This is a genomic window from Rhodococcus sp. ACT016, from assembly GCF_050477185.1.
In the GTDB taxonomy this organism is placed as follows: Bacteria; Actinomycetota; Actinomycetes; order Mycobacteriales; family Mycobacteriaceae; genus Prescottella.
Genome location: NZ_JBEAET010000001.1, coordinates 2,851,477 through 2,909,147 on the forward strand (window position 1 = coordinate 2,851,477; position 57,671 = coordinate 2,909,147).

A 57,671-nucleotide genomic window follows, 5' to 3' on the forward strand; every position below is an offset into this window, starting at 1 on the left:
GATCATCACCGCGCCGTCGCCGCGCGGGTTGTCGGCGGTGATGGCCGGCCCCAACAGCTCGTCCGCGCGGTGCAGCAGGACCGGGACATGACCGAACTCGCCGGGGACGGACCGGGTGTCGTCCTCGCCGTCGACCATGGTTCCTCCGACTGCTGCTCGATAATTCTGGCGGGTATGCATTGTTCGGGTGTCGGAGGTGGGTTCTCGAATCGTCGGCAGCTGATCTGTCCTGCGTCGAAACCGCGAACGTCACTTCTCCGAGGAGGGCGAATGCCTCGAGGTCCCTGTCCGATCGAGGAACCTGGCGCTGGGGAAGAGCGTCAGGGTCCCAGTGGTGAACCTGGCGCTGGGGAAGTGCGTCAGGGTCACACTCGGGCAGAGGCCTCGCGGCACTCGCCGGCGTCGGTGGGCTAGAAGATCCCCTCGAGCGCCTCGTCTCTGGCTTGTGAGTAGCTCTCTTCGTGCTCCGCGAGGTAGGACTCCCAGGCTCGGGCATCCCAGATCTCGAGGAAATCGACTGATCCGATCACCACGCAGTCCTTGGACAGCCCCGCATAGCGGCGATGGTCCGAGGAGAGCGTGATCCGCCCCTGGGCATCGGGGTGCTGCTCGTCGGTTCCCGACGCCAGCCCGCGCACGAAGGCACGTGCTTGCGGATTGCTGCGGGAAGCCGCTGCTGCACGACGCGCGAGTGCGGTGAACTCCTCACGTGGATACACCGCAAGGCTGTGGTCCTGCCCTTTCGTGACCATCAACCCTCCCGCCAACGCGTCCCGGAACTTTGCGGGCAGTGTGAGCCGCCCCTTGTCGTCGAGCTTCGGCGTGTAGGTACCGAGAAACAATCTCGTCACCTCCCACCGGAGCCCTGTGGCGAACGTGTGAGTCGGTACCGGTTGGCACCTTCCCGCATTTCTGGCGGGTCGCTGCACGATCCGCTTCCCGCCACTTTACCCCACTTTCCTCCACTTTGAATCCGATCGCGAACCAGATTTGACAACTTTCACCGAATAAGTGCAGATCAGACGGGATGGGGCTGAGTGGGGGGAAATCTATGGGTGACCGCGGACACGCGCGTCGGACACCATTCGGCTCGGGTGACGCATTTCAAGATCAACTAAATACCCAGTTCGGGGCGGTGTCTCGTTCGACAGCCGATTCCCGGGACGCATCCAAACGCCTTCCAACCCCGCCCGTGGGTGAAGGTGGGGAATCACTGTGGGGCGGAGTGGGGAGCTCCGGCGACACGGGGTGAGCGCCCGGGAGAAGACCGAAAAACGGCGATGGCGTGACCCGAAGGCCACGCCATCGCCGTTCTCGATTACCTACGAACTACTCCTGCTCGAATCTCCGGCGGAAGCGGTCTTCCATGCGCGACGAAAAGCCGCCACCGGACTTCTTGCCACCGTGGGACTTACGCGGATGTGTTCCGCCAGACCCGCCCGGAGTGCCGTCCCCGTCGGGAACGGCCGCCAGACGACTCTTTCCCCCACCGAGGAGGAAGAGGATTCCGGCACCGAACATCACGACGAATCCGATCAGACTGATGATCGGGAATTCGCCCAACCTCACATTCACAGCCACGCCCACGACGAGGAGAACGAGACCCAACACGAAGAGGGCCACCGCCTGCAATCGACGCTTGCCTGAGGGGGCACGCATTCGCCCGCCCCTCACAGTGGACGCGAACTTGGGATCCTCGGCGTAGAGCGCGCTCTCGATCTGGTCGAGCATGCGCTGCTCGTGCTCGGAGAGTGGCACGGTACCTCCCCCGGCACTAAGAGTTGGCACCTCATCCGCGGTGCGGCGAGGTGGGTAACAGACTCACGGTTACCTGAATTCAATAATACGAGCAGAGTCGACGCCGTACCACCTACTCCACGCACGAGTTGTCGGCGAATCCGTGACGATCTGGGACACCTCGGCCCACCACTCGATGAACGTGGCCGGAATCACCGACCGGAGCTAGGCCGAGACCCCTCGGTCACCGCCATGGGACGCCCGCGGAAGGAAGTCCTCAACCGCCGTGAGGAACCGTCCCACCTCTTCGTAGAACAGGTCCGCATCCTCGGCCGCGACCGCACGCGTGACACCCGCCTCCACCGACGCGCGCAACGCGGAATGCTCGGCGAAATAGTCGGACCAGGCGGCGAACTCGGGGGCCGCGCGAGCCATGAGCACCCACGCGCTTCGTGAACGCGGCCGCCGGGCCGCGGCGGTGCGCGCCCCGCCCTCCGCGGCCGCGAGCACCGCAGCGGCCCCGCGCAGGGCGGCAAGATAGGCACACCGGAACCGCTCCGCGGGATCTCCCGCGCCCACCGCCTCCGACAGCAGTCCGTCCGCGCGGCGAAGCAACACCGACGCCTGCGCCGACACCGGCCGACGGGCCGACGGTCCGCACCCGACCGCGATTCCCGACGTCCGCGGCCGCATCCTCGACACGACCGACACGGCCGGCGCCACCGACTCGACTTCCGACACGACTCCGATCACCTCCCACCCCTAAGAAGTTCCGGGCCGGCGATCCGGCGATGGTTCGCTTCCCTCGAACATCACCGGATCGCCGATATCGAACATGTGTTCGACCTATTCAATATAGCTGGCCCCACCGACACGTCGTCAAGAGAGAAGAGGGTGAGACCGAGCATGGACGGCACCGGCGAGACCCCCCGCACGAGCCCCGACTCCGCGCCGGTCGTCGTGGATCTGTCGGTGTCCGAGATGCGGGCCCGGCTGCCGGAGGCGCTGGCGATCTACGTGGCCGCGATGGGCTACCCACGCGGCACCGAGTATCACCGCGCACCGATGTGGACCGAGCACACCGGCCGACCGGGCTGGCGCGCGGTAGGCGCGGTCCAGCCCGACCCCGCGCATCCCGACCGGCCCGCTCCCCTCGTCGCGATCGCGTACGGCTACCGCGGCGCTCCCGACCAGTGGTGGCAGCAGCAGGTGCGGCACGGCATGCAGGCCACCGGCTGGAGTCGCGACCAGATCGAGTTCGTCCTCGGCAACTACTTCGAGCTGACCGAACTGCACGTCCACCCGAATGCGCAGGGGCACCGACTCGGCGAGCAACTGCTGCGTCGACTCCTCGCGAACCGTCCGGAGCGGGGCGTGCTGCTGTCCACCCCGGAGGTGGACGAGGAGGACAATCGGGCGTGGCGCCTGTACCGGCGGACCGGGTTCCGGGACGTCGTCCGCCACTTCACGTTCGCGGGCGATCGGCGCCCGTTCGCCGTGCTGGGCAGGGGGTTGCCGCTGTGATGGATGCAATCGTCGTCGGCTCGGGCCACAACGCCCTCGTGTCGGCCTGCTACCTCGCCCGCGCGGGCTGGTCGGTGGAGGTCCTCGAACGGGATACCGTGCTCGGTGGTGCGGTCTCGACCGTCGAGCGGTTCCCGGGACACAAGGTCGACCGCGGCTCGTCGGCGCACATCATGATCCGGCACACCGGGATCATCGAGGAACTCGAACTCTCCGCCCACGGCCTGTGCTACATCGACTGCGATCCGTGGGCGTTCACGCCCGCGCCGCCCGGTTCGGATCGTCCGGGAATCGTCTTCCACCGCAGCCTCGATCGCACCTGCCGCTCCATCGAGGAGTCCTGCAGCGCCGCCGACGCCGCGGCATACCGACGATTCGTCGAGACGTGGGGCCCGCGGACCGAGCGCGTCATGCGCGCGTTCGCCGCGCCGCCGACGGGCGGACACCTGCTGCGCTCGTTCTGGGGCCTCGACACGTCGGGCGGGGGTAGCGCCATCTCCCGCGAGTTCATGACGACGGGCGACGCCCTGCTCGACGAGTACTTCGACAGCGAACCGCTCAAGGCCGCACTGGCGTGGTTCGGCGCGCAGTCCGGTCCGCCGATGTCCGAGCCGGGTACCGCGCCGATGGTCGGGTTCGCCGCGCTGATGCACACGCTGCCGCCGGGCCGCGCGGTAGGCGGCAGCGGCGCGCTCACGGCCGCGCTGGCGTCGCGTCTGACCTCCGACGGCGGCACCGTGACTCTCGGCGACGGCGTCAGCGAACTGCGCCGCGACAGCGACGGGTGGACGGTCGTGACGGAGTCCGGCCGCCGTGTCCGGGCCCGCACGGTGGTCGCCGGCTGTCACGTGCTGACCACCCTCGATCTGCTCGAACGCGGCGGTTACAACCGGGAGACGTTGGCCGCGTGGCGCCGACGGATCCGCGTGGGCCCCGGCATCGGCATGGTGCTGCGGCTGGGCACCGATGCGCTGCCGTCGTACCCGAGCGCACCGGCCGACGCCTGCGCGACGTCGGGGCTGCAACTGCTCGTCTCCGACCGCGCGCAGCTGCGGGCGGCGCACGGCGCCGCGCTCGCCGGGGAACTGCCGCCGGAGCCCGCCGTCCTCGCGATGAGCTTCAGCGGCATCGACCCCACGATCTCTCCCGCGGGCGAGCACCAGGTGACGCTGTGGTCGCAGTGGCACCCGTACACACTGTCCGGTGGCCGCACATGGGCCGACCTCGGCGAGAGCGAGGCCGATCGCGTCGTGGCGGGCGTCGACGCCCTCGCCCCCGGGTTCGCCGACAGCGTTCGCCACCGGTTCGTGCAGACGCCGGCCGACATCGAGCGCGAGATGGGACTGCTCGGTGGCAACGTGATGCACGTGGAGATGTCACTGGATCAGATGTTCATGTGGCGGCCGATCCCGGAGCTGTCCGGGCACCGTGTCCCCGACGCCGACAGCCTGTACCTGACGGGTGCCTCGACGCATCCCGGCGGCGGCGTGTCGGGATCGAGCGGACGCAGCGCGGCCCGGGTCGCGCTCGCCGACGCCCGTGGTGGACGGCTACGTCGGGTGCTGCGCAACACCTTCCGATGACGACGTCGAACCCGCTCGTCCGCGTGTCCGCGGTGATCGCGGCGGCGGCGATCGCGACACAGATCGTCTATCCGCTGGTCGACGGACGCGCCCGGGACGTCGTCACGGTCGCAGTGGTCGCGCTGCTGGCGGCTGCGTCGATCGTGCACGCGGTGGGGACGCGCGGCGCCCGGTGGGCCGCCGGCATGGTGCCGGCCACCGCCGGGATCGGGCTGGTGTCGGAGGTGGTCGGCACTGCGACAGGTTTCCCGTACGGATGTTACGAGTACGCGACGGACCGGCTCGGGTGGGCGGTCGCGGACGTGCCGTGGGTGGTGCCGTTCGCATGGACCGCCGGCTTCTACCCGGTGTGGTGCGCCGCGTCGCTCGTCACACGCCGCCGGCTGCCCCGCATCGTCCTCACGACGGTGGGCGTCGTCGGGTGGGACCTGTTTCTCGATCCGCAGATGGTCGCCGACGGGCAGTGGCACTGGTGCGTCACCGACGCCGGGCTGCCGGGGATCGCGCACATCCCCCTGACCAACTACGCCGGCTGGGTCCTCGTCGCCGCGGTGATGACGGTTCTCGTCGACGCACTCGATCGTCGTCACGCACCGGCGCCGACATCACCCGGGCGCGATGCCGTGCCGATCGCGCTGTTCCTGTGGACGTGGCTCGGGTCCGCCCTCGCCCACGCGGTGTTCCTCGACGCCCCCGAACTGCGGTATTCCGCGGTGTACGGGTCGGTCGCGATGGGCGTGGTCGGCATTCCGCTGCTGCTGCGCCTGTCCCGGCTGTACCGCCGCGAAGAACGCACCGAATCGGACAACACCCCGGCCGCCTGACACGAATACCCGTGCCTTGCACGATGATCTCGTCATACCTGGCACGATGTTCCCGTGCAGTCGCCCACATCTGGCCCCTCGGTCCGTTCCCGCTCCCGCGTCCGGGTGTTCGCCACCGCGGCGCTCGGACTGCTCCTCGTTCCCCTGCTCGCCGGGTGCCTGCGCGTTCAGGTGACGATGGGTGTGTCCGCCGACGACAAGGTCTCCGGTCAGATCGTCGCCGCCACCGTCCCGAAGGACGAGAACGACAAGGGCCCGCAGCTGACACCGCCGGATTCGCTCTCCAGTCGGATCCGGGTGCAGGAGTACCGGAAGGACGGCTACGTCGGTACGCAGGCGTTCTTCAGTGGACTGTCGTTCGGCGACGTCCAGAAGATGAGTTCGATGTACAGCGAGACCGGTGGGGCGCTGCAGTTGTCGCTGCGGCGCGCCGGGGACCTGGTGAGCCTCGAGGGCCGTGTCGACCTGGAGAACGTCCCCGCGCAGGGCACCGACGTGCAGTTCACCATTGCCTTCCCCGCGCGCGTTGCCACCACGAACGGCACCCGCGAGGGCGAATCGACCGTGACGTGGAAGCTGCCGGCCGGTGACGTCAGCACGCTGCGCGCCGAGGTCCGCTACGCCGATCCGAGCACCCGCAGCTTCGCCGGCTGGGCAGGGATGGCCGGCGGTGTCGCGATCGCGGTCGCCGCGATCGTCGGCGTCATGGCGTGGGCCACGCGGAACCGCACGAAGCCGCCCACCCCGCCGACGAAGACACCGGTCGAGACGTCGGCGCGGTGATCCTGCGCTAGTGGTACCACCGCTTCATCCTCTCGACGTAGCAACCCGCGCCGGCACCGGAATCGCGGTCGTCGCCGCCGGAATCGCAGCCGCCAACGCCTTCACCGCGCCGCGACTGCGTGCGGCGCCGGTCACCGAACCGGTCACCGTCGTCGTTCCGGCACGCAACGAGGCCGATCGCATCGGCGCGCTGGTCACGGACCTGCGCGCGCAGCGGGGGCTGAGCACCCTGCGGGTCCTCGTCCTCGACGACGACTCGACCGACGCGACCGCGGACGTCGCCCGGCGTGCGTTCGACGGCGACAGTCGATTCGCCCTGATCCGCAGCACCGACGCACCGCCGGCGGGCTGGCTCGGGAAGAGCGCGGCGTGCTACCGGGCGGCCCAGCACGCGACGCGACTGATGAATCCGCGATACCCGGGTGTGCTGGTCTTCCTCGACGCCGACGTCCGACTGGCACCCGACGCCCTCGCCGCCGCGGTCTCGGAACTGCGCCGCGTCGGCGCCGACCTGGTGTCCCCGTGGCCCCGGCAGGACGCCGGATCGGCCGTCGAACGGCTGATCCAACCGCTGCTGTGCTGGTCGTGGTTCGCGTCGCTGCCGCTCGCGGTCGCACACCGCAACACGCGCCCGTCGATGGTGGTCGCGTGTGGGCAGTTCCTCGTCTTCGACGCCGCCGCGTACTACCGACTCGGCGGCCACGCCGCCGTCGCGGACAGTCTCACCGAGGACCTCGACATCGCCCGCGAGCTCCGCCGCCGGGGCTCGCGGACCGTCGTGGCGGCCGCGCAGCACCTGGCGTCGTGCCGGATGTACACCGATGCGTCGGCGCTACGCGCCGGATACACGCGGTGGCTGTGGACGGCGTTCGGCTCCCCCGCCGGGTCGGTGGCGGTGTCGGCCGTCGCCGCACTCGCCTACCTGTTGCCGCCCGCCGCCGTTCTGACGGGACGCGGACGGACCCGCGCGTGGGGTGCAGTGGGGTACGCCGCCGGCGTGCTGTCACGGCTGACCGCGCGCACCGTCGAGACCGGCGCGCGTCCGAACGTCCGGGACGTGCTGGACGCGGCCGCCCACCCGGTCTCCATCGTCGCGCTGATTCAGCTGACCGCCGCGTCGCACCGCGCAAGCCGGCGCGGGCGGCTGCGGTGGAAGGACCGCGCCGTCACCTGAGCCGGGACGGCTCGGTGGGCGTCAGATCGAGGCCGGCGCCGACATACCCAGGTTCGCGAGCACCTCGCTGGTGGCCCGCGCGAAGTTGAGCGTGATGAAGTGCAGGCACGGTGCACCCTCGGCGATCAGCCGCTCGGACATCTCGGTCGCGATCTCGATGCCGATCTCGCGGACCGCGGCGCGGTTCTCCTCGGGCCCGTCGCCCGCGGCGCGGCGCAGTTTCTCGTCGAGTTCTGCAGGCAGGCGGGAGCCGGACAGCTCGAGGCTGCGGCGGGCCGAGCGCAGCGACGTGATCGGCATGATCTCGGGGATGATCGGCTTCTCGGCCTGCTCCGGGTCGTATGCCGCGACCCGGTCGCGCAGCCGCAGGTAGTCCTCGACGTCGAAGAACATCTGCGTGATCGAGTACTCGGCGCCGGCGCGCAGCTTCTGCACCAGGTACTTGGTGTCGTGCTCGAGGTCGGGGGCCCGGTAGTGCCCCTCGGGGAACGAAGCGACGCCGACGTGGAAGTCGCCCATGTCGCGCACGAGGCGGACCAGGTCCTCGGCGTACTCGACGCCGTCGGGATGCTTGACCCACTCGCCGAGCGGGTCGCCGGGCGGGTCGCCGCGCAGCACCAGGATGTTGCTGATCCCGCGGTCGGCGTACGCACCGCACATCGCGCGCAGTTCGTCGATGCTGTGCCCCACCGCGGTCAGGTGAGCGACCGGCAGCAGGGTGGTCTCCTCGGCGATCTGCCCGGTGACGCGGACCGTGCGGTCGCGGGTCGACCCGCCGGCGCCGTAGGTCATGGACACGAATGCCGGATTCAGCCGCTCGAACTCGCGGACGGCGCGCCACAGCCGCGCCTCGGCGGCCTCGTCACGCGGCGGCGAGAACTCGACGGAGAAGGGGATCCGACCGCCCCGCGAAGAATCCGAGGAGCGGATACGGTCCACGATCGAAGGGGTCTGGGTTTCCCATCCCGCGCTGTTGCGCCCCCGAACGGCATCGAATGTCACGGGCCAAGCATAGGTTGACCAGCGCCGGTCCCCCGCATCGCGTCGGCGCTGCGCCACATCACCGCCCCTCACCGTCCCTCACCGCCCCGTCACCGCTTCGGGGACCGCCGGCGGCGACCACTAAGGTGGGGGCGAGGCTTTCGCGCCGGCCTGACCGCCGCGTAGCAGCCTGCGCTCGACATCGAATCCGCGAGTCCATTTTGGAGGCAGTCCTGTCCGCCGGAGCCGGTGAGTCCACTCGCCCGACCCAGTCCACCCCGCCACTCACCGATCTCGTCGAGGAGTCGCTCCGGGAGTTCTTCGCGTCCCGCGCCGACACGGTCCACGCCGTGGGCGGCGGCTACGCCCACGCCGTCGCGGCACTCGAGAGTTTCGTCCTGCGCGGCGGCAAGCGGGTGCGGCCGGTGTTCGCATGGACCGGTTGGCTCGGTGCCGGCGGCGATCCGCGGGGCCCTCAGGCGTCCGCGGCGCTGCGCACTGCCGCGGCCCTCGAACTCGTCCAGGCGTGCGCGCTCGTACACGACGACATCATCGACGCCTCGACCACGCGCCGCGGGTTCCCGACGGTGCACGTCGAGTTCGCCGACCAGCACAGCGCCCAGCAGTGGAGTGGCGGCTCGGCCGAGTTCGGCAGGGCGGTCGCGATCCTGCTCGGCGATCTCGCGCTGGCGTGGGCCGACGACATGGTCCGCGAGTCCGGCCTGGACCACGAGACCCTTGCCCGCATCTCACCGGTGTGGTCGGCGATGCGCACCGAGGTCCTCGGCGGCCAGTTCCTCGACATAAGCAGCGAGGTGAGCGCGGACGAGACCGTGGAGGCCGCGCTGCGCGTCAACCGTTTCAAGACCGCCGCCTACACCATCGAGCGGCCCCTGCACCTGGGCGCCGCGCTGGCCGGCGCCGACGCGGCGCTCGTCGACGCGTACCGGACTTTCGGCACGGACATCGGCATCGCGTTCCAGTTGCGCGACGACCTGCTCGGCGTATTCGGCGACCCCGACGTGACGGGCAAGCCGTCGGGCGACGACCTGCGGGCCGGCAAGCGCACCGTGCTCTTCGCGGTGGCGCTCCAGCGCGCCGACGAGACCGATCCGGCGGCCGCGACGCTCCTGCGCGAGGCGATCGGCACCGACCTGTCCGACGCGCAGGTCGAACGGCTGCGGTCGGTCATCACCGATCTGGGCGCGGTCGACGACGCCGAACGTCGCATCGCCGATCTCACCGAACGCGCGCTCACCGCGCTCGACGGCAGCACCGCGACCGAGGAGGGCAAGCGTCTGTTGCGGGAGATGGCCATCGCCGTCACCCGCCGGGACGCCTGATCGGCGTGGGCGTGCACACCGTCCGCGGGGCGACCGACCGCGTCGTCGTGGTGGGAGCCGGGCTCGCGGGACTGTCGGCGGCGCTGTACCTGCGGGGCAGCGGGCGCGACGTCACGCTGCTCGAACGCGACGACCGACCCGGTGGCCGGGTCGGGACGTACGACGGGCCCGGGTACGTCGTCGACAACGGTGCGACGGTCCTGACGATGCCGGAACTGGTGCAGGGTGCCCTAGCGGCCGTCGGCGCCGACGTCGACTCGACGACGCCGCCGCTGCGCCTGCACCGACTGGATCCGGCATATCACGCGCGGTTCGCGGACGGTTCGACGATCGACGTGTACTCCGACCCGGAGCGGATGGTCGCCGAGGTGACCCGCGTGTGCGGGCCCGCCGAGGCGCGCCGGTACCTCGATCTGCGCGGCTGGCTGGCCCGGGTGTTCGACGCCGAGTTCGACACCTTCATCGACGCGAACTTCGATTCGCCGCTGGACCTGGTCTCGACCCGGAAGTCCGCGACCGACCTGGCACGCCTCGTCGCGGCCGGCGGGTTCGGCCGTCTCGGCCGGCAGGTGAGCCGCCGGATCACCGATCCGCGGCTGCGCCGGATCTTCACGTTCCAGGCGCTGTACGCGGGCGTGGCCCCGGCGAAGGCGCTCGCGGTGTACGGCGCGATCGCCCACATGGACACCTCGCTCGGGGTCTCGTTCCCCGAGGGCGGCATGCACGCGATCGCCGCCGCGATGGCCGACGCGTTCACCTCGGCGGGCGGGCACCTCCACTTCGGCGCCGACGTCGTCCGTGTCGAGCGATCCGGCGATCGGGCCCGCGCGGTGCACACCGCCGACGGCCGCGCTTTCCCCTGCGACGCCCTGATCCTCACCCCGGATCTGCCGATCGTCGACGACCTGCTGCGCACCCGGCGTCCGCGCCGCCAGCGCATCTCCCCGTCCGCTGTGGTGCTGCACGGCACGATCCCGCGGGCGACGACCGGACGCTGGGGCACGTCGCACCACCACACCATCGACTTCGGCGTCGAGTGGGAGCGCACGTTCGCCGAGATCGCCGCACGCCCGGGCCGCGGCCGACTGATGAGCGACCCGTCGCTGTTGATCACCCGCCCGGCGGTCACAGACCCCGGTCTGGTCGTCACCCGCGACGGCGAGCTGCACGAACCGCTCTCGGTGCTCGCGCCGTGCCCCAACCTCGACAGCGCCCCGCTCGACTGGGCGGCGCTGACGGACGCCTACACGCGGGAACTGCTGCAGACCCTCGAGCGGCGCGGCTACAAAGGGATCACCGGCGACTATGTCGTTGATCACATCGATACGCCCGCGACGTGGGCCGCGCGCGGCATGGCGGCGGGAAGCCCGTTCGCACCGGCACACGTCTTCCGGCAGACGGGGCCCTTCCGGCGCCGCAACCTGGCCTCACGCGGGACGAACGTCGTCCTGGCGGGATCCGGTACGACGCCCGGAGTGGGCGTGCCGACGGTCCTGATCTCGGGGAAACTGGCCGCGGAGCGCATCTGCGGCCGCTCGGAGGCAGGGCTTGCCAGATAATTGCGGTCGACACACTAAACTGACTACCCGTCCCATGCTGCCCGGCCGCCTCGACTCGGCCAGGCGTCACCGAACGCTTCTTCCGGGGGAGGAACCTGCACCGATGTCGGCCTCTTCCGGAATCCCCGACGCCCCCGTCGACCAGCGGTCCTGGTTGCGCGCGAGCGCCGACTACCTGCGGACCCCCGAAGGGCATTCGACGATCCTCGGCTTCGCCGGCGCGGTGATGATCACGTTCGGCGGCTTCGGCGCCGGCAGCGTGCGCCGACACGATCCGCTACTCGAGGAGATGCGGCTGTCGTGGCTGCGGTTCGGCCACGGCTACGCCCTGTCGACGATCATCATCTGGGCCGGTGTCCTGTCGATGATCATCGCGTGGGTGCGGTTGGGCCGCTCCACGATCAACGGCCGCGTCGGGCTGCGCTCGCTGCTGTGGACGGTGCCGCTGTGGACGGCGCCGATGCTGCTCGCGGTACCCATGTTCAGCCGCGACGCGTACTCGTATCTCGCGCAGGGCGCTCTGCTCCGCGACGGCTTCGACCCGTACGCGGTGGGACCGGTGGTCAACCCCGGCATCCTGCTCGACAACGTCAGCAACGTATGGACCACGACGACGGCTCCGTACGGTCCGGTCTCGCTGCTGCTCGGCCAGGGCATCACCGCCATCACGGGCGACAACGTCATCGCGGGCACCATGCTGCTGCGGGTGGCCTTCCTGCCCGGTCTCGCGCTGATGATGTGGGCGCTGCCGCGACTGGCCCGTCAGCTCGGCGGCAAGCCGACGATCGCGGTGTGGCTGGCGGTCCTCAATCCGCTGGTGCTCATCCACCTCATCGGTGGCGTGCACAACGAGCTGCTCATGGTCGGTCTGATGGTCGCCGGCATCACCATGGCCCTGGACCGCAAACACATCGCGGGGATCGCGCTGATCGCGCTCGGCGTCGCGGTCAAGGCGATGGCCGGGATCGCGCTGCCGTTCATCGTGTGGATCTGGATGATCCACGAGCGCGACCGCGCACTGGCCGAGGGCCGGGAACCGGCCACCCCGCTCGCGTCGTTCGTTCGGACGGCGGGCATCGGAGTGGCGGTGTTCGCCGCGATCTTCACGGCCGCCTCCGCGATCGCCGGTGTCGGCCTCGGTTGGCTCACCGCGCTCTCCGGATCGGCGAAGATCATCAACTGGCTGTCGCTCCCGACGATCATGGCGCACATCGTGACGGTCGGAACCGGGTGGTTCACCGGCCTGCGGCTCGCCCCGGTCCTCGAGGTCACCCGCACAATCTGCGCGGTCGCGCTCGCGGGCCTGCTGGTGTGGATCTGGTGGCGGTTCCGTAAGACCGAACGCGACGCCGTCATGGGCATCTTGGTTGCCTTGGTGGCCATCGTCATCCTCTCCCCCGCGGCCCTGCCGTGGTACTACTCGTGGCCGCTCGCGATCGCGGCGGGGTTCTCGATGTCGACCCGGACGCTGCAGGTCCTCGTCGGGCTGTCGACGTGGCTGATGCTGGTGTTCCAGCCGGACGGATCGATCGGCCTGTACACGTTCTTCCACGTCGCGCTCGCCACGTTCGTCGCGGTGGTGGCCGCAGTCTCGCTGAAGACGGTGGATCCGCTGCGGCTGCGGTCGGTGTCGGAGAAGGTGCCCGAGGCGACCGCACACGTCGCCGAGCAGCTGGCACCGGCGACGCCCGAGCCGCATTCTTCCCCGCTGTGACCGTACGAGTGCCGTGACCCCGACCGATCCGCTCGACGATCTACCTTCGGCCTACCACCGCTGTCGGCGTCTCGCGGCCGAGCACGGCCGGACCTACTACCTGGCCACGCGTCTCCTGCCGGCCGAGCGGCGCCCGGCCGTGTACGCGCTGTACGGGTTTGCGCGCACCGTCGACGACGTCGTGGACGTCGATTACGTCGGTCGTTCCCCCGAGGAGCGGGCCGCCGCGCTGGACATCGTCGAGGCACAACTGGACGACGCGCTCGCCGGCCGCGCCGTGTTCGATCCGCGCACCGGTCCGGTGGTCCGTGCACTCGCCGACACCGTCCGGCAGTACGAGATCCCCATCGAGTACTTCCGAGCGTTCCTCGATTCGATGCGGATGGACATTCCGGGCACCCCGGGTTTCCACGCCGAGTACCGGACCATGACCGAGCTGCGCCGCTACATGTACGGGTCGGCGGCGGTGATCGGGCTGCAGATGCTCCCGGTCCTCGGCACGACGGTGCCGCGCGTGACCGCCGAGCCGTATGCCGCCGCGCTGGGCGAGGCGTTCCAGCTGACGAACTTCCTCCGAGACGTCGGCGAGGACCTCGACCGCGGGCGCGTCTACCTGCCGGCCGACGACCTCGGCGCGTTCGGCGTGGACGTCGACTTGATGCGCCACTGCCGCCGCACCGGCACCGTCGATCCGCGTTTGCGCCGCGCGCTCTCGCATTTCGTCGCTGTCGCACGCGCGCTCTACCGCGGGGCCGAACCCGGCCTCGACATGCTCGAACCCCGGGTCCGGCCGGGTATGCGGGCGGCCTACGTGCTGTACGGCGAGATTCTCGACGAGGTGGAGAACAGCGGCTTCCGGGTGCTCGACCGCCGCGCGACGGTGCCGCGGCACCGTCGCCTGGCCGTCGCGCTGCCGCTGTTCGCCCGCGCGGTCACCGGCCGGCGGTAGACGTCGGACGACCAGGCGGGATTGCAGGACGGGCGAGCCGGGTCAGAAGGCCATCGACTGGGCCCGGCGCACGACTTCACGTGCCTGGTCCCCGTGCATCGCGTCGATCGGCATGCCCGGCAGCGTGTCGTCCTCGGTGAAGAGCCAGCGGAGGATCTCCTCGTCGCCGAACCCACCGTCACGCAGGACGATGATCAGGCCGGAGAGCAGCCGGACGGGCTCACCGTCGTCGCCGAAGAACGCCTCGGGGATGCCCAGCACTCCGTCGCGCTTGACGGCAATCAGGTGGTGGTCGCGCAACAGCTGGTGCACGCGGGTGACCGCGAGACCCATCCCCTTCGACACATCTGCCAGCTGCAGCAGCGGAATCGACCGGTCCAACACGTCATCGCAGTAAGGGATAGCACTCACTCCCGTAACGTTATCCGGTCCGCGCCGCCGGTTCGACCACGGCCGTCGTAACCGAATCGGGACGAGCGCCGCAGCTGACTACGATCGAGGGGAATCTGTGTACGGAAGCAAGGGGGCTCGAGCTTGAATCCCGGAGGTCGTCGGTTGATCGGTGTGGTGCTGGATCGGCGCTATCGCATCGATGCGCCCATCGCGCGCGGTGGCATGTCCACCGTCTACCGCGGCATGGATCTACGTCTCGACCGCCCGGTCGCGATCAAGGTGATGGATCCGCAGTTCGCGGCCGACCCCCAGTTCCTGGCCCGGTTCGAGTTCGAGGCGCGGGCCGTGGCTCGACTCAACCATCCCGGCCTGGTCGGGGTCCACGACCAGGGCAGCGACGGCGAGCACGCGTTCCTGGTGATGGAACTCGTCGAGGGCGGGACGCTGCGCGAACTGCTCCGCGAGCGCGGCCCGATGCCGCCGCACGCGGCCGCCGCCGTCGCGCAGCCGGTCCTCGAGGCCCTCGCGGTCGCGCACCGTGCAGGACTGGTGCACCGCGACATCAAACCGGAGAACATCCTGATCTCGCACGCCGGCGACGTGAAAGTCGCCGACTTCGGGCTCGTGCGCGCGATCGCAGCGTCCAACACGACGTCCCGCAGCGTCATCCTGGGCACGGCCCAGTACCTGTCGCCGGAGCAGGTCACGACGGGCACCGCAGACGCGCGCAGCGACGTCTACGCGGCGGGCGTGCTGCTGTTCGAGATGCTCACCGGCACCACCCCGTTCACCGGCGACACGTCGCTGTCGATCGCGTACCAGCGCATCGACAACGACGTCCCGGAACCGAGCACTCTCATCGGTGGGGTGCCGCCGGAGTTCGACGAGCTCGTCGTCCGGGCGACCGAGCGCGACGCCGACCAGCGCTTCGCCGACGCCGGTGCGATGGCGGCGCAGTTGCGTTCGGTCAGCACCCGGTTGCAGCTACCTGCCTACCGGGTCCCGGCGCCGCGGCGCACCGCCCAGCAGGCGGCGGTGCCGACCGCCGCGACCACGCAGACGCCGAACGGCGCCGCGACCCGGCAGCTGACTCCCACCGCTCAGTCCGACGACGCGCCCGCCCACGATCCGACGTCGGTGCTCGCCACCCCGGACGCACCCGACGCGGGTGGCCCGCAGGCAACGCAGCACACCAAGATCGTCACGACCGTCACGCCACGGCCCGCCGACATCGAGGCCGCCGACGCCGACGGCCCCACAGGACGTTCGTTCGGGGACGCCGAGGCGCGCCTTCGCGGGTCCCGGCGGACGGTCCTCGTGTGGCTGCTCGTGGTGCTGCTTGTCGCGGCGGTGCTCGGATTCGGGGGGTGGTGGCTCGGGTCCGGTCGGTACTCCGCGATCCCGGTGATCGACGGCCAGGACACTTCCGCCGCCACAGCCACCGTCGAGGCCGCCGGGTTCACTGCCGAGACCAAGGGCACGTATTCCGACACCGTCGCGGTCGACTCTCCGATCGGGACCGACCCGGGCGCCGGCTCGAAGGTGCCGCGCGGGTCGGTGGTGTCGCTGCTGGTGTCGCTGGGCCGCCCGACGGTGCCCGAGGTGACCGGACGCGGCGACGTCGCCGCGGTGGAGGCCGGGCTGCGGGAGCGCACGTTCGTGCCCGTGGACGGCGGCGAGGCGTTCAGTGCCCGGGTCCCGGTCGGTGCCATTGCGGCGTTGGAACCCGCGCCCGGCACGATGCTGGGCGTCGGCTCGCAGGTCCGCATGATCCGCAGCAAGGGCGCTCCGCCGGTGGATGTCCCGGATGTGTCGGGCATGTCGGAGGACGCCGCGCGCAAGGCTCTCGATTCGGTCGGCGTCACCGTGCGCGAGGTGCAGCAGGTCTTCGACGGCAAGGTCGACGCCGGTGACGCCGTCGGCACCGATCCGGCGGTGGGTACCACCGTCAAAGCCGGAGCGAGCGTCGTGCTGAAGGTGTCGAACGCGGTGAAGGTGCCGTCGATGCTGGGTCGCTCGGTGGCCGCCGCGAAATCCGAGCTGGACCGTCTGGGACTCCAGTACGAGGTCCGTCAGATCATGAGCTCGGATCGGTCGCTGATCATTTCGCAGTCCCCCGGTGCCGGTGACCGGGTCGCGCCCGGCAGCACCATCACGCTCACCTCGCTGCTCTGAGCCCTACCGACCGCAGTACCCCTGGATCGGCTGAAGGGTCCCTTCACGCGCCGCGAGCGTGTGAAGGGACCCTTCAGGTCTGTTCGTGGCCTAGTCGCGCAGCATCTCCGCGACCAGGAACGCCAGCTCCAGCGACTGCTGGGTGTTCAGACGCGGATCGCACGCGGTCTCGTAGCGACCCGACAGGTCGACGTCCGAGATGTCCTGTGCTCCGCCGAGGCACTCGGTGACGTTCTCACCGGTGAGCTCGACGTGGATGCCACCGGGGTGCGTGCCGAGCCCGTTGTGGATCTCGAAGAAGCCCTGCACCTCGTCGACGATGCGGTCGAAGTGGCGGGTCTTGTAGCCGGTGGTGGCCTCGTGGGTGTTGCCGTGCATGGGATCGCACTGCCAGATCACCTGGTGTCCGGTGGCCTGCACCTTCTCGATGATCGGCGGCAGCAGGTCGCGCACCTTCTGGTTACCCATGCGCGAGATGAGCGTCAGCCGGCCCGGCTTGTTGGTCGGGTCGAGGCGCTCGACGTACTCGACGGCCTGCTCGGGCGTCGTGCTCGGACCGATCTTGAGGCCGATCGGGTTCGACACCAGTTCCGCGAACGCGACGTGCGCGCCGTCCAGCTGACGGGTGCGGTCGCCGATCCACAGGAAGTGCGCCGACAGGTCGTACAGCTTGGGGTGTTCGTCGGAGTTGTCCAGCCGCAGCATCGCGCGCTCGTAGTCGAGCACGAGCGCCTCGTGGCTCGCGAAGATCTGCGCGGACTGCAGGTTGGGGTCGGTGACGCGGCACGCGTTCATGAACCGCAGGCCGCGGTCGATCTCGGCGGCGAGGGCCTCGTAGCGCGCACCGGCCGGCGACGACGAAACGAACTCGCGGTTCCAGTCGTGGACCTTGTGCAGGTCGGCCATGCCCGAGCCGGTGAGCGCCCGCACGAGGTTCATCGCGGCGCTCGCGTTCGCGTACGCCCGGACCAGCCGCGACGGATCGTGCGCGCGCACGGACTCGTCGGCGACGATCGAGTTCACCATGTCGCCGCGGTACGACGGCAGACCGAGCGAGTCGGTGTTCGACGAGCGCGGCTTGGCGTACTGGCCGGCGATGCGCGCGACCTTGACCACCGGCAGACTCGCACCGTAGGTGAGCACGACGGCCATCTGCAGCAGCGTGCGGATGTTGCCCTTGATGTGCGGTTCGGTGTTGTCCGCGAAGGTCTCCGCGCAGTCACCGCCCTGCAGCAGGAACGCCTCTCCGCGCGCCACCTCGGCCAGCTTCTGCGACAGCGCCTCGACCTCGCTGGCCACCGTGATCGGCGGCACGCTCTCGAGGACGGTGCGCATGGCCGCGGCCTGATCGGCGGGCCACTGCGGCTGCTGCGCGGCCGGCCTGGCGAGTGCGACGTCGAGCTGCTCGCGCATGGCGGCGGGCAGCGGCGGCAGTTCGGGCAAGCGGTCGATCGGAACGTCGACAGTCCAGTTCACCACTACAGGATATTCGCCCCGTCGAGACCTGGTGAGCGAAGGTCCCCATTGACAGGGAATCGTTGCAGCAATCGCGGCGCGTGATTCCCGTCACCGCACGGCGCGGAATGCCTCGATCGCCTCGAACTTCGCAAGGTTGTGCCGGGCGTCGGCGAGCGCGTCGTGTGCGTCGTCCGGCACCGGCGGCAGCGGGGGGCACCCGTGGTACTCCCAGTGCTGGCGCAGCTCACGGGTGTAGCGCGGCATGTTCGACGGCAGTTCCGTCATCGCACCCCACAGCTGACACAGCGCGACGTGGTCGTATGCGGCGACCCACGCCCACATTTCGGGTTCGATACCGGGTCGCGGCACGAGGAACTTCATCAGGTCGTCCCGGATCCGGGCCCGGCTCTTCCACAGCGGCGACGATGGCGGCGGCAGCTTGGGCAACACGTTGCGGCGCACCCATTTGCCTGCCCGTTCGGGATCGAACTCCGTGGACACGGCGTAGAACTCGCGTCCGTCCTCGGAAACCACACCGATCGAGACCAGCTCGATTGTGCGACCATCCTCGATGAACTCGCAGTCGTAGAAGTAGCGCACGGGGGGAGCTTATGCCCCCGGCGCCGGGGCACTCGACACCCCGCCCCCTGTTCGTAGAAGGATGGATTGGTGCGCACCCCCACCCCCACCCCCGACTCGGCCGACCGCTCCCCCACCGCGGGCAGCGATTCCACTGAGGAGCAGCCACGGCGACGTTCGGCGCTCGGCGTCCTCGCGAAGGTCGTGATCGTGGTGGCGTGCGCGTTCGGCGCGACGTACCACCTCGTCGGGTTACCGGGGCTGCGTGACTTCGGCTACTACCGCATCGACCTGGACGTCTACCGTCTGGGCGGATCGGTCTTCGCCGACGGCGGGCCGCTGTACGGCTCGATGCCGCCGACCGCGTCCGGGATCGGGCTGCCGTTCACGTATCCCCCGCTCGCCGCGGTGGTGTTCAGCCCGATGTCGGCGATCTCGTTGGAGGCGGCCGGGGTGGTGCTGACCACGCTCTCGCTGATCGCGCTGTTCGCAACGCTCGTCCTCACGCTCGCCTCGATCGGCGTCGCGCCGCGCGCGACGCTGGCGTGGACGGCACTCGCCGTGGCGGGCGCCGCGCTGACTCTCGAACCCGTGTACTCGACGCTCGACTACGGCCAGGTGAACATCCTGTTGATGGCGTTCGTCGCGGCGGACTGCCTGCCACGGAAGACGCCGTGGCCTCGTGGCCTGCTGATCGGGTTCGTCGCCGCACTCAAGCTCACGCCTGCGGTGTTCGTGCTGTTCTTCCTGCTGCGCAAGGATTTCCGGGCGTCGGTGACGACCGTGCTGAGCTTCGTCGGGTTCGGGGCGCTCGGCTTCGTGCTCACCCGCGCGGATTCGTGGCAGTACTGGACCGACACGCTGTTCGACTCCGGCCGGATCGGCGGGCCCGCGTATCCGGCGAACCAGAGCATCACGGGTCTTCTGGCCCGCCTCGGCCTGGATCCATCACTGCGCACCGTGTTGTGGCTGGCCCTGAGCGCGGCCGCGCTCGCGCTCGCGGCCGTCGCGATGCACCGCGCATTCGCGGCGGGCGCGACCGCGCTGGCGCTGTCCGTCAACGCGCTGCTCGGCCTCCTCGTCTCCCCGGTGTCGTGGTCACACCACTGGGTCTGGGTCGCCCCGCTGCTGCTGCTCGTCGGCGTCCATGCGTACCGACAGCGCAGTGTCATCCTGGGCGTCGGCGTGGTCGCCAGCTGGGCGCTGTTCGTGGTCGCGCCGCACTGGCGCCTCGGGCCCGGGCGCTGGGAGGGAACCGGCTGGCCGCTGTGGGACCAGTTCCTCGCGTCGTCGTACGTGTGGTGGGCGGTCGCCGTGATCGCGGCGGTGGCCGTGTGCCTCGGTCCGCGCAGCGCCGCCGGCCGCACCAGCGTCGACGGGCCCGCGCAGCTCTCCCCCGTGTCCTGACCGGTCCTCGGCAGCAGTGTCGCGCCACCAGCAGTACACGTACACCGACAGCGCGAGGACGAGGGTGACGATCACCCACAGCGTCACCGCGATGTCGATCCACGAGCCGATCGGCGGGCTGCCCGGCAGGATGCCACGCATCGGGACGACCGCGAACAGCATCGCGGCCATCCACCCGAGCATGTCTGTGTGCACCAGCCGACGACGCCGCGCAGTCTGGATCGCGACGAACGCCGCGAGGACCGCCAGCACGATCATCATCGCGAGCAGGATCAGCGCGTAGACGAGGGTGCCGCCCGAGCGGTGCAGTGTCACGTCCAGGCCGCTACCGGTCAGTGAGATGTCCTCGTCCACCGCGACCTCGTCGTAGCTCAGCTGCCACCCCTCGATCTCCTCGTCGAGCACGACACGGGTGCGATGGACCTCGACCGCGTCCCCCACGCCCGTGTACGCCTCGACGACGAGGGGTTCGATGTCGAACAGGTCGAACGGCCACCTCGCGGGCTCGCCGTCGACCATCAACTGCACGTCGAGCGTGGTGGGGACGGATCCGACCGGAAACACCAATTCCGAGCGGGACATGGTCGGCGACATGTGCAGGCTGATCGCGTCGGCCAGCGTGTCGCCGCGCGGACTGCGGAAGTTGGCGCCGGGCACGATCGCGACCTCCGCGTCGAGCCGATCGGCCGTGGGGTGCATCGTTTTCATGGTGACGATCACGACCACCTCGTCGTCGGGTACCCACTCCGGCCCGGAATCACCGTCGTCGCGGTCGGTCAGCCCGTACACGACCAGCGATCCGGCGTACACGATCGCCATCACTATCGCGACGAGCGACCAGAACAGCCGGGGCCGGGTGCGGGCGATCGACAGTACTGACACGACTCGGAAGATACCGGCGCGAGAACCCCGATCGGGTCAGCGAGCGAGCGCGTCGTCCACCGAATCCACGGGTGCCGTCACCACTTTCGGATCCCGGTCGCGCAGGACGTCCCGAGCGGCCTTGGGGTACGACAGCAGTTCGCGGATCGAGTTCTTCACCAGAGTCGAGGTCCGGCCCCCGGCGCGCCCGGCCCGGACCCCGTCGGCGTCGATGCCGGCGCGGCGCGCGAGCGCGACGGTGCGCGGCAGGTGGAACGGCTGGGTGACCACCAGCGCCCGCCGGATCCCGAACGTCCGGGCCGCCCGGACGCAGGTGTCGTACGTGTCGAGTCCGTACGGGTCGGCGACGATCCGGCGCGGATCCACCCCCACCTCGACGAGGTATTCGGTCATCGCCGCGATCTCGTCCCCGGACCGACCCCGGGCGTCGCCGGAGACGAGCACCACGGACGCCCTGCCATCCAGCACGAGGCGCGCGGTGGCATCGAGGCGCCCACGAAGGAACTTCATGGGTCGGCCGCCGCGCACACGGGCGCCCAGCACGATCGCGACCGGCGCATCGGGCGCGGCGTCGACGTCGTGCAGGCGGCCCGCGGCGGCGATCCGGATCCACACCGTGGGGGCGCCGACGATGACAGCCGCGCCCGAGGCGGCGAGCAGGACGATCCGGCGTAGCGTGCGGTTCGGGCGCGACTGCGCGCGCGTCAGGGTCAGCCGGCCTGGGTGTCGGGGATGCGGGCGGCGTCGGCGGCCGATGCGGCCGGGGCCTGTCCCGCCGCCTGGTTCTTCAACGTCGCCGCGTAGATGTCGACGTACTCCTGGTCCGACAGGCGCATCAGCTTGTACATGACCTCGTCGGTGACGGCGCGCTCGACGAACCGGTTGCCGCCCATGCCCTCGAAGCGGGAGAAGTCGATCGGTTCACCGATGCGGATGGTGACCTTCGCCGGCTTCCACATGCGCGAGCCGATCGGGTTCACCTTCGCGGTGTCGATCATCGCGACGGGAATGACCTTGACGCCGGACTCGAGCGCGAGGCGGGCCATGCCGGTCTTGCCCTTGTAGAGGCGGCCGTCGGGCGAACGTGTGCCCTCGGGGTAGATGCCGAGGAGCTTGCCCTGCGCCAGGACGCGCAGGCCGGCGTCGAGGGCGTCCTGCGCGGCGGAGGCGCCGGTCCGATCGATCGGCACCTGGCCGACCGCCGAGAAGAACCACCGCTGGAAGCGACCCTTGAGGCCGGTACCGGTGAAGTACTCACTCTTCGCGAGGAACGTGATACGGCGGCTGACTCGCAGCGGAAGGAAGAACGAGTCGAGCACGGCCTGGTGGTTGCTGGCCAGGATTGCCGGGCCGTCCGTCGGAATGTTCTCGGCGCCTTCGAGTTTCGGCCGACCGAGAAGCCACAGCATGGGACCCAACAATACGTACTTAAACAGCCAGTACCACATGGTGTCCTTCCGTCCGAGCGCTCACTCCCCCTGGTCCGTCCGGGGTCCGACCCACACTCGCCATGCAGAAGACTGTACTCAGCAGTCTCGACCGCTGCCACAGGCGCCCGACTGCACCCGGGTTCAGTTCCGGCTTGCGCGATCCCGCAGCGCCGTGCGCGCCAGGTCGGCGGCGCCGATCATCGCGGCGGCCTCGCCGAGCAGCGTGTGCCGGATCCGGGCGAGAGGACGGTGCCCCGATCCGGTGACGAGTCGCGCGTAATGCTCGCGGGCGTCGTCGAGGAACAGCGGCGCAGAGCTACCGACGCCACCACAGATCACGATGAGGTCGGGATCGAAGACGTCCGAGACGGTCGCCAACCCCACCCCGAGCCACTTCGCGAAATCCGCGAACGTGGCCAGCGCCAACGGGTCCCCGTCGGACGCGGCGGCCGCGATCCGGCGCCCGGTCAGCGCACCCGGATCGACCGCGACGTCCCGGGCGAGGACCGTCGACGTCGACGGGTCCGCCGCGAGCAGCTCCAGCGCCGTGTCGACCAGGGCGGTGCCGCTGCAGTACCGCTCCCAGCAGCCGCGCTTGCTGCACGCGCACGGGCGGCCGTCGGGAACCACCTGCAGGTGACCCAGTTCCGGCGCCACCCCGAAGCTCCCGCGGTAGAGGCCGCCGTCGATCAGCAGCGCCGCCCCGATCCCGGTGCCGATCGCCACGACGACGACGTTGCGACCGCCCGCGGCCGCACCGAAGCGGCATTCCGCCCAGGCCGCGGCGTTCGCGTCGTGCTCGAGGACGACGGGCAGGCCGAGCCGGTCCCCGAGGCGGCGCGCGACCGGCGCGTCGACCCACGGCAGGTGCGGGGCGAAGCGGACCGTCCGGCGGTCGGAGTCGAGGAATCCGGCGACCGCGAGACCCACCGCGGTGACGGGGTGCCGGTCGGCGAGTTCGCGAACGGCCCGGTCGATGCCGTGTTCGAGGGCGTCCTCGGAGTGCGGTGTCGGCACGTGCGCCGTGTCGAGCACCTCACCGTCACCGTCGACGACGGATGCCCGGATGTTCGTGCCCCCGACGTCGACGCCCACGGTGAGAAGTTCGGTGCTGTCCACTCGCTGATTGTGCCGACCCGGTCCCGGAAACGGTACGGCGGGTACCGCCTATCTCGGCTCCGGCTCCGTGATCCGCACGTCGATCGGCACGAACGCCGACGGCGGTGCGGACGCAGGCGTGGTGGCCGCCGTGGCACGCGCCTCGCCGCCGGCGGTGTCGTGCGCGTCGAGGGCCTCGCGCAGCGCCGCGAGCAATGTCGACGCCTGACCGGCGACCAACGTCACGAGGTCGTGTTGTTCGCCACGGATCAGGGCCGCGAGGGCACACAGTGGGCACCAGGTGCACGTGCTGCACGTGGGCCGGTCGTCACCGGCCCCACCCGCCTCGGCGTCGGGCATCGGCGCGGCGACCTTCTGCAGGATCGGTTCGAGCCGCTCGAGGACGGTTTCGGCCAGTGCCCTCAATTCCGCGGTGAGTTCCGCGTGGTCTCCGGTCACTGCGGCCACACCGCAGGGTCGGGGACGAACCGCACCACGAGGTCGGCCCCGTCGAACTCCGCGCCCTGCACGATGCACCGACGCAGCACCGACGCCAGACGCACACGACGACGTCTGCCGTCCGCACCCACCAGCAAGTCGTCCTCCACTCGTCCCAACGTCAACGTGCCCGGGTCGGCGAGCGGCAGGTGCATCCGCATCGCGTACACCGATTCCAGGTCGCCCGAACCGGATTCGAGCGCGACCCGCACCGGCGTGCGATCGTTCCGGGACCGCTCCGACGGATCGAGAGCGTCGTTGTCCGAGTAGACCGCGCGCGCGAGCCCGTCGAGGGCATCCCACCCTAGCGGCTCCGCGGCCTGGTGGTCGGCGGCGAGCACCGTCACCGTGTCCGACGCCGCCCGGATGTCGGTGAGCGCGTCCTGCTGGCCGGCCCGGCACGTGTCGTACCAGTCCCCACCCCCAGGCGTCGAGGTACCCGAATCAGCTTGTGGCAGAAGCTTGTTCACGACGACGGCATCGACCCGCAGGCCCGCGAGCGCGGCGGCGGACAGGACCCGCCGGGTCTCGGCGAGTCCGACGCGCTCGGCCGACGTCACGACGCGCACCGCGGTCCGGGACCGGTCGGTCAGCAGCGCCGACACGGCCGCGGTCGCGTCGAGGACGCGGTCGAGCATCGCGACCGCGAACGCCACTCGCGTGTCCGCCGACGAGCCCGCCGTCATCGCCGTGACACGCCGATGCTGCGGCCACACCCGCTCGACGTATCCCGACACCGTTTCCGGAAGCGCCAGCGCCCGCAGGGCATCCGCCGTCGGCGGGCAGTCCACGACGACGACGTCCCAACGCCCCTGCCCGGCGAGCCGCACGATCTCGCCGAGGCCGAGCAGGTCCTCGACCCCGGGCAGCCCCGTCAGTTCCTCGGGGGCGAGGTCGGCGAACTGCGCCCCGTGATCGTGGGCCCCACCGAGCGCGAGCACCGCGACGAGGCCCCGGTAGCGCTCCTCGAGCAGCGCGAGAGTGTCGATCTCGACGGCGTCCACCCCCGCCCCGACCAGGATCTCGTGCCCGCGCCCGACGGGGCGGCCGAGCACGTCGGACAGCGAGTGCGCCTGGTCGAGCGACGCGAGGAGCACCTTCCGACCGGCCGCGGCGAGGGCGGCGGCCGTCGCCGCGGCGATCGTCGTCCGACCCGCCCCGCCCTTGCCGAGGATCAGCCGGACCTGGGCACCACCGCGGCCGGGTTCGGCGGCGTTCAGCCCTCCACCCGCTTCTTGAGCTCCTTGAGCGCGGTGTCGGTGATGACCTTCTCGGCCTTGCGCTTGAACAGCCCGATCATCGGAATCGTGAGGTCGACCGTGAGCTCGTAGGTGACGCGGGTTCCGCCGTCCTCGGGTTCGAGCGTGTACGAGCCGAACTGAGCCTTCTGGATCTCACCGGAGACGAGCTCCCAGCTCACCGACATCCCGTCGGACGCCCACCGGTACTGCAGCACGTACGTGTCCTTGACCATGCCGGCGTCGAGCACGAAGCGAACCTGCTGCGCGCGGCCGTCCGGCCCGGATGCGAGCACCTCGACGGACTTCGCGGCCTCCACCCATGCCGGGTAGGAGTCGAAGTCGGCTATCACACCCATGATCTGCTCGGCTGGTGCGTCGATGGTGATCGACCGCTTGGTCTTCTCGGCCATGCCTCGGACGCTTCCTTTCAGAACGGCTTGCAGCGGCTGGAGCGACGCAGGTCGCGTCGCACCGCACGTTCATCTCACACGATGCCCGAGCGGACGCACAATTCCCTACGCGGGTGGCTCGCCCGCGGGTCGACCGGCCTCGAGCTGCTTCTTGAGTTCGAACGTCATCGCCTTGCCGGCGACGCGCCGGGCATGGTTCATTCCGGCGAGGTCGAGCGACGCCAGCGCCTGCGGGCCCACACCCGTCGGCTCGGCGTGCAGGAAGTAATGGACGATCGTGCCGTCCATGACCGCCTCGAGCCACACTTCCATCGTCCCGGTGAGCGGCCCCGCCACGGTCCACCGGATGCCCTTCTCGGCCCGGTCCTCCCGCACGTCGAGGACGAGATCCGGCCACCACGCGCGCCAGCGCGCGGGCACGGAAACGCGGGCAGCCACCTTCTCCGGGGCTGCGGCTACGAACGTCTGGTCGGCGACCTGAATGCTGCTCACTCCCCCAGCTTCACACACCGGGTTCCGCGGCCGTGATCTGGACTACACCTGGACGGGCGACCATTCGACAAGGCGCAGGTCGGTGGCAGTGCCGCACGTCACGTGGCGGCGGTCTATCGTGAGGACGAGCAAAACCCTACTCGCCAGTATCTCGCAGTCCCGGAGGTTGTCGTGCCCGAGTTCAGCGTTCCTGCCACCTTCACCATCCCGGAGGACGCATCCGCGGTCGACTCCGTCTTCTCCTACGCGGACACCAAGCCTGGGCACATCGTGTACCGGCGGCTCGTGAACGGTTCATGGGTCAACGTCACGGCCCGCGAATTCGCCGATCAGGTCACCGCGGTCGCGAAGGGCCTGATCGCGCGCGGCATCCAACCGGGCGACCGCGTCGCACTGATGTCCGCGACCCGCTACGAGTGGCCGCTGCTCGACTACGCCATCTGGTCCGCGGGCGCCGTCACTGTGCCGATCTACGAGACCTCGTCCGCCGAGCAGGTGCGCTGGATTCTCGAGGACTCCGGCGCGATCGGCCTGGTCGTCGAGACCGAGAAGCACTCGAAGACCGTCGCCGAGGTCGCCGAGGCGGCGCCGGATCTGCGCGCGGTCCTCCAGATCGAGCCCGCCGCCGAGAACGCCGGAGCGGTCGCGATTCTCACCGCGGACGGCGCGGACATCGCCGACGACGAGGTGCGGGCGCGCGTGGCCGCGCTGAAGGCCGCCGACCCGGCGACCCTGATCTACACGTCGGGAACCACCGGCCGACCCAAGGGCTGCCAGCTCACGCACTCGAACCTGATCGCCGAGTCCAAGGGCATCGTCGTGTCGAACCTCGGCGAGCTGCTCACCTCGCCCGGGGTGAGCACGCTGATGTTCCTGCCGCTCGCGCACGTGCTGGCCCGCGCGGTGAGCATCGCCGCGTTCGACGCCGGCGCGTCGCTCGGACACACCAGCGACATACCGAACCTCGTTCCGACGTTCGCCGAGTTCAAGCCGGACTTCATCCTGTCGGTGCCGCGCGTGTTCGAGAAGGTCTACAACACCGCGCGCCAGAAGGCGCACAGCGAGGGCAAGGGCAAGATCTTCGACGCCGCCGCGGCCACCGCGGTCGCGTGGAGCGAGGCGAAGGACAACGACGGGCCCGGCCTGCTGCTGAACCTCAAGCACGCCGTCTTCGACAAGCTCGTGTACTCCAAGCTGCGCGCCGCGCTCGGCGGCAAGTGCCAGCTGGCGATCTCCGGCGGCGCACCGCTCGGCGCCCGCCTGGGCCACTTCTTCCGCGGCATCGGAGTCACGATCTACGAGGGCTACGGCCTGACCGAGACCACCGCCGCGTTCGCGGTCAACACGATCGGCAACCAGAAGGTCGGCTCGGTCGGAAAGCCGTTGGCCGGCAACTCCGTTCACATCGCCGAGGACGGCGAGATCATGCTGTACGGCCCGGTCGTGTTCACCGGCTACTGGCGCAACGAGGCCGCGACCGCCGAGGCGATCGAGGACGGCTGGTTCCACACCGGCGACCTCGGCACGGTCGACTCCGACGGCTACATCACCATCACCGGCCGCAAGAAGGAGATCATCGTCACCGCGGGCGGCAAGAACGTCGCACCAGCCCAGCTCGAGGACCACCTGCGCGCGCATCCGCTCATCAGCCAGGCGATCGTGGTCGGCGACCAGAAGCCGTTCATCGGCGCGCTCATCACCATCGACGCCGAGGCGCTGCCCGGCTGGAACGAGCGCAACGGCAAGCCGGCCGGCACCACCGTGGCCGAACTCCTCTCCGACGCCGACCTCACCGCCGAGATCGACGCGGCCATCGCCGACGCCAACAAGCTGGTCTCGCACGCGGAGGCCATCAAGAAGTACCGCATCCTGCCGGTGGACTTCACCGAGGAGACCGGCGAGCTCACCCCGACGTTGAAGCTCAAGCGCAACGTCGTCCACCAGAGCTTCGCCGACGACATCGAGCAGATCTACAGCAAGTAGGAGCAGCCAGCCCAGGGTGGAGCCGGCGCCCGCGGTCCGAAAGGATCGCGGGCGCTTCGCTTTTCAGGCCAGGAGACTGCGCAGCTTCGCACCCAGCACGTCCCACCGCCAGTGGGTCCGGACCCACTCGCGGCCCGCGGCCCCCATCGCGGCCGCCCGATCGCGGTCGGACAGCACCGAGATCACCGACTGCGCCACGTCGTGGACCGACGTCCCGTCCACCACGAGCCCCGTCTCGTGCTCGACGACCGTCTCCGGCGCGCCGCCGGACCGTCCGGCGATCACGGGCACCCCGGACGCCGACGCCTCGAGGTACACGATGCCGAGCCCCTCGACGTCCAGGCCCGCGCCCCGCGTCCGGCACGGCATCGCGAACACGTCCGCGATCGTGTGGTGCGCGGCCAGTTCCGCGGCCGGTACGCCGCCGGTGAAGACGACGTGGTCGTCCACGCCACACTCCTGTGCCAGCGCGTGCAGGCGCTCGGCGTACGGGCCGCCGCCGACGATCACGAGCACCGCACCGTCGATGCTCCGCCGGATCGCCGGCAGCGCCCGGATCAGCTGGTCCTGCCCCTTGCGGGGCACGAGCCGGGACAGGCACAGGATCGTCGGGCGCTCGCCCAGTCCGTAGCGGGCCCGCAACTCGGCCCGCGCGGCCGGATCGGGGCGGAAGACGTCGGTATCGACGCCCGACGGCAGATGCTCGAGCGCCGCGTGCGGACCGAAGGCCGACGCGAACCGCCCGCGCGTGTACTTGCTGACGTACGTGACGGCGTCGGTGTGGTCACCGATGCGCCTCAGCGCCTGACGCGCGCCGGGGAGCATGGACCAGCCCACCTCGTGACCGTGCGTGGACGCGATCACCCGACGGGCCCCGGCACGACGGATGGTCGGCGCGAGCAGGGCCAGCGGCGCGGCCGCCCCGAACCACACGCTGTCGCACTCGTACTTCTCGACGAGCTTGGCGGCACGACGGGCGACGAACGGTGTCGGCACCATCAACGTCGTGGGGTGCCGCACCACGTCGTAGGGCTGCTCGGCGTCGAATCGGATGTGGCTGTCGCCTCGCCACCGCGGGGCGTACACGACCAGCTCTTCCGGGGGCAGCTGGGCGGCAAATGTGTGCAGGTACGACTGGATTCCACCGGGTCGTGGTGGAAAATCGTTCGTCACCAACAGGGTTCGACGCATGCGTCCACCGTAGGTGCCGGAGCGACCGGGCGGCGAGCCAGGGTCACGCCACCTGCTTCTCCACCCAGGCGCCCCACGCCTGGGCCAGCCCGTCGGCGTCGACCCCCAGCGCATCCCTGATCCGGCCGTCCAGCCGGTCCCCCGTGGCCGCGCCCTGCGCCAGGCTCCGGTACAGCGCGTCCAGCTTCTCCTCGCCATACTCCCCGGCAACGAAAGCCGCCAGTGACCAGGAGGATTCGTACGCCCGGCGTGCGGTGTCGCCCCCGGCGCCGAAGTCGGCGTCCGCGGGCAGCGACGTCGGCGGACCGTTCTTCGCCACCTCGGCCGACAGGGTGGGCGCGAGCGCGCCGAACGTCGCCTCGACGCCGCGGTACCCGACGTAGTCGGCGTAGCCCTCGAGAATCCACAGCGGCGAGCCGTCCTCGGTGACCGTGCGCGCGGCGATGTGGGTCAGTTCGTGCCGCAGCACCGACACCCGAGTGAGGTCGGTCAGCCGATCGGCCGACTCGGGACTGAACACGATCCGCTGACCGGACGCGGTCCGGGACCGCAGGTCGACCGCGTCCGACACGGAGACGGCGGCGATGTCGGCGCCACTGTGTGCGGCGCCGACCAGCGAGGCGAACTCCTCGTGGGACCCGGCGACCAGGACGACCGCGCGACGGGACCAGTCCTGGCCCCACACGTCGGTGACGTGGGCGACCGCGGGGCCGAGATCGCCCGCGATGCGGTCGACCATCGCCACCTGCCCCGGGTGTCCGAGGACGATCGACGACCGCCCCTCCGGCCCGTCCACCACACGCGTGATCACCGGACCGAAATCCCAAGGACCCCGCCATGTTTCGCGACCGGACTCGGTCACATTCGAGTCGCTCACGAGCTTCCACTCGTTTCCGCGCCGGGCCAGCAGCAGCGCGACGGGCTTGCGGGTCGGCTGCGCGTCCGCGCCCGCAATGGCGTATCGGAAGTACACGGTGGGTGCCCAGACGTCCGACGCGCCCAGTTCCTCGGCGACCGTCGGCGGGACCGGAACCTCGGCATCGAGCCCGATGTCGTAGCCGAACTCGGAGAACGGCACCTGCGCGAGGTTGTTCGAGCGCCGGATCTCCGCGTCCAGGAAGCCGGGAGTCGCACCGGAATCGAACAGGGCCGAAAGGGCTGCGGTGTCGCCGCTGCGCACCGTCTTCGCCCACTCGTCGAGCAGAGCCTGCGCGCCCGCACGGCGACCGTCCTCGTACGGGTTGGCGACCGGCGCCGCATCCCGAACCTCGGGAGGGTCGCTCTCGCGATCGAAGGCCGTCAGCGAAAGCACGAGTGCGACGGCGATCCCGAGCCCCGTCAGGCCTACCCACTCCCACCGCCGCACGCGCCGCTTCGGCGTGGGGTTCGAGGTGTGATCTTCAGCGGACACGACCGAAAGTGTAGGAGCCGAACACGCGAATGGACCCGATACCCCTGGGTATCGGGTCCATACGGGTCTTCGTGTATCGGATCGACGCTCGACGGATCAGTAGCGGCGCGCCCCGTAGAACGGCATCGATGCCATCGAGTCGACCTTGACCGGCGTGCCGTACGTCGACGCGTGCAGGACGTTGCCGTCACCGGCGTACAGCCCGACGTGCGACGCGTCATTGTAGAAGAGCACGACGTCACCCGGCTGAAGCGCACTGCGGTCGACGGGAATTCCACCCTCTGCCTGCGCCTGGCTCGACCGCGGCAGGGTCTTGCCGATCTGCTTGTACGACCACACGACCAGGCCCGAGCAGTCGTAGGCGTCGGGTCCCGTCGCACCCCAGCTGTACGGCTTGCCGACCTGGGTGAGTCCGGCCTGCAGGGCGGCGGAACCGGACCCCGGGGTGAGGCCCGCCAGGATGCGGCCGGCGTCGAACCCTTCCGGGAACGTCGTGCCCGCCAACTGGGACCGCTCGGCGCCGGTGAGCCGGCCGTACGCCGCAGTGACCGAGTCGATCTGCTGCTGCAGCTCGCTCTGCTTGCTCTGCAGCTCGTCGCTCACCACCTTGGCCTGCTCGGTGGCACTGCGCGCGGTGTCCGCGGACACCCGCGACGCGTCGGCAGCCGCCTCCGCGTCGGTCGTGGCCTGCTTGAACTGCGCGACCGCCTTCGACGTCTCGTTCGAGATCGCGTCGAGCGCCGACATCTGGTCCAGGAGTTGCTGCGGCGAGTCGCTGACCATCACCGCGAACAGTCGATTGGTGCGCGCGCCCTGGTAGCTCGCGGCAGCGAGTTTGCTCACCGTGGGCCGGAACTGGTCCATCCGGGCCTGCGCGGCGGCGAGGGCGTCGCGGTCGGACGCGAGACGGGCTTCGGCATCGTGCTGCGCGGCCTGCTTGCCGTCGAGATCGATCTGGGCGTCGTGCAGCGCCTCGGTGGTGCGTTCCGATTCACGTGACAGTTCGGCGAGACGCTCGAGCGCCTCGGTCGGGTTGTTCACGACGGGATCCGCCCCCGCCGACGCGGCGGGCAGCCCGACGAGGGTCAGGGAGAGAACTCCCGTCGCCAGGGCAGTACACATCGAGCGCTTCATCTTCTGCGAGGGCACAGCAGCGCGACTCTCCGTTTCTGGATTCGTCTCCACCGCACAGACCGGCGATGGCTTCCGCAAGGTCTCGAACAGGTTACGGAATGGCATATGTCCGTGTCTACCCGAGAGTTGGACAATTCGTGCATCGTCGTGAATGCCACAAAACTCTCGAGGCAGACTCCCACGAATACACGCGGGGCGGCCCCGACCGAAGTCGGAACCGCCCCGCCCGCAAACGTTTCTAGAGCGTCACGCGTAGCGACGTGCGCCGTCGAACGGCATCGAAGAAACCGGCGCCATCTTGACCGGCTGACCCGCGGTCGACGCGTGGATGACGTTGCCGTTACCGGCGTAGATGCCCGAGTGGCTGCCACCGTAGAACGAGATGACGTCGCCGATCTGGAGCGCGTCGCGCGAGACCGGCGTGCCCGCGGCCGCCTGGTCGTAGCTGGTGCGCGGCAGGTTCAGGCCGACCTGCTTGTAGGCCCACTGCACCAGGCCCGAGCAGTCGAATGCGTCCGGTCCGGCCGCGCCGTACACGTAGGGGGCACCGAGCTTGCTCTCGGCGGCCTTGAAAGCCTTCTCGCCCAGGCTCGTCACGGGGGCGGGAGCGGCGATGGGCGCCAGCTCCGGCGGCAGCGCAGCGCTGCCGGTGCCGATGCCCTGAGTCACCGACGCGATCGCGGCGTCGACCTGAGCCTGCGTGACACCGGGAACCTCGACGGTGCCGACGCCCGGGACGTTGATCGGGTCGGCGAGCGCGGGGGCCGCGGTGACCGTGACTGCTCCGACGGCAAGCGCGCCGGCAACGGCCGCGCGTCGCGCGGAACGCTTGAAAGTAGATGACGCCACGAGTGGGGAAACTCCGTTTCTTCCGTTCGTCCGCCGACCGAGTTAGCTGACGGGTTCGGGCTGGGAAGATCAGCCCTACCCGCCGACACCGCTGCGCGGCTTCGACGGGATTCACCCCAGAAAAACTTGGGTTCCCGGCACGTCACCCCCGAGGGGGCTCCGATTAGGCGGGCCCAGCGATGCCGCTCCGGGTGGGGCGGCAGACTCCGCTAGGTCTCGAGAAGATTACGAAAGCGCATCCATGATGTCGATTCGAACGCGCGGAAATTGCCTTGTTCGTCCGATTTGCCCGACCTCCAGGCGAGCCGGGCGGCGGGAGATCACATCCGGATAACAACGGGTTCGCAATCTGGGCGATCAGCGTTGCCGCACCACCGCCCCAGCGGCCCCGCCCCGAACAACCCCGACCGGTGTTGCCACTGGTCATCACAGCTTCCGCACGCACGCCGAGCGCGCACCGACCGAACACGGACACATGTCCATCGAACCCGCCGAAACCGCTCTCGCACAACGGAGATCGCGAACCTCGCGAGAGACGACCCGAGAAGCGAAATGTGACGCTCGTCTCTTCTTGCGGAACCAGGGTCCAAAGGCCCTGTCGGTGCCCGTCTCTACTGTCACGGATCGTGAGTTCTCCGCGCACCGCCCCCGCGTCCGCCGACGGTCAGCTGACCTTCGACGAGCTGGACGCCCCGCTGCGCGACACCACGTTCGTGATCGTCGACCTCGAGACCACCGGCGGCAGCGCCGAATCCGACGCCATCACCGAGATCGGGGCAGTCAAGGTCCGGGGTGGGGAGATCCTCGGTGAACTGGGCACCCTCGTCGACCCCGGTCGGTCGATCCCGCCGCACATCGTCGAGATCACCGGCATCACGACGGCGATGGTGCGCGACGCGCCGCGGATCGACGCCGTACTGCCGGCCTTCCTCGAGTTCGCCCGCGGCGCAGTGCTCGTGGCACACAACGCCGGATTCGACGTCGGCTTCCTCAAGGCCGCGTCCGCGCGCGCCGGGATCTCGTGGCCCCGTTTCCAGGTGCTCTGCACCGTCAAGCTGGCCCGCCGGGTGCTGAGCCGGGACGAGGCCCCGTCGGTGAAGCTGTCGGCACTGGCAACGCTGTTCGGTGCCGACACCACTCCGACGCACCGCGCACTCGACGACGCGCGGGCCACTGTCGACGTCCTGCACGCGCTCATCGGGCGTGTCGGCAACCAGGGCGTACAGAGCCTGCCCGAGCTCCTCGACTACCTGCCGCGGGTGTCGTCCGAGCAGCGCGCGAAACGCTCACTCGCAAGCCACCTCCCGCGCACCCCCGGTGTCTATCTCTTCCGCGGACCGTCCGACGAGGTGCTCTACGTCGGCACGGCGGTCGATCTGCACCGACGGGTCCGCACCTACTTCACCGGCTCCGAGACCCGGGGGCGCATGAAGGAGATGGTCGCGCTGGCCACCCGGATCGACCACGTCGAGTGCGCGCACGCGCTCGAGGCCGGGGTCCGGGAGCTGCGACTGCTCAGCGCCCACGTCCCGCCGTACAACCGGCGATCGAAGTTCCCGATGCGCGGCTGGTGGGTCACGCTGACCACGGAGGCGTTTCCGCGCCTCTCCGTGGTCCGTACGCCCACCGCGGACTCGCTGGGCCCCTTCCGGTCCCGGACCGACGCCGCCGACGCCGCGCTGACGGTCGCCGAGTTCTGCGGCCTGCGGACATGCACGACAAGGATCGGAAAGGGACAGCGACACGGACCGAAGTGCCCGCCCCGGGAGATCGGCGGCTGCACCGCGGTCGCCGACGACGAGGAGGGGTACCGCGTCGCACCCGACGTGGCGCGGGCGCTGCTGCGCGGCGAGGACGACGCGCCGCTGCGGGCCATGCGATCGCGCATCGCCGAACTCGCGGCGAACGAACTGTTCGAGAGCGCGGCCCGGCTGCGGGACCGGGTCGCGACCTTGGTGCTCGTCCTGCGTCGCATGCAGCGCCTCGCGGCGCTTGCGGCCGTCGAGGAACTGATCGCCGCCCGCCGGGCCGCCGAGGGCGGCTGGGAGTTCGCCGTGATCCGTTCGGGCCGCCTCGCCGCTGCCGGCGTGTCCCGACGCGGCGTCGCCCCCATGCCGGTCGTCGACGTGCTCGTCGCCTCGGCCGAGACCGTCCTGCCCGATGTCGCGCCGCTGCGGGGTGCCTCCCCCGAGGAACTCGCCGTCATCGCGCGCTGGCTCGACGCCGACGGGGTGCGGATCGTCCGGACCAGCGACGGCTGGTGCGAACCCGTCCACGGGGCGGGGTCGTGGGAGGAATGGTGCACGCTCGCCCGCGCCGCACAACCGCCTACTGTGTTGGGCGAACGTCAGCACAGTTAAGGAGCGACATGATCAACGCCATCGTCATGATCCACGCCGAGGCCGACCGGATCCCGGAGACCGCGCAGGCGGTGGCCGACCTCGACGGGGTGTCCGAGGTCTACTCGTGTGCCGGTGACATCGATCTGATCGCGATCGTGAAGGTGCGCGACCACGCCCAGATCGCGGAGGTCGTCACCGAGCGCATCAACAAGGTGCAGGGCGTCCTCAAGACCGCGACCCACATCGCGTTCCAGTCGTACTCGAGTGCGGACGTCGAGGCGGCCTTCTCGATCGGCGAGTAGCCGCCCCGCCCGTCCTCGCCTGCCTCAGCGGCCGGCGGCCGCCAGTTCCACGGTCAGTGCCGCCCACCGCTCGAGCAGGGCCGTGGCCGCCCCCGAGTCGATCGCGCGGGCGGCCTTCTCCATTCCGGCCGTCAGCGACTCCTCGAGACCGTTCTCGAGTCCGTCGAAAGCGGCGATCGCGCCGGCCGCGTTCAGCAGCACCGCGTCCCGGACCGGCCCGTCGTCACCAGCGAAGATCCCCCGCGCGATCCGCGCGTTGTCGGCGGCGTCGCCGCCGCGCAGGGCGTCGAGCGGCACCCGGGTGATGCCGAGGTCGGCCGGATCGAGTTTCTGCGTTCGTACGGTGCCCCCGGAGACGACGTGCACCTGCGACGTGGTCGATGTCGTGAGCTCGTCGAGACCGTCGTCACCCCGCACCACCAGCGCCGAGTTCCCGCGCTCCGCGAGGACGCCCGCGATCACCTCGATGAGGTCCTCGAACGCGCAGCCGATCAGTCCTGCTCGTGGGCGAGCCGGGTTGGTCAGCGGACCGAGGACGTTGAACACCGTCGGGATACCGATCTCCTTGCGGGGTGCTCCCGCGAACCGCAGCGCCGGATGGAAGACCGGCGCGAAGCAGAAGCCGATCCCGGCCTCCTCGACGCAGCGGGCCACGTCCGCAGCGCCGAGGTTGATGTGGACGCCCAGCGCCTCGAGGACGTCCGCGCCGCCGCTCTTCGACGACGCCGCCCGGTTGCCGTGCTTGACCACGCGGATGCCGGACGCCGCTACGACGACCGACGCCATCGTCGAGATGTTCACGGTGTTCGACCGGTCGCCGCCGGTGCCGACGATGTCCACGACATCAGGCGCTACCGGCACGCTCTTCGCGTGCCCGAGCATCGAGTCGGCGAGTCCGCGCAGTTCTGCAGGCGTCGGGCCCTTCATCTTGAGGGCGACACCGAACGCCGCGATCTGCGCCGACGTGGCGTTGTCGGACATGATCTCGTCCATCGCCCACGCCGTGTCGTCGGAGGACAGGTCCCGGCGGTCCGTGAGGGCACCCAGTACCGCGGGCCAGCTCCGGTCGATCGCGCCCGCCACTCGTTCCGTGCCCTGCGCTACCGACTGCCGCACCATCGCGATCCCTTCCGCTGCCCTTTCACCCGGCGCCCGGTGGGCGCCGTCGCCCCGCAGCTTAGTGCGCGCGGGTGCGGGGATGATCACTCACTCGGCCGCGGGCGGCTGCAGGCCCTCCCAGCCGAGTGCGGTGCCGTCCAGCCGCTGCGCCAGGCCGGCCATGCGCGAGCGCTCCTGCGAACAGTGCAGGGGGTCGAGAAGCTGCACACGCTCGAGCTGGAGGATCACGGTGGCGTCGTCCGCCGGATCGGGATCGCTCGCCGGCGCATACCCGTCCTGCGCCGCGATGTCGACCGCCTGTGGCACGGCCGAGGCCGGGAGGCGGAGATGATGCCGAAGGACAGCCTCGGCATCGGGAATCCACGCGGGCTCGCCCGCCGCGCCGCGGTCGAGCGCCGTCGAGCAGGCCTCCACGTCGTCGAATCCGGACACCACCACGATCAGGTCCGGACGGGTCCGATCGAGGGGTGCCGGCGCGCGCCTGGACAGAAATCCGCCTATCCAACGAGCGACACCACGCCTGAGTTCCATGTGCCTACTTTGTCACGTCCACCGACGGCCGCCCTGACCGCCGCGGAATGGCCTCTGACATGCATAGACGCGCCGAGACAGGACCCGGGTGGCTTTCCTTTACGACGAAGCGTCATACTTCTCAGCGTGACGAGCGCAGTAGGGACTTCAGGATCGGCAATCACCCAGCGCGTGCACTCGCTGAACCGGCCAAACATGGTCAGCGTCGGCACCATCGTGTGGTTGTCAAGCGAGCTCATGTTTTTCGCAGGGCTCTTCGCCATGTATTTCGTTGCACGAGCGCAGGCGAACGGGAACTGGCCACCGGAGCCGACCGAGCTGAATCTCGGGTTGGCCGTGCCGGTGACGCTGGTGCTGATCGCGTCTTCCTTCACCTGCCAGATGGGTGTCTTCGCGGCAGAAAAGGGTGACGTCTTCGGTCTCCGCCGCTGGTACACGCTCACCCTTGTCATGGGCACGTTCTTCGTGCTCGGCCAGGGTTACGAGTACTACCACCTGGTGCATGAGGGCACGACGATCTCGAGCAGCGTGTACGGATCGGTCTTCTACATGACGACCGGCTTCCACGGCATGCACGTCATCGGCGGTCTGATCGCGTTCGTCTTCTTGATCGTCCGCACCAAGCTCAGCAAGTTCACGCCTGCACAGGCGACTGCTGCGATCGTCGTTTCGTACTACTGGCACTTCGTCGACATTGTGTGGATCGGCCTGTTCGCCACGATTTATTTCATCCGTTAGCCAGCTGAACGACCAGGCAGCCCCCTGACGCTTCAGTCGTCCCGACATACCAAAGGGATACAGATGAGTTCATCCCCCCCTCCCGCAATCGAGGGTGACATGCCCAACCGCACCACAGCAGGTTCCGCCGCCAAGGCGCGCCGCCAGCGCAAGCTGCGCCGTCGCGTCACCGGCGCGCTGATCCTCATGCTGGGACTCGTGAGCGCCGGTTTCCTCGCCTCCGCCCTGACGCCTGCCCCGCAGGTCGCCACCGCGAGCGACGACTCCGCAGCGCTGATCCGCGAAGGCAAGCAGCTCTACGACACCTCCTGCATCACGTGCCACGGCGCGAACCTGCAGGGTGTCCAGGACCGCGGCCCCAGCCTGATCGGTGTCGGCGAGGCCGCCGTGTACTTCCAGGTGTCGTCCGGTCGTATGCCGGCTGCTCGCAACGAGGCGCAGGCTTCCCGCAAGCCCGCCAAGTTCGACGCCCGCCAGATCGACGCCATCGGCGCCTACGTCCAGTCCCAGGGTGGCGGCCCCACCCTGGTTCGCGACGAGAACGGTGAGATCGCGCAGTCCTCGCTCCGTGGCGACGACGTCGCACGTGGCAGCGAGCTGTTCCGCATGAACTGCGCGTCGTGCCACAACTTCACCGGTCGCGGCGGCGCGCTGTCCTCCGGTAAGTACGCCCCCGTTCTGGACCCGGCCAGCGAGCAGCAGATCTACGCCGCCATGGTCACGGGCCCCCAGAACATGCCCAAGTTCTCCGATCGTCAGCTGACGCTCGAGGAGAAGAAGGACATCATCGCCTACGTCAAGCAGTCGAGTGAGGCCAAGAGCCCGGGTGGCTACGGTCTCGGCGGCATCGGACCGGGGTCCGAGGGCCTCGCCATGTGGGTCATCGGCATCGTCGCTGTCGTCGGCGCAGCACTGTGGATCGGAGCAAGGTCATGAGCGACGCCGGCAGCGGCGGCACGCCGAAGAAGTACACGGACGACGAACTCGACCGGATGAGCCGGGACGAACTCGTCACGCTCGGTACCAATCTCGACGGCGTCGATGTGGCGTTCCAGAAGGATCGCTGGGCGGTCGAGGGCACCAAGGCGGAGAAGCGCGCTGAGCGTTCGGTGGCCTTCTGGTTCGCTCTCGCCGGCATCTCGGCGATCGCCTTCATCGGCATCTTCCTCTTCTGGCCGTGGGAGTACGCGGGCGAGGGCGAGGACACCTACTGGGCGTACAACCTCTACACCCCGCTGATCGGCTTCACGATGGGTCTCGCGATCCTCGGTGTCGGCGTCGGCGCGGTGAAGTTCACCAAGAAGTTCGTCCCTGAAGAGGTCTCGATCCAGGATCGCCACGACGGTGGTTCGGCAGAGGTCGACAAGCGGACCCTCGGGGCCCAGCTGAGCGACACCCTCGACAAGTCGACGATCGGCCGACGCAAGATGATCAAGCGCAGCCTGATCTTCGGTGGCGGCGCCGTCGGCGTCATGGCGGTCATGCCCCTCGGCGGCATGATCAAGAACCCGTGGGCCAAGGGCGACAACTCCCCGCTGTGGGTGTCCGGCTGGACCCCCCGCTACCCGGGCGAGACGATCTACCTGCGTCGCGACACCGGACGTCCGCACGACATCGTGCTGGTGCGCCCGGAGGACCTCGACGCCGGCGGCATGGAGACGGTGTTCCCGTTCCGTGAGTCCGAGCGTGGCAACGAGGAGGAGCTGTTCAAGGCGCTCCGCGGTATCCGCAACGCCGTGATGCTCATCCGTCTGCGCACCGAGGATGCTCAGAAGGCGGTCAAGCGCAAGGGCCAGGAGAGCTTCAACTACGGCGACTACATCGCCTACTCGAAGATCTGCACCCACCTCGGCTGCCCCACCTCGCTGTACGAGCAGCAGACCAACCGAATCCTGTGCCCCTGCCACCAGTCGCAGTTCGACGCGCTGCAGTACGGCAAGCCGATTTTCGGTCCCGCCGCTCGTGCTCTTCCGCAGCTGCCTATTACTGTGAACGAAGAGGGCTACCTCGTCGCCAACGGTGACTTCATCGAAGCCCTCGGCCCGGCATTTTGGGAGCGTCGACCGTGAGTACAACAACCCAGACCCGGATGGCGGAGCGAGCCGACGCTGTCGACTCGCGCTACCACCTCGCGGCCGGTATGAAGCGTCAGATCAACAAGGTCTTCCCGACCCATTGGTCTTTCATGCTCGGCGAGATCGCGCTCTACAGCTTCATCATCCTGCTGATCTCGGGTGTCTACCTGACACTGTTCTTCGACCCGTCGATGGCCGAGGTCACCTACAACGGTGCGTACGAGCCGCTCCGCGGCGTCGAGATGTCCCGCGCGTACGAGACCACGCTGAACATCTCCTTCGAGGTTCGCGGCGGTCTGTTCGTCCGACAGATCCACCACTGGGCCGCACTGATGTTCGCCGCGTCGATCATCGTGCACCTGCTGCGCATCTTCTTCACCGGCGCGTTCCGTCGCCCGCGTGAGGCGAACTGGGTCATCGGCTCGCTGCTGCTGATCCTGGCGATGTTCGAGGGCTTCTTCGGCTACTCGCTGCCCGACGACCTGCTCTCCGGTACGGGTCTGCGCGCCGCGCTGTCCGGCATCACCCTGAGTGTTCCGATCGCCGGCACCTGGCTGCACTGGCTGCTCTTCGGTGGCGACTTCCCCGGCAGCCTGATCATCCCGCGCCTGTACGTCGCGCACGTGCTGCTGATTCCCGGCATCCTGCTGGCTCTCATCGCCGCACACCTCGCGCTGGTCTGGTACCAGAAGCACACGCAGTTCCCCGGCCCCGGCCGCACCGAGCAGAACGTCGTCGGCGTCCGGATCCTCCCGGTGTTCGCCCTCAAGGGCGGCGCGTTCTTCGCGTTCACGTTCGGGATCCTGGCGATCATGGGCGGCGTGCTGCAGATCAACCCGATCTGGAACATCGGCCCGTACAACCCGTCGCAGGTGTCGGCTGGCTCGCAGCCTGACTTCTACATGATGTGGACCGACGGCATGGCGCGTCTGTGGCCGGCGTGGGAGATCTACCTGTTCGGCCGCTACACCATCCCGGCCGTGTTCGCTGTCGCGCTGATCATGGGCATCGTGTTCGCGCTGCTGATCGCCTACCCGTGGATCGAGAAGAAGTTCACGAAGGACGATGCGCACCACAACCTGCTGCAGCGTCCGCGTGACGTCCCGGTCCGCACCGGCATCGGCGCAATGGCCATCGCGTTCTACCTGGTGCTGACGATCTCCTGCATCAACGACATCATCGCCTACCACCTGGACATCTCGCTCAACGCGATGACCTGGATCGGTCGTATCGGCATGGTCTTGCTGCCTCCGATCGCCTACTACGTCACCTACCGGTTCTGCCTGGGTCTGCAGCGCAGCGACCGCGCGGTGCTCGAGCACGGCATCGAGACGGGCATCATCAAGCGCCTGCCGCACGGTGAGTACGTCGAGATCCACCAGCCGCTCGGCCCGGTCGACGATCACGGCCACCCGATCCCGCTGGAGTACCAGGGTGCCGCGATCCCGAAGAAGATGAACAAGCTCGGTTCCGCCGGCAAGCCCGGTTCGGGCAGCCTGCTCACGCCCGACCCGGTCGAGCAGAGCCAGGCACTCGAGGCTGCGCATCACGCAGCGGAGCACGAGCAGCTTCGGATTCTCACGGAGTACCAGGACCGCAACCGCGGAAACGGCTCAGGCGACGGCGAAGCGCACTAGTTCGCCGAGACTGACGGGAAGGCCCCGAACCGATTACGGTTCGGGGCCTTCCCGTTTTCGTCGTGAGTGGAGAAGAAGACGCTCCTCCCCTCCCCTGCCGGACGAGTACACGCGAGCCTCGTGGGTCACCCGGCACGGGTGAGGATGTGCCGCCGTCGGCTCGCTACCGTCGCGGTACCGAACCCATGCCGTGCGAGGAGGAACATTGAGCGATCGCAGCACCGCCATCACAGCGGAATCCTTCGGGATCAGCGTCCCGGACCGCGTCGAGACACCGATCGGATCGTTCGAGTTCTTCGACGGCGTCCCGCTTCCCGAGACCACCCGGAGTCTGTACGACAGTCTCGATTTCGTTCGCGGAGTCGACGCGTTCCTCAACGCCATGCCGGGGGCGTCCCTCGTGGCGATGCGTAAGGGGTTCCGCAGCGTCGGCATCGACGGGGTTCACGTACTGGCGTACACCGAGCCGCGTGCGAACTCGGGAGCCTTCTTCCTCACCCCGAACACCGAGACCACCTACGGCACGATGTTCATCGACCTCCGTGACGGCCCCGTGGTGATCGAGCCGCCCCGGGAATCGCTGTGTGTGGTCGACGATTTCTGGTTCCGGTACGTCGCGGACATGGGCATCGCCGGACCGGACAAGGGCACCGGCGGCCAATATCTTTTCCTGCCACCCGGATTCGAGGGCACCCCACCGGACGGGTACTTCGTCTACCGTCCGCCGACCTACACCATCTGGATCGTGTTCCGGGCTCTCGGCGGTGTCGAGGCGATGAAGCAGACCCGCGTCTACCGGCTTGCCGATGCGCAGAATCCGCCGGACATCACGTTCGTGAACATCGCGGACAAGCAGTTCAACACCGTGCACGCCAACGACTTCTCGTTCTTCGAAGAGGTCGACGAACTGGTGCAGGAGGAGCCTGCCGACTCGCTCGATCCCGAGCGCGCCGGGCAGCTCGCCGCGATCGGTATCCAGCACGGCCGCAAGTTCGACCCCGACGAGCGGCTGCGCGGCATCCTCGATGCGGCCGCACGGACCGCGGCCGGCGTCAGCCGCGCACTCGTCTACTCTCCGCGCAACCCGGACAGCTTCGTGTTCGAGGGGTCGTCGTGGAAGGCAGCGTTCGTCGGCGGCAGCTACGAGTTCCTCGACCACCATGCGCGACTGCTCGACGCACGTGCTCAGTTCCACTACTTCGCCACGGTGATTACCCCGGCGATGGCGCACGCACAGGTTGGCGCCGGATCCGCGTACACGTACACCGCGGAGGACTCCGACGGCCGAATCCTCGACGGCGGCAAGACCTACAGGCTGACCCTGCCCCCGAATCCGCCGGCCAAGAACTTCTGGTCGGTGGACGTCTACGACACCCAGACCCGGTCGCTCCTGCAGACCGACAATCCGTACCCGAGTCTGATGAGCCTGTCCGGCACCGTCGAACCCGAACCCGACGGGTCGTTTGTGCTGTGGTTCGGGCCGACCCCGCCCGCAGGCAAGGAAGCGAACTGGATCCAGACGATGCCGAACAAGAGCTGGTTCCCGATCATCCGCCTGTACGGGCCGCTCCAGCCCTGGTTCGACAAGACGTGGCAGCCGAGCGAGATCGAGCGAACCGAACTCCCCCGGGCCTGATCGAGTCCGACAACGCAGAAACCGAAGGCGCCGAACCCATGAGGGGTTCGGCGCCTTCGGGCGTTGTGGTCGAGAGACCTAGTGCTTCTCGGGTCCGAGGTGGTACTCGAAGACGAGGCCGGCCGCTGCGGCGAGAACCAACGCCACTGCGACGACGATCATCCACGGCTGGAAGAACGCCAGCGAGACTGCGGCGAAGGCGGCGGCACCGGCCAGCAGGATGGGCCAGAAGCTACCCGGGCTGAAGAAGCCCAGATCGCCGGAGCCGTCGGAGATCTCCGCCTCCTCGTAGTCCTCGGGGCGGGTGTCGAGACGACGCGCCACGAACCGGAAGTACGTTCCGACGATGAGGCTCAGGCCCGCCGACAGGACGATCGCGGTCAGGCCGGCCCATTCGATTCCCGTACGCGACATCGAGGTGAAGACACCGTAGACGATCGCGACGAGAATGAAGAACACCGTCAGGATCTCGAAGAGCTTGGCTTCGATCTTCATATCAGTTCTTGTCCTTGGTCAGGGGTGCTCGGGCGGTCACTTACCGCTGGCCGATGCCTCACGCACCGTACGGTCGGTGTTGAACGGCGACGTCGAGGTCGCAGTCGGGGATTCACCGATCGACGCCAGTGCCTCAGCGGTGTTCATGCCCTTGCCGCCTTCCTCGACGGGCTTGCGGGCCTCGATGTACTTCGCGAACTTCTCCGGCGACACGGCGCGGACCTCGAAGTTCATCATCGCGTGGAACGTGCCGCACATCTCGGCGCAACGGCCCACGAACGCGCCTTCCTTCTCGATCTCGCTGATCTGGAAGACGTTGTCCGAGTGGTTCTCCTTCGGGTTCGGGTTCACGTCACGCTTGAACAGGAACTCCGGAACCCAGAACGAGTGGATGACGTCCGAGGACGCGAGCACGAACTCGACACGCTTGCCGGTCGGCAGCACGAGGATCGGAACCTCGTTGCTGGAGCCGACGGTCTCGATCTTGTCGTAGTGCAGGTACGAGAGATCCTGGGTGTTCTTACCGTGGATCGGGCCGACCTTCTCACGGCCGTGCTCGTCGAGGCCCTCGGGCTTCGACGCAGCCAGTGCGGCCGCGGTGGCGGCCTCGTCGGTGCCCTCGTACTTGGCTGCGCCGTCGCCGAGGTCGATGGTGCGGTAGCCGAACTTCCAGTTCCACTGGTACGCCGTGACATCCACGACGACGTTCGGGTTGTCCTTCTTCTCGGTCACGTAGTTCTGGACGACCACGGTGAAGTAGAAGAGCACGGCGATGATCACGAACGGGACGGCCGTGTAGAAGAGCTCCAGCGGCACGTTGTATGCCGTCTGACGCGGGAACTCGGGCGAGTCCTTCTTCTTACGGTGGAAGATGATCACCCAGAAGGTGAGGCCCCACACGATGACACCCATGACGAGGGCGGCGATGACCGACCACGTCCACAGTTCGCGCATACGTTCGGCCTGCGGGGTAACTCCCGATGGCCACCCGAAGCGAAGCACCGAATTGTCGATTGAACAACCCGACAGCAGCATGGCAGCTATGCCCAGAGATGCTGCCAGCCCGGCTCGCCGAAGGATCCGACCTTGCGCCACGTTCACGCCTTCCTGATCGCCGCAATTCCACTAGGGCACACCCGAAGGGAAGGCCCAATTACTACGCAGCGTAGACCAAAGGCGCCGATCCTCCACTGTCGGGTCGGCGCCCGTGTTGCAGTCAGGACGAATGACCCTCAACGGTACGCGCCCCACCTGGGATTCAGCTGAGATCACAGCGGACGCGGACGGTCCGGCGACCGCCCTCACGCGAAAACTGCGGCATACTTCCGTGGGGAATTCGCCGCCCGCACGGGACGGTCGATCTCCGACCGACAATCGACTCCGAAACGAGGTACTGGACGCTGTGTGCGGACTGCTCGGACTACTGACCACCGACGGCACCAGCGACGACGCGGTCGCTCGCGTCGATGCGGCCATGCACTGCCTGCGCCATCGTGGTCCCGACGAGCACGGGACCTGGCACGACGACGACCTGATCTTCGGCTTCAACCGGCTGTCGATCATCGATATCGAGCACTCGCACCAGCCGCTGCGATGGGGGCCGCCGGAGAATCCGGAGCGCTACGCCCTCACCTTCAACGGCGAGATCTACAACTACCTCGAGATCCGCGCCGAGCTCGCGAAGGACCACGGCGCCCAGTTCCGCACAGAGGGTGACAGCGAGGCCATCGTCGCCGCCTACCACTACTGGGGCGCCGACGCGGTCCGCCGGCTGCGGGGCATGTTCGCGTTCGCCGTGTGGGACACCGAGACCCGTGAGCTGTTCGTGGCACGCGACCCGTTCGGCATCAAGCCGCTGTTCATCGCGACCGGAACCCACGGCACCGCGTTCGGCAGCGAGAAGAAGAGCCTGCTGGAACTGGCCGACGTCGTCGGCATCGACCTCGACCTCGATCCACGCGCGACCGAGCACTACACGGTGCTGCAGTACGTGCCGGAGCCCGAGACGCTGCACGCCGGGATCCGTCGCCTGGAGTCTGGTTGCTACGCGCGCCTGAAGCCGGGCAAGGAGCCCGAGGTCACCCGCTACTTCACGCCGAAGTTCCCGGCCGTGCCGTTCGCCCCGGGATCGGAGCAGTCCCGGTACCGGGAGATCGCCGAAGCGCTCGAGGACTCGGTGGCCAAGCACATGCGCGCCGACGTCACCGTGGGCTCGTTCCTGTCGGGCGGCATCGACTCGACCGCGATCGCGGCGCTCGCGATGCGGCACAACCCGAACCTGATCACCTTCACGACCGGCTTCGAGCGCGAGGGCTACTCCGAGGTGGACGTCGCGGCCGAGTCCGCGGCCGCGATCGGCGCCCGGCACGTGGTCAAGGTCGTCTCCCCCGCCGAGTTCGCGGCCGCGATCCCGGAGATCATCTGGTACCTCGACGATCCGGTCGCCGACCCGGCGCTGGTGCCGCTGTGGTTCGTCGCGAAGGAGGCCCGCAAGCACGTCAAGGTGGTGCTCTCGGGAGAGGGCGCCGACGAGCTGTTCGGCGGCTACACGATCTACCGTGAGCCGCTGTCGCTCAAGCCGTTCGAGTACCTTCCCAAGCCGCTGCGCCGGGCCGCCGGCAAGCTGTCCGAGCGCATCCCCGAGGGCACCCGCGGCAAGAGCCTGCTGCATCGGGGATCGATGACGCTCGAGGATCGCTACTATGGCAACGCCCGCAGCTTCAGTGACGCCCAACTCCGCGCGGTGCTGCGCGACTTCCGCCCGGAGTGGACGCACCAGGACGTGACGGCGCCGATCTACGCGCAGTCCCGTGACTGGGATCCGGTGGCACGCATGCAGCATCTGGACCTGTTCACCTGGATGCGCGGCGACATCCTCGTCAAGGCCGACAAGGTGACGATGGCGAACTCACTCGAGTTGCGCGTGCCGTTCCTCGACACCGAGGTGTTCGACGTCGCGTCGCGCGTGCCGCTGGATCAGAAGATCACGAAGACCACGACGAAGTACGCGCTGCGGCAGGCACTCGAGGGCATCGTCCCGGCGCACGTGCTGCATCGCGCGAAGCTGGGTTTCCCGGTGCCGCTGCGGCATTGGCTGGCCGGCACCGAGCTGTTCGATTGGGCGCACCAGCAGATCGCCGAATCGGGCACCGACCACATCTTCGACAAGGCCGCCGTCATGCGGATGCTCAACGAGCACCGTGCGGGCACATCCGATCACAGCCGCCGACTGTGGACGGTCCTGTGCTTCATGGTGTGGCACGGCATCTTCGTCGAGAAGCGCATCGTGCCGCAGATCCAGGAGCCGGTGTACCCCGTCAGCCTCTGACGGCTCGGCCCGCCCCGGAAACGACACCGCCCGGATTCCTCCGCGAGGAATCCGGGCGGTTGTGTCTGCGGCGGCCTACGGCAGCAGCGTGGCGATCTCGGCGGCGGCGTCCTTGCCGTACGCCTCGGTGAGACGCTTGATCGCGTCGTCGCGCTGGAAGGTCCACTCCTGGGTGCCGACCGTCTCGAGGACGTACACGGCGACCAGCGAACCCAGCTGCGCGGACCGTTCGAGGCTCAGGCCCGCGGAGTGCGCGAGCAGGAAGCCGGCGCGGAACGCGTCGCCGACGCCGGTGGGGTCGACCTTGCCGCGCTCGGGCACGACACCGACGCGGATCCAGTTGCCGTCGGCGTCGACGATCTCGACGCCCTTCGCGCCGAGCGTGGTGACCCGCAGCCCGACCTGGGCACGGATCTCCTCCTCCGACAGGCCGGTCTTCTGCTGCAGCAGGCCCCACTCGTACTCGTTGGTGAACAGGTACTTGGCACCGCCGATGAGCTTCTTGGCGTCATCGCCGGACAGGCGCGCGAGCTGCTGGGACGGGTCGGCCGCGAACGGAATGCCGAGTCGACGGCACTCGTCGGTGTGGCGGACCATCGCGTCGGGGTCGTTGGCGCCGATCAGCACCAGGTCGACGCCGTCGGCGACGGACGCCAGCTCGATGTCGCGGGCCTCGCTCATCGCGCCCGGGTAGAAGGACGCGATCTGCGCCATATCCTCGTCGGTGGTGCAGACGAACCGCGCAGTGTACGCGGTGTCGGAGACACGCACCCCGCTGCAGTCGACACCGTTGGACTCGAGCCAGGTGCGGTACTCGGCGAAGTCGGCACCCGCGGCACCGACCAGCAGCGGCGAGCCACCGAGCACACCCATCGCGTAGGCGATGTTGCCGCCGACGCCACCGCGGCGGATCACGAGGTCGTCGACCAGGAAGCTCAGCGAGATGTGCGCGAGCTGGTCGGCGAGCAGCTGCTCGGCGAAGCGGCCCGGGAACCGCATCAGGTGGTCGGTGGCGATGGAACCGGTAACCGCAATAGTCACGCGCGGGTGCCTTTCAGCTCGGATGGTGAATGGTGCGCAACGCAAGCTGACGCGGAGCCTGCCGGTGTGGCCGACTCCGCGTCAGAGTGCGTGATGAGGTTGTACGGGACTCAGTTGAAGGAGTCGCCGCAGGCGCAGGAACCCGTGGCGTTCGGGTTGTCGATCGTGAAGCCCTGCTTCTCGATCGTGTCGACGAAGTCGATGGAGGCGCCCTCGACGTAGGGAGCGCTCATGCGGTCGACGGCGAGGTTGACGCCACCGAAGTCGACGACGAGGTCACCGTCGAGGCTGCGGTCGTCGAAGAACAGCTGGTAGCGAAGGCCGGCACAGCCACCGGGCTGCACGGCGATGCGCAGCGCGAGGTCGTCGCGTCCCTCCTGATCGAGCAGCGCCTTCGCCTTCGCGGACGCGGTCTCGGTCATCGTGACGCCGTGAGTGGCGGTCTCGTTCTGCACAGTCATGGGCTCTCCCTGTCGCTCGTGCCAAACCCGTGATCGCTTCAACGGTACTCTGCGGCCCTCTATTCCTCATGTATCGGCCCGAACTCCGCGGACGCGGACGCACCCCGCCAACCACCGGCGACGCACGACGTCAGTGCCTCGAGACGCTCGGCCGCCTCGGCCATGGCCCGTTCGACCGATCCGGCGAAGTCCGCGATCGAGAAGGCCGCCACTATCCCGGCGCCGCGGACAGTGTCCCGGTCGACCGCGACCTGGCCCGCGATCACCACGGTGGGCACCCCGGCGTCGGCGGCCACCCGCGCGAGCGAGGTGACGAGCTTGCCGCGCAATGACTGGTGATCGAACTTCCCCTCGCCGGTGATCACGATGTCCGACGCCGCCACCTGCCCGATCTGGTCGGTGCAGCGCGCCACGACGGACGCCCCCGATTCCCGGACGGCCCCGAGCGCGAGCAGCGCGGCGCCGAGCCCGCCGGCGGCGCCCGCCCCGGCGAGGTCGGCGACGTCGCGGCCGCACGCAGCCCGCAACTCGTCCGCCCAGGCGGCGTTGCGCTTTTCGAGGACCTCTACGGTGGCCTCGTCGGCGCCCTTCTGGGGCCCGAAGATCCGGGCCGCGCCATGCTCACCGAGCAGCGGATGCTCGACGTCGGTGGCCGCTACCAGGTCGATCCCGGCGAGCCGCTGCCGCGCGCGGTCGAGTCCGCCGAGTGCGGCGACCATGCCGCGGCCGCCGTCGGTACAGCAACTGCCGCCGAGCCCGATCACGATCCGCTTCGCACCCGCGTCGACGGCCGCGGCCACCAACTGCCCCACGCCACGGCTGTGGGCGCGGATCGCGCTCTCCGGTGTGGGCGGGCCACCGAGCAACCCGAGACCGACGGCCTGCGCCGATTCGACGTACGCGACGCCGTCGACCAGCACCCAGCGTGCGTCGGTCCCGGAGTCGAGCGGCCCGTCGACCCGGGTCGCCCGCAGCCCGCCGAGCGTGTCGGAAATCACGTCGACGAATCCGGGGCCACCGTCGGACTGCGGTGCGCGGACGATGTCGTCGTCGGGCCTGGCGGCCGCCCAGCCGACGGCCATCGCCTCGGCCGCCTGTACCGCAGTGAGGGTTTCGCCGAACGAGTCGGGGGCGATCAGCACGCGCATCAGCGCAGTGTATGGCGGCCGCTCGACCTCGGCATTTCGGTCACCTTCCTGGAGGTTCGACCGGTGGTCGGTTTCGCCACGACGTCGGTTATCCAATAGCCTGGTGACGTGAAGCTGCTACGCCGAGGCGACTCCGACAATTCCGACAAGCGCGACGTCGAGGTCATCGAGTCGACCGCGGAGACCCCCACCGAGACGTCCGGGGCGTCCGGGACCGTCGAGAACGGCGGAGCGTCGACGCCCGGCAAGGGGCGTCCGACCCCCAAGCGTCGCGAGGCCGAGGCCAAGCGCCGCGGCCCCGTCGCACCCGCGCCGCTCACCTCCAAGGAGGCCCGCGCCCGCCGCAAGTCGACGCAGGGCTCCAAGGAGGAGCGCAAGGCGGCCGCCGCGGTGCGCCGCGCCGAGTCGGCCGACCGTCGCGCGCGCATGCTCGCCGGCGAGGACAAGTACCTGCTGCCGCGAGACAAGGGACCGGTCCGCGCGTACGTGCGCGACCTCGTCGACAGCCGCCGCAACCTGGTCGGCCTCTTCATGCCGCTCGCGCTGATCCTGATCATGGCGATGTTCCTCAGCCCCGTCATCCAGAGCTATGTCACGCTCGGCATGCTGGTGATGATGCTGTTCATGGCCGGCGAGGGCTACTTCCTCGGCCGGATGATCAACAACAAGGTGCGCGAGCGTTTCCCGGACAGCGTCGACGGCGGGTTCAAGCTGGGCTGGTACGCGTTCGTCCGTGCTTCGCAGATCCGCAAGATGCGCGCCCCCAAGCCCCGCGTGGGCCCCGGCGACGCCGTCTGACACGCGCTCCGTATCGGGCCGGTCCTCGCACCGCGGGGACCGGCCCGACGCGGTTGGTAGCGTCTATCCCCGTGCCCTCCCCCGCTTCCCCCGCCCCGCGCCGCACGCTCGTGCTCGGTGGCGCCCGGTCCGGTAAGTCGGCGCATGCCGAGGGCCTGCTCGACGATCTCGACGGCAACCTTCCGATCCGCTACGTGGCCACCGCCCGCCGCTATCCGGGCGACGACGACTGGGAGGCCCGGATCGATCTCCACCGGTGCCGTCGCCCCCGTTCGTGGACGACGGTCGAGACCGGTGGCGACGGCAGCCTGATCGACGTGCTCGCAGCACCCGGCACGCATCCGCCGACGCTCGTCGACGACCTCGGCACATGGCTCACGTGCGAACTCGACGACGCTGGAGCGTGGGACGCCCCGCGCGGCGCCATCTCTCGCCGCACAGACGCCCTGGTCGACACGGTCGCCGGGTTCGACGGCAGGCTGCTGCTGGTCAGCCCCGAGGTGGGGTTGGGCGTGATCCCCGAGACCCGGGCGGGTCGACTGTTTCGCGACGAGATCGGCGCCCTCAACTCCCGCCTGGCCGAGGTGTGCGACGACGTCGTCCTCGTCGTCGCCGGTATCGCACTGACGCTCAAATGATCGATGCTGAGATGAAAGGTCAAGCGTGACAAGCGAATCCGTGAGTCCGACGGCTCCCCACTTCGAGCTTCCCGTCCCACCGGACGCCGAGGTGCGGGCGCAGGCCCAGGCTCGCCAGCTGTTGCTGACCAAGCCGACCGGCTCGCTCGGCCGGCTCGAGGAACTTTCGGTGTGGGCGGCCGCGTGCCAAGGCGTGTGCCCGCCGCACGTGTTCGCGCGCCCCCGCGTCGTCGTCTTCGCCGGCGACCACGGCATCGCCCAGGGCGGTGTGTCGGCGTATCCGCCCGAGGTCACCGCGCAGATGGTCGCCAACTTCCGCGACGGCGGTGCCGCCGTCAACGTGCTCGCGTCGATCGCCGGAGCCGGGGTGCGCGTGGTCGACATGGCTGTGGACACCGACACCGATCCCGCCGTCTCGACCTACAAGGTGCGCCGGTCCTCCGGGTCGATCGACCGCGAGGACGCGATGACCCACGAGGAGACGCTGCGCGCGATCGCCGCGGGACGCGCCATCGCCGACGAGGAGGTCGACTCGGGAGCCGACCTGCTGATCGCCGGCGAGATGGGCATCGGCAACACCACGCCCGCCACCGTCCTGGTGGCGGCGATCACCGACACCGAACCCGTCGCCGCCGTCGGGCGCGGCACCGGGATCGACGACGCCGCCTGGATGCGCAAGACCGCCGCGGTCCGCGACGCGCTGCGCCGGGCGCGGCCGTACGTGCGCGACGCCGTCGGACTTCTCCGCACGGTGTCGGGCGCCGACCTGGCCGCCATGGCCGGGTTCCTCGCGCAGGCCGCCGTCCGGCAGACACCGGTGATCGTCGACGGTCTCGTGGTGACCGCGTCGGCGCTGGTCGCCGAGCAGTTGGCGCCGGGTGCACGCGAGTGGTGGGTGGCAGGGCACCGCTCCACCGAGCCGGCCCACACGCTCGCGCTGCGGCACCTCGGGCTCGATCCCATCCTCGGCCTGAACATGCGCCTCGGCGAAGGATCGGGCGCGGTGACGGCGCTGCCGGTGCTCCAGGGGGCCGTGGCGACGCTCGCGCACATGGCGACCTTCGACCAGGCCGGGGTCAGCAACAACGCGGCACCCGAACCCGAGCCGGAATCGGACTGACGGTGCGGGGCGCGGTCACCGGTCTGACACTGGCGCTGTCCTGGCTGACGGTGGTGCCGGTCCGTGGCCCCCAGGAGATCGGCCGACCCGAGGGGCGCCGCGCGATCGGCGCGGCGCCCGTGGTGGGCGCGCTGCTCGGGGCCGCCGCGGCGGGCCTGCTGTGGCTGCTGCAGCGCGGCGGTCTCGACCCGGCGCTCGCCGGACTGCTGACGGTCGGGGCCTTGGCCCTGTTCACCCGCGGCATGCACGTCGACGGCCTCGCCGACACCGCGGACGGTCTCGGCTGCTACGGACCACCTGAGCGCGCGCGGGAGGTCATGCGCAGCGGCGGCGCCGGCCCGTTCGGCGTGGCCGCGCTGGTCGTGACGATCGGCGTCCAGGCCGTGGCCCTCGGCACGCTCGGGTCGAACAGCGCGTGGCTCGGAGTCGCCACCGCCGTCGCCGCGGGCCGCGTCGCGGTCGTGTTCGCCTGCCGCCGCGGGATTCCCCCGTCCAGCACGACGGGTTTCGGCGCGCTCGTGGCGGACTCGCAGCCGCGGTGGGCGGCCGTGTCGTGGGCACTGGCCCTGGCGGTAGCGGCGGTGTGGGCGGTTCCCGGAAGGTGGTGGCAGGGTCCCGTCGTCGTCCTCGTCGCATTGGTCGCAGCGGCACTGCTGGTCCGACACTGCATGCGCCGGTTCGACGGCATCAACGGTGACGTTCTCGGCGCCGCGACCGAGTTCACCGTCGCGGCGACCGCGGTCGGGTTCCTGCTCGGAGGCTGATCCCGACGATCGCGGCGCCCACGATCACCGTCCCTGTGGCGCGGTGATCGAAGACCGGGCGCGCGACCCGCACGTCGGATGCCTCCGCCCACGTGCACGACACGCCCACGACGGGTGACCAGAACCGCGTCGCGCCGACCAAGGGCGACCCCTCGTCCACGAAATCGTGCGTCGGTCGCAGCTCCGTGCAGATATCCGATGCCGACCTGCCGACTCCGAGTGCACTGAACACACCGAACGCACCCAACATGAGGACCGTGCCGACGATCGCGCCGACGACGGCAGCGGTTCGGCGACATGGGCGGGTCACGCACCGACCGTAACCGGGAACCCGTGTACCCCACTCAGATTCGATGAACCCCGCTCCGCCGGAAAGCGATCGGGCCCTTCCGCCGGAAGCGGAAGGGCCCGATGTCGTTTCGTCGGTGCGTGCGCTCAGCGCAGCTTGGTCATCCAGTTGTGGGTGTCGGCGAAGGTGCCGCGCTGGATGCCGGTGAGGGTGTCGCGCAGCGCCATCGTGATCTTGCCGGGTTCGCCGTCGGCGATAGTGAACTCGCCCTCGGCGGACTTGACCCGGCCGACCGGGGTGATGACGGCGGCGGTGCCGCACGCGAACACCTCGGTGATCTCGCCCGAGGCGGCCTTCTCGCGCCACTCGTCGGTGCTGATCTTGCGCTCCTCCACCGAGAAGCCGGCGTCGGTCGCGAGGCTCAGCAGCGAGTCACGGGTGATACCGGGCAGCAGCGAACCGGACAGCGACGGCGTCACCAGGCGCGCGTCCGGGCCGGAGCCGAAGACGAAGAACAGGTTCATCCCGCCCATCTCCTCGACATACTTGCGATCGATGGCGTCGAGCCACACCACCTGGTCGCAGCCCTCGTCCGACGCTTGCGCCTGCGCGAGCAGCGACGCCGCGTAGTTGCCGGCGAACTTGGCGGCGCCGGTGCCACCCGGTGCAGCGCGCACGTACTCACGCGAGAGCCACACGCTCACGGGCTTGACGCCGCGCGGGAAGTAGGCGCCCGCGGGGGACGCGATCAGCAGGTAGCGGTACTCCTTGGCCGGACGGACGCCCAGGCCCGCCTCGGTGGAGAACATGAACGGACGCAGGTACAGCGAGTCCTCGCCGCCGGCCTCGGGAACCCACGCCTCGTCGACGTCGAGCAGCGCCTCGATGGATCCGACGAACAGCTCGTCGGGCAGCTCCGGCATCGCGAGCCGGCGAGCCGACTGGCGCAGGCGCTCTGCGTTCGCGGTGACACGGAACGACGAGATGCCGCCGCTCGGCTGACGGTATGCCTTGAGGCCTTCGAAGATCGCCTGACCGTAGTGCAGGACCATTCCGGCCGGATCGAGCTCGATCGGCCCGTACGGCAGCACCTCGGCGTCGTGCCAACCGCGGCCCTCGGTGTACATGATCGACACCATGTGATCGGTGAAGTACCGACCGAACCCGGGCGCCTCCAGAACCTTGCGCCGCGCCTCGTCGGAGGCGGGAGAAGGATGCTGGGTGCGCGCGAATTCCAGGCCGTCTGTCATAAGCCGTGATCCTATCTAACGAAGTTTCGCCGCTTATCTGGTGTTCTGTTACTTGGTGCGGACCGGCACGAACGGCGGCGTGACGACCTTGCAGCGCAGGGTACGCCCACGCACGTCGACTGTGACCTCGTCACCCGCGGACAGACCCACCGAGGTGTCGAGCAGAGCCAACGCGATACCCAGCTTCAGGGTCGGCGAGAACGTGCCCGACGTCGTCTCACCGATCGCGGATCCGTCCTTCGACACCGTCTGGCCCTGCCGCAGCACACCACGATCGATCGCCTCGAGTCCCCACATGCGCCGAGCCGGACCGGCCTCCTTCTCGGCGACGAGGGCATCGCGCCCCCAGAACTGCGGCTTGTTCCAGCCGATCGCCCACCCGCAGCGGGCCTGCAGCGGGGAGATCTCGAGCGACAGCTCGTGTCCGTGCAGCGGGTAGCCGGCCTCGGTGCGCAGGGTGTCCCGCGCGCCCAGGCCCGCGACCTCGCCGCCCTGCGCACGGACGGCGTCGACGAGGGCCCGGAACACCGCCTCGCTGTCGGCCCAGCGGGGCAGCAGTTCGTAGCCGCGCTCGCCGGTGTAGCCGCTGCGGCACACCCGCACCGGAACGCCGTTCCAGTCGGCGTCGACGAAGCCCATGTATTCGAAGTCGGTGGGCAGCCCCAGCGCCGCGAGCACCTCCGCGGACCGCGGGCCCTGCACGGCGAACACCGCGTAGTCGCGGTGCTGGTCGGTGATCGTGACACCCTCCGGCGCGGCGGCCTGCAGGCGCGCGACGACGTCGGCGGTGTTGGCGGCATTCGGCACGAGGAAGACCTCGTCCTCGGCGACGTAGTAGGCGATCAGGTCGTCGACGACGCCGCCGGTCTCGGTGCAGCACAGCGTGTACTGGGCCTGGCCGGGTCCGATCTTGGCGAGGTCGGCGGTGAGGTGCGAGTTCACGAAGTCCGCCGCGCCGTCCCCCGCGACCAGGGCCTTACCCAGATGGCTCACGTCGAACAGTCCCACCGACTCGCGGACCGCGGTGTGCTCGGCGACGGTCCCGGCGTACGAGACGGGCATCTCCCACCCGCCGAACGGGGCGAAGGTGGCGCCGAGGTCGACGTGAACGGAGTGGATGGGGCCCTGCAGCAGCTGCGCGTCGCTCATGAGGCACAACGCTAGCCGAAGCCGTCACCGCACTAACATCGGAATTCGGCTACCACCTTCCCATTTGCCCCACCGCAGGAGATGCCCGTGCCCGCACCCTCTTCCCCCATCCGCAACCTCGGACCCGACCTGGCGCTCGTCGGCTCGCTCGGCAAGCGCGTCGACGTCCTCGTCATCGGTCTCACCACCGGCTCCGACGGACCGGAGGTCCTCGTGGGCGCCGGAGTCGACGAGGACGTACTCGCGGGTCTGCTCGACGACCTGCAGGCCGTCGGCGCGACCGGCAAGGCGGAGGAAGTGACCCGCGTGCCGGCCCCCGCGGTCCTATCCGTGTCGAGCGTGCTGGCCGTCGGCCTCGGCGCCGCCGACAAGATCGGCGCCGAGCAGGTCCGCAAGGCGGCCGGTGTCGCGGCGCGCGCGCTGTCCGGCGTCGCGACCGCGGCGACCACACTGTCGAGCGTCGACCTCGGCGCCGCGGCGGAAGGCTTCTACCTCGGCGCGTACGCGTTCAGCGAGTTCAAGGGCAAGTCCGCCCCCGGCACGGACGCGCAGCCGCTGGCCCGGGTGGAACTGCTCGTCGAGTCGCCGCGTGCGAAGGCGTCGAAGGACGTCCTGTCCCGGTCGGCCGCCGTGGCCGAGTCCGTCGCGACCGCCCGCGAACTGGTTAACACCCCGCCGAGCCACCTGTTCCCGGCCGAGTTCGCGGCCCGTGCCAAGGCCCTCGGGACCGCCGCCGGCCTGACCGTCAAGATCCTCGACGAGAAGGCCCTGGCGAAGGCCGGCTACGGCGGCATCGTCGGCGTCGGCCAGGGCTCGTCGCGCCCGCCGCGTCTGGTGCAGATGACGTACTCGTCGGGCAAGCGCCGCGGCGTCAAGAAGGTCGCGCTCGTCGGCAAGGGCGTGACGTTCGACACCGGCGGCATCTCGATCAAGCCCGCCGCGGGCATGGAGAACATGACCTCCGACATGGGCGGTGCCGCCGCCGTCGTCGCGACGGTGGTGCTCGCCGCGAAGCTGCGCCTGCCGGTCGACGTGACCGCTTGGGTGCCGATGGCCGAGAACATGCCGTCCGCCACCGCACAGCGTCCCGGCGATGTGCTCACCCAGTACGGCGGCACTACCGTCGAGGTCATCAACACCGACGCTGAGGGCCGGCTGATCCTGGCGGACGCCATCGCCCGCGCGTGCGAGGACAACCCGGACTACCTCATCGACACCGCGACGCTGACCGGCGCGCAGATGGTCGCGCTCGGCAACCGCACCCCCGGCGTCATGGGTACCGACGAGTTCCGCGACCGCGTCGCGGCGGTCTCGCAGGAGATCGGCGAGAACGCGTGGCCGATGCCGCTGCCCACCGAGCTGCGCGCCGACCTGAACTCGCGCGTCGCCGACCTGGCGAACGTCACCCCGCACCGCTGGGGCGGCATGCTCGCGGCCGCGATCTTCCTGAAGGAGTTCGTCGCCAACGGCGTGCAGTGGGCACACATCGACGTCGCGGGCCCGGCCTTCAACACCGGCGGACCGTTCGGCTACACCGGCAAGGGCGGCACCGGCGTCCCGGTCCGCACGATGATCTCGGTGCTCGAGGACATCGCCGCCAACGGCTAGGACGGCTGAGCGTATGCGCCCGTGCATCTGTCCCGACGGGGCCGACGCACGGGCGCGTCACTCGAGTTCGCGCGCCCGCTCACGCTTGCGTTCGATCCGGCGGCGGGCGTCGTAGTCGCGCATCCGCTGCGGGTAACCGGTCTTGCGCACGTCGTAGACGGGGATTCGCAGCTCCTCGCCGAGCTTCCTGGCGCCACGCTCGCCGCCGACTTTGCGCCTGGTCCACTCCCCGTCCGCGGCGACGAGCACGACCGTCAGCTCGGTGACCGTGGTCTGTGGTTCGACGTACGCCTCGACGCCGTGGTGCGAGCGCGCCCAGTCCGCAAGATGGCGCGCGTCGGAGTCCGCGGCCGAATCCGGCCGGGACCGCGTACGAGTGAAACGGTCGAACAACCCCACG

The 57,671-nt window shown here is 69.6% G+C and carries 55 protein-coding genes, 1 pseudogene and 1 riboswitch (1 of these 57 running past the window's edge); of the genes and pseudogenes, 25 read left to right on the forward strand and 31 right to left on the reverse strand.

What is annotated here, in order from left to right:
- The 4 genes from rsmH to ACQ5DX_RS13065 all read right to left on the reverse strand — a co-directional run.
- Positions 1-138, reverse strand: partial view of a 16S rRNA (cytosine(1402)-N(4))-methyltransferase RsmH gene (rsmH, locus tag ACQ5DX_RS13050; RefSeq protein ID WP_430333028.1) — the start only. The gene continues 879 nt to the left of window position 1, outside the view; the window shows 138 of its 1,017 coding nt (coding positions 1-138); the start codon lies at positions 136-138; its stop codon lies off the left edge, out of view.
- Between the two features lie 272 nt (positions 139-410).
- Positions 411-842 (reverse strand): division/cell wall cluster transcriptional repressor MraZ, encoded by a 432-nt coding sequence (gene mraZ, locus ACQ5DX_RS13055; protein ID WP_280759043.1) that lies wholly within the window; start codon positions 840-842, stop codon positions 411-413.
- A gap of 487 nt (positions 843-1,329) precedes the next feature.
- Positions 1,330-1,758: a DUF3040 domain-containing protein gene (locus tag ACQ5DX_RS13060; RefSeq protein ID WP_430333029.1), complete on the reverse strand. Its 429-nt coding sequence runs from the start codon at positions 1,756-1,758 to the stop codon at positions 1,330-1,332.
- A 204-nt stretch (positions 1,759-1,962) separates the two neighbouring features.
- On the reverse strand, positions 1,963-2,478 hold the full coding sequence (locus ACQ5DX_RS13065; RefSeq protein WP_430333030.1) for an SAV_6107 family HEPN domain-containing protein: 516 nt from the start codon (positions 2,476-2,478) through the stop codon (positions 1,963-1,965).
- A 165-nt stretch (positions 2,479-2,643) separates the two neighbouring features.
- Here ACQ5DX_RS13065 and ACQ5DX_RS13070 point away from each other — a divergent pair, with 165 nt between their 5' ends.
- Genes ACQ5DX_RS13070 through ACQ5DX_RS13090 form a run of 5 tightly spaced genes read left to right on the forward strand, consistent with a single transcriptional unit; the run spans position 2,644 to position 7,625 of the window.
- Entirely contained in the window at positions 2,644-3,261 is a 618-nt protein-coding gene (locus tag ACQ5DX_RS13070; RefSeq protein ID WP_430333031.1) for a GNAT family N-acetyltransferase, read from the forward strand.
- Positions 3,258-4,844: a phytoene desaturase family protein gene (locus ACQ5DX_RS13075; RefSeq protein WP_430333032.1), complete on the forward strand. Its 1,587-nt coding sequence runs from the start codon at positions 3,258-3,260 to the stop codon at positions 4,842-4,844. The genes ACQ5DX_RS13070 and ACQ5DX_RS13075 overlap by 4 nt, the downstream gene beginning before the upstream one ends.
- Positions 4,841-5,668, forward strand: coding sequence for a carotenoid biosynthesis protein (locus ACQ5DX_RS13080; protein WP_430333033.1), 828 nt, complete (start codon positions 4,841-4,843; stop codon positions 5,666-5,668). The genes ACQ5DX_RS13075 and ACQ5DX_RS13080 overlap by 4 nt, the downstream gene beginning before the upstream one ends.
- 54 nt (positions 5,669-5,722) lie before the next feature.
- Positions 5,723-6,451, forward strand: a complete 729-nt coding sequence (locus ACQ5DX_RS13085) for an LppM family (lipo)protein (RefSeq protein WP_430333034.1) — start codon at positions 5,723-5,725, stop codon at positions 6,449-6,451.
- Between the two features lie 10 nt (positions 6,452-6,461).
- On the forward strand, positions 6,462-7,625 hold the full coding sequence (locus ACQ5DX_RS13090) for a glycosyltransferase (RefSeq protein WP_430333035.1): 1,164 nt from the start codon (positions 6,462-6,464) through the stop codon (positions 7,623-7,625).
- A 21-nt stretch (positions 7,626-7,646) separates the two neighbouring features.
- Here ACQ5DX_RS13090 and metF read toward each other — a convergent pair whose 3' ends face one another.
- Positions 7,647-8,627: a methylenetetrahydrofolate reductase [NAD(P)H] gene (metF, locus tag ACQ5DX_RS13095; RefSeq protein ID WP_430333036.1), complete on the reverse strand. Its 981-nt coding sequence runs from the start codon at positions 8,625-8,627 to the stop codon at positions 7,647-7,649.
- Between the two features lie 200 nt (positions 8,628-8,827).
- On the opposite strand from metF, the gene ACQ5DX_RS13100 reads away from it, so the two are divergent.
- The 4 genes from ACQ5DX_RS13100 (at position 8,828) to ACQ5DX_RS13115 (ending at position 14,171) form a co-directional block, all read left to right on the forward strand.
- Positions 8,828-9,949, forward strand: coding sequence for a polyprenyl synthetase family protein (locus tag ACQ5DX_RS13100; RefSeq protein WP_430333037.1), 1,122 nt, complete (start codon positions 8,828-8,830; stop codon positions 9,947-9,949).
- An 11-nt stretch (positions 9,950-9,960) separates the two neighbouring features.
- Positions 9,961-11,508, forward strand: a complete 1,548-nt coding sequence (gene crtI, locus ACQ5DX_RS13105) for a phytoene desaturase family protein (RefSeq protein WP_430335643.1) — start codon at positions 9,961-9,963, stop codon at positions 11,506-11,508.
- A gap of 103 nt (positions 11,509-11,611) precedes the next feature.
- Complete coding sequence (locus tag ACQ5DX_RS13110) at positions 11,612-13,222, forward strand: alpha-(1->6)-mannopyranosyltransferase A (RefSeq protein ID WP_430333038.1); 1,611 nt, start codon at positions 11,612-11,614, stop codon at positions 13,220-13,222.
- Positions 13,223-13,235: 13 nt separating this feature from the next.
- A complete protein-coding gene (locus tag ACQ5DX_RS13115) occupies positions 13,236-14,171 on the forward strand; it encodes a phytoene/squalene synthase family protein (RefSeq protein ID WP_430333039.1) in 936 nt (311 codons plus the stop codon).
- A 42-nt stretch (positions 14,172-14,213) separates the two neighbouring features.
- Here the strand turns inward: ACQ5DX_RS13115 and ACQ5DX_RS13120 are convergent, their stop codons facing one another.
- On the reverse strand, positions 14,214-14,582 hold the full coding sequence (locus ACQ5DX_RS13120) for an Rv2175c family DNA-binding protein (RefSeq protein WP_430333040.1): 369 nt from the start codon (positions 14,580-14,582) through the stop codon (positions 14,214-14,216).
- Positions 14,583-14,705: 123 nt separating this feature from the next.
- Here ACQ5DX_RS13120 and pknB point away from each other — a divergent pair, with 123 nt between their 5' ends.
- Positions 14,706-16,739 (forward strand): Stk1 family PASTA domain-containing Ser/Thr kinase, encoded by a 2,034-nt coding sequence (pknB, locus tag ACQ5DX_RS13125; protein WP_430333041.1) that lies wholly within the window; start codon positions 14,706-14,708, stop codon positions 16,737-16,739.
- 90 nt (positions 16,740-16,829) lie between these two features.
- On the opposite strand, the gene ACQ5DX_RS13130 is transcribed toward pknB, so the two are convergent.
- Complete coding sequence (locus ACQ5DX_RS13130; protein ID WP_430333042.1) at positions 16,830-18,215, reverse strand: class II 3-deoxy-7-phosphoheptulonate synthase; 1,386 nt, start codon at positions 18,213-18,215, stop codon at positions 16,830-16,832.
- Positions 18,216-18,305: 90 nt separating this feature from the next.
- Positions 18,306-18,797, reverse strand: coding sequence for a polyadenylate-specific 3'-exoribonuclease AS (locus ACQ5DX_RS13135; RefSeq protein WP_430333043.1), 492 nt, complete (start codon positions 18,795-18,797; stop codon positions 18,306-18,308).
- A gap of 69 nt (positions 18,798-18,866) precedes the next feature.
- Here ACQ5DX_RS13135 and ACQ5DX_RS13140 point away from each other — a divergent pair, with 69 nt between their 5' ends.
- Positions 18,867-20,183: a glycosyltransferase 87 family protein gene (locus tag ACQ5DX_RS13140; protein WP_430333044.1), complete on the forward strand. Its 1,317-nt coding sequence runs from the start codon at positions 18,867-18,869 to the stop codon at positions 20,181-20,183.
- Positions 20,184-20,216: 33 nt separating this feature from the next.
- Here ACQ5DX_RS13140 and ACQ5DX_RS13145 read toward each other — a convergent pair.
- The 8 genes and pseudogenes from ACQ5DX_RS13145 to ACQ5DX_RS13180 form a co-directional block, all read right to left on the reverse strand.
- Positions 20,217-21,002, reverse strand: a pseudogene (locus ACQ5DX_RS13145) (DUF4436 family protein); the annotation flags it as partial.
- Positions 21,003-21,101: 99 nt separating this feature from the next.
- Positions 21,102-21,731, reverse strand: coding sequence for a SanA/YdcF family protein (locus ACQ5DX_RS13150; protein WP_430335644.1), 630 nt, complete (start codon positions 21,729-21,731; stop codon positions 21,102-21,104).
- A 44-nt stretch (positions 21,732-21,775) separates the two neighbouring features.
- Positions 21,776-22,513: a lysophospholipid acyltransferase family protein gene (locus tag ACQ5DX_RS13155; protein ID WP_430333045.1), complete on the reverse strand. Its 738-nt coding sequence runs from the start codon at positions 22,511-22,513 to the stop codon at positions 21,776-21,778.
- 123 nt (positions 22,514-22,636) lie between these two features.
- Positions 22,637-23,614: an ROK family protein gene (locus tag ACQ5DX_RS13160; protein ID WP_430333046.1), complete on the reverse strand. Its 978-nt coding sequence runs from the start codon at positions 23,612-23,614 to the stop codon at positions 22,637-22,639.
- Between the two features lie 48 nt (positions 23,615-23,662).
- Positions 23,663-24,052, reverse strand: a complete 390-nt coding sequence (locus ACQ5DX_RS13165; protein WP_430333047.1) for a hypothetical protein — start codon at positions 24,050-24,052, stop codon at positions 23,663-23,665.
- Positions 24,049-25,311 carry an ArsA family ATPase gene (locus ACQ5DX_RS13170; RefSeq protein ID WP_430335645.1) on the reverse strand — a complete coding sequence of 421 codons (1,263 nt, stop codon included), beginning with the start codon at positions 25,309-25,311 and terminating at the stop codon, positions 24,049-24,051. Before ACQ5DX_RS13170 ends, ACQ5DX_RS13165 begins: the two co-directional genes overlap by 4 nt.
- Entirely contained in the window at positions 25,308-25,742 is a 435-nt protein-coding gene (locus ACQ5DX_RS13175; protein WP_430333048.1) for an SRPBCC family protein, read from the reverse strand. The genes ACQ5DX_RS13170 and ACQ5DX_RS13175 overlap by 4 nt, the downstream gene beginning before the upstream one ends.
- 105 nt (positions 25,743-25,847) lie before the next feature.
- Positions 25,848-26,234, reverse strand: coding sequence for a polyketide cyclase / dehydrase and lipid transport (locus tag ACQ5DX_RS13180; protein ID WP_430333049.1), 387 nt, complete (start codon positions 26,232-26,234; stop codon positions 25,848-25,850).
- A 171-nt stretch (positions 26,235-26,405) separates the two neighbouring features.
- On the opposite strand from ACQ5DX_RS13180, the gene ACQ5DX_RS13185 reads away from it, so the two are divergent.
- Positions 26,406-28,217: an AMP-dependent synthetase/ligase gene (locus ACQ5DX_RS13185; protein ID WP_430333050.1), complete on the forward strand. Its 1,812-nt coding sequence runs from the start codon at positions 26,406-26,408 to the stop codon at positions 28,215-28,217.
- A 63-nt stretch (positions 28,218-28,280) separates the two neighbouring features.
- On the opposite strand, the gene ACQ5DX_RS13190 is transcribed toward ACQ5DX_RS13185, so the two are convergent.
- From ACQ5DX_RS13190 to ACQ5DX_RS13205, 4 genes are all read right to left on the reverse strand, one after another.
- A complete protein-coding gene (locus tag ACQ5DX_RS13190) occupies positions 28,281-29,408 on the reverse strand; it encodes a glycosyltransferase family 4 protein (protein WP_430333051.1) in 1,128 nt (375 codons plus the stop codon).
- A gap of 43 nt (positions 29,409-29,451) precedes the next feature.
- Positions 29,452-30,735, reverse strand: a complete 1,284-nt coding sequence (locus ACQ5DX_RS13195; RefSeq protein WP_430335646.1) for a peptidase MA family metallohydrolase — start codon at positions 30,733-30,735, stop codon at positions 29,452-29,454.
- Between the two features lie 180 nt (positions 30,736-30,915).
- Positions 30,916-31,968 carry an NlpC/P60 family protein gene (locus tag ACQ5DX_RS13200; RefSeq protein WP_430333052.1) on the reverse strand — a complete coding sequence of 351 codons (1,053 nt, stop codon included), beginning with the start codon at positions 31,966-31,968 and terminating at the stop codon, positions 30,916-30,918.
- Between the two features lie 231 nt (positions 31,969-32,199).
- The gene (locus ACQ5DX_RS13205) at positions 32,200-32,802 is read right to left on the reverse strand and encodes a C40 family peptidase (RefSeq protein WP_430333053.1); all 603 of its coding nucleotides are present in this window, start codon (positions 32,800-32,802) and stop codon (positions 32,200-32,202) included.
- Between the two features lie 15 nt (positions 32,803-32,817).
- Positions 32,818-32,982: riboswitch (cyclic di-AMP (ydaO/yuaA leader) on the reverse strand.
- Positions 32,983-33,428: 446 nt separating this feature from the next.
- Between ACQ5DX_RS13205 and ACQ5DX_RS13210 the strand changes: the two genes are divergently transcribed.
- A complete protein-coding gene (locus ACQ5DX_RS13210) occupies positions 33,429-35,162 on the forward strand; it encodes a DEDD exonuclease domain-containing protein (RefSeq protein WP_430333054.1) in 1,734 nt (577 codons plus the stop codon).
- An 8-nt stretch (positions 35,163-35,170) separates the two neighbouring features.
- On the forward strand, positions 35,171-35,446 hold the full coding sequence (locus tag ACQ5DX_RS13215; RefSeq protein WP_430333055.1) for an Lrp/AsnC family transcriptional regulator: 276 nt from the start codon (positions 35,171-35,173) through the stop codon (positions 35,444-35,446).
- Positions 35,447-35,470: 24 nt separating this feature from the next.
- On the opposite strand, the gene trpD is transcribed toward ACQ5DX_RS13215, so the two are convergent.
- Entirely contained in the window at positions 35,471-36,565 is a 1,095-nt protein-coding gene (gene trpD / locus ACQ5DX_RS13220) for an anthranilate phosphoribosyltransferase (protein WP_430333056.1), read from the reverse strand.
- An 87-nt stretch (positions 36,566-36,652) separates the two neighbouring features.
- Positions 36,653-37,096, reverse strand: a complete 444-nt coding sequence (locus tag ACQ5DX_RS13225) for a hypothetical protein (protein WP_430333057.1) — start codon at positions 37,094-37,096, stop codon at positions 36,653-36,655.
- Between the two features lie 126 nt (positions 37,097-37,222).
- Between ACQ5DX_RS13225 and ctaE the strand changes: the two genes are divergently transcribed.
- The 5 genes from ctaE to ACQ5DX_RS13250 all read left to right on the forward strand — a co-directional run bounded on the left by ctaE (position 37,223) and on the right by ACQ5DX_RS13250 (position 43,182).
- Positions 37,223-37,834 (forward strand): aa3-type cytochrome oxidase subunit III, encoded by a 612-nt coding sequence (gene ctaE / locus ACQ5DX_RS13230; protein WP_430333058.1) that lies wholly within the window; start codon positions 37,223-37,225, stop codon positions 37,832-37,834.
- Positions 37,835-37,897: 63 nt separating this feature from the next.
- A complete protein-coding gene (qcrC, locus tag ACQ5DX_RS13235; RefSeq protein WP_430333059.1) occupies positions 37,898-38,770 on the forward strand; it encodes a cytochrome bc1 complex diheme cytochrome c subunit in 873 nt (290 codons plus the stop codon).
- Positions 38,767-39,903, forward strand: a complete 1,137-nt coding sequence (gene qcrA / locus ACQ5DX_RS13240; protein WP_430333060.1) for a cytochrome bc1 complex Rieske iron-sulfur subunit — start codon at positions 38,767-38,769, stop codon at positions 39,901-39,903. The genes qcrC and qcrA overlap by 4 nt, the downstream gene beginning before the upstream one ends.
- A gap of 20 nt (positions 39,904-39,923) precedes the next feature.
- The gene (gene qcrB, locus ACQ5DX_RS13245; protein ID WP_430335647.1) at positions 39,924-41,546 is read left to right on the forward strand and encodes a cytochrome bc1 complex cytochrome b subunit; all 1,623 of its coding nucleotides are present in this window, start codon (positions 39,924-39,926) and stop codon (positions 41,544-41,546) included.
- A gap of 205 nt (positions 41,547-41,751) precedes the next feature.
- The gene (locus tag ACQ5DX_RS13250) at positions 41,752-43,182 is read left to right on the forward strand and encodes a DUF1254 domain-containing protein (RefSeq protein WP_430333061.1); all 1,431 of its coding nucleotides are present in this window, start codon (positions 41,752-41,754) and stop codon (positions 43,180-43,182) included.
- 78 nt (positions 43,183-43,260) lie between these two features.
- On the opposite strand, the gene ACQ5DX_RS13255 is transcribed toward ACQ5DX_RS13250, so the two are convergent.
- Positions 43,261-43,677, reverse strand: a complete 417-nt coding sequence (locus ACQ5DX_RS13255; protein ID WP_430333062.1) for a cytochrome c oxidase subunit 4 — start codon at positions 43,675-43,677, stop codon at positions 43,261-43,263.
- Positions 43,678-43,713: 36 nt separating this feature from the next.
- Entirely contained in the window at positions 43,714-44,778 is a 1,065-nt protein-coding gene (gene ctaC / locus ACQ5DX_RS13260) for an aa3-type cytochrome oxidase subunit II (protein ID WP_430333063.1), read from the reverse strand.
- A 301-nt stretch (positions 44,779-45,079) separates the two neighbouring features.
- Between ctaC and asnB the strand changes: the two genes are divergently transcribed.
- Positions 45,080-47,005, forward strand: a complete 1,926-nt coding sequence (gene asnB, locus ACQ5DX_RS13265; protein ID WP_430333064.1) for an asparagine synthase (glutamine-hydrolyzing) — start codon at positions 45,080-45,082, stop codon at positions 47,003-47,005.
- A gap of 75 nt (positions 47,006-47,080) precedes the next feature.
- Here asnB and ACQ5DX_RS13270 read toward each other — a convergent pair whose 3' ends face one another.
- From ACQ5DX_RS13270 to ACQ5DX_RS13280, 3 genes are all read right to left on the reverse strand, one after another.
- Complete coding sequence (locus ACQ5DX_RS13270; protein ID WP_430333065.1) at positions 47,081-48,046, reverse strand: carbohydrate kinase family protein; 966 nt, start codon at positions 48,044-48,046, stop codon at positions 47,081-47,083.
- A gap of 110 nt (positions 48,047-48,156) precedes the next feature.
- Positions 48,157-48,507 carry a HesB/IscA family protein gene (locus ACQ5DX_RS13275; RefSeq protein ID WP_225020360.1) on the reverse strand — a complete coding sequence of 117 codons (351 nt, stop codon included), beginning with the start codon at positions 48,505-48,507 and terminating at the stop codon, positions 48,157-48,159.
- A gap of 59 nt (positions 48,508-48,566) precedes the next feature.
- Complete coding sequence (locus ACQ5DX_RS13280; protein ID WP_430333066.1) at positions 48,567-49,655, reverse strand: glycerate kinase family protein; 1,089 nt, start codon at positions 49,653-49,655, stop codon at positions 48,567-48,569.
- A gap of 108 nt (positions 49,656-49,763) precedes the next feature.
- On the opposite strand from ACQ5DX_RS13280, the gene ACQ5DX_RS13285 reads away from it, so the two are divergent.
- The 4 genes from ACQ5DX_RS13285 (at position 49,764) to ACQ5DX_RS13300 (ending at position 52,975) form a co-directional block, all read left to right on the forward strand.
- Positions 49,764-50,453 (forward strand): DUF3043 domain-containing protein, encoded by a 690-nt coding sequence (locus ACQ5DX_RS13285; RefSeq protein ID WP_430333067.1) that lies wholly within the window; start codon positions 49,764-49,766, stop codon positions 50,451-50,453.
- A gap of 71 nt (positions 50,454-50,524) precedes the next feature.
- Complete coding sequence (locus ACQ5DX_RS13290; protein WP_430333068.1) at positions 50,525-51,091, forward strand: bifunctional adenosylcobinamide kinase/adenosylcobinamide-phosphate guanylyltransferase; 567 nt, start codon at positions 50,525-50,527, stop codon at positions 51,089-51,091.
- Positions 51,092-51,116: 25 nt separating this feature from the next.
- On the forward strand, positions 51,117-52,211 hold the full coding sequence (cobT, locus tag ACQ5DX_RS13295; RefSeq protein ID WP_430333069.1) for a nicotinate-nucleotide--dimethylbenzimidazole phosphoribosyltransferase: 1,095 nt from the start codon (positions 51,117-51,119) through the stop codon (positions 52,209-52,211).
- 2 nt (positions 52,212-52,213) lie between these two features.
- On the forward strand, positions 52,214-52,975 hold the full coding sequence (locus ACQ5DX_RS13300) for an adenosylcobinamide-GDP ribazoletransferase (RefSeq protein WP_430333070.1): 762 nt from the start codon (positions 52,214-52,216) through the stop codon (positions 52,973-52,975).
- Here the strand turns inward: ACQ5DX_RS13300 and ACQ5DX_RS13305 are convergent.
- The 3 genes from ACQ5DX_RS13305 to gcvT form a co-directional block, all read right to left on the reverse strand.
- A complete protein-coding gene (locus ACQ5DX_RS13305; protein WP_430333071.1) occupies positions 52,932-53,285 on the reverse strand; it encodes a hypothetical protein in 354 nt (117 codons plus the stop codon). The genes ACQ5DX_RS13300 and ACQ5DX_RS13305 overlap by 44 nt on opposite strands.
- Positions 53,286-53,410: 125 nt before the next feature.
- Positions 53,411-54,514, reverse strand: coding sequence for a branched-chain amino acid aminotransferase (locus tag ACQ5DX_RS13310; protein WP_430333072.1), 1,104 nt, complete (start codon positions 54,512-54,514; stop codon positions 53,411-53,413).
- A 48-nt stretch (positions 54,515-54,562) separates the two neighbouring features.
- The gene (gene gcvT, locus ACQ5DX_RS13315) at positions 54,563-55,663 is read right to left on the reverse strand and encodes a glycine cleavage system aminomethyltransferase GcvT (protein WP_430333073.1); all 1,101 of its coding nucleotides are present in this window, start codon (positions 55,661-55,663) and stop codon (positions 54,563-54,565) included.
- An 81-nt stretch (positions 55,664-55,744) separates the two neighbouring features.
- Here gcvT and ACQ5DX_RS13320 point away from each other — a divergent pair, with 81 nt between their 5' ends.
- Complete coding sequence (locus tag ACQ5DX_RS13320; RefSeq protein WP_430333074.1) at positions 55,745-57,271, forward strand: leucyl aminopeptidase; 1,527 nt, start codon at positions 55,745-55,747, stop codon at positions 57,269-57,271.
- A 57-nt stretch (positions 57,272-57,328) separates the two neighbouring features.
- Here ACQ5DX_RS13320 and ACQ5DX_RS13325 read toward each other — a convergent pair whose 3' ends face one another.
- Positions 57,329-57,670, reverse strand: coding sequence for an oxidoreductase (locus ACQ5DX_RS13325; protein WP_430333075.1), 342 nt, complete (start codon positions 57,668-57,670; stop codon positions 57,329-57,331).
- Between the last annotated feature and the right edge of the window lies 1 nt (position 57,671).

What these genes read in the sequence shown, in the direction of transcription:
- ACQ5DX_RS13070 (WP_430333031.1), top strand. Translation starts at nt 2,644, where the DNA reads ATGGACGGCACCGGCGAGACCCCCCGCACGAGCCCCGACTCCGCGCCG.
- ACQ5DX_RS13080 (WP_430333033.1), top strand. Translation starts at nt 4,841, where the DNA reads ATGACGACGTCGAACCCGCTCGTCCGCGTGTCCGCGGTGATCGCGGCG.
- ACQ5DX_RS13110 (WP_430333038.1), top strand. Translation starts at nt 11,612, where the DNA reads ATGTCGGCCTCTTCCGGAATCCCCGACGCCCCCGTCGACCAGCGGTCC.
- ACQ5DX_RS13155 (WP_430333045.1), bottom strand. Translation starts at nt 22,513, where the DNA reads ATGTGGTACTGGCTGTTTAAGTACGTATTGTTGGGTCCCATGCTGTGG.
- ACQ5DX_RS13175 (WP_430333048.1), bottom strand. Translation starts at nt 25,742, where the DNA reads ATGGCCGAGAAGACCAAGCGGTCGATCACCATCGACGCACCAGCCGAG.
- ACQ5DX_RS13190 (WP_430333051.1), bottom strand. Translation starts at nt 29,408, where the DNA reads ATGCGTCGAACCCTGTTGGTGACGAACGATTTTCCACCACGACCCGGT.
- ACQ5DX_RS13215 (WP_430333055.1), top strand. Translation starts at nt 35,171, where the DNA reads ATGATCAACGCCATCGTCATGATCCACGCCGAGGCCGACCGGATCCCG.
- trpD (WP_430333056.1), bottom strand. Translation starts at nt 36,565, where the DNA reads ATGGTGCGGCAGTCGGTAGCGCAGGGCACGGAACGAGTGGCGGGCGCG.
- ACQ5DX_RS13225 (WP_430333057.1), bottom strand. Translation starts at nt 37,096, where the DNA reads ATGGAACTCAGGCGTGGTGTCGCTCGTTGGATAGGCGGATTTCTGTCC.
- qcrC (WP_430333059.1), top strand. Translation starts at nt 37,898, where the DNA reads ATGAGTTCATCCCCCCCTCCCGCAATCGAGGGTGACATGCCCAACCGC.
- qcrA (WP_430333060.1), top strand. Translation starts at nt 38,767, where the DNA reads ATGAGCGACGCCGGCAGCGGCGGCACGCCGAAGAAGTACACGGACGAC.
- qcrB (WP_430335647.1), top strand. Translation starts at nt 39,924, where the DNA reads ATGGCGGAGCGAGCCGACGCTGTCGACTCGCGCTACCACCTCGCGGCC.
- ACQ5DX_RS13255 (WP_430333062.1), bottom strand. Translation starts at nt 43,677, where the DNA reads ATGAAGATCGAAGCCAAGCTCTTCGAGATCCTGACGGTGTTCTTCATT.
- ACQ5DX_RS13275 (WP_225020360.1), bottom strand. Translation starts at nt 48,507, where the DNA reads ATGACTGTGCAGAACGAGACCGCCACTCACGGCGTCACGATGACCGAG.
- ACQ5DX_RS13280 (WP_430333066.1), bottom strand. Translation starts at nt 49,655, where the DNA reads ATGCGCGTGCTGATCGCCCCCGACTCGTTCGGCGAAACCCTCACTGCG.
- ACQ5DX_RS13310 (WP_430333072.1), bottom strand. Translation starts at nt 54,514, where the DNA reads ATGACAGACGGCCTGGAATTCGCGCGCACCCAGCATCCTTCTCCCGCC.
- gcvT (WP_430333073.1), bottom strand. Translation starts at nt 55,663, where the DNA reads ATGAGCGACGCGCAGCTGCTGCAGGGCCCCATCCACTCCGTTCACGTC.
- ACQ5DX_RS13320 (WP_430333074.1), top strand. Translation starts at nt 55,745, where the DNA reads ATGCCCGTGCCCGCACCCTCTTCCCCCATCCGCAACCTCGGACCCGAC.